The following is a 57,671-nucleotide window of genomic DNA, read 5'->3' as shown; positions in this document are numbered from 1 at the left end:
TGAAGCAGCGTTTCGCACAAAAGTAGTCGGGCAAAAATAAGTGTTCATTTTCTCCGAGTCAAAGAATTAGATAAGAAACTTAAAATGAACCGTTTACTTATCTAATTCTTTGACAAAATGAAACACTTATTTTTTTATCGCCCTAAAGAGCTAAATTGCGTTTTATTGTACTTTGAGACCGAGGTCGCAATTAATTACATTGATTGATGGTGATCTTTGCCTTATGAACCTGGAATTTGCACAATGAAATATTGCTATGAATATCCTCGGCCATCCGTAACGGTAGACTGTATCATTTTTGGCCTCGATGAATCACAAGTACTCAAAGTACTCCTCATTCAACGGGGGCATGATCCATTCCAGGGGCAATGGGCGCTACCGGGCGGTTTTGTTGATTTGGAAGAAGACTTGGAGTTTGCTGCCTTGCGCGAATTGGAGGAAGAAACGGGGGTTCGAGACGTATTTATTGAGCAATTGTTTACTTTTGGTGCACCAGCCCGTGACCCTCGGGGTCGGGTGATTAGTGTAGCTTATTACGCTTTGGTCAATTTGACCGAGCACCCGGTAACTCCTTCCACCGACGCACAATCGGCAGAATGGTTTTCCATTACCAAACTCCCACAATTGGCTTTTGACCACGAGTTGATTTTGGAAACTGCCCTGAATCGCCTGCGTGCCAAGATGCGTTACCAACCCATTGGTTTTGAGTTGCTGCCTGAAAAATTCACCTTGACTCAATTGCAAAACCTGTACGAAACCATTTTGGGCTTGCCCAAGGATTTGCCTTTGAACAAACGTAATTTTCGTACCCGAATCCAAAAAATGGATGTATTGAAGGAAGTGGGTATTCAGGAGGGAGTTTCTCACCGCCCAGCGAAACTGTACAGTTTTGACAAGGCGCGTTATGAAGAATTGCAAAAGATGAAGTACATGGACCTTGTTTACCGTGGTCTGGATTTTGAAATATAAATATGCTCTTGATGTGCAATGTTAATTCTACGCTTCAATGTTAATTTAACTGCACACTATTAATCCTTCTGCTCTATGAAAACTGTTTTTTTCATTCGTCACGCCAAGTCCAGTTGGGACAATCCTTCGATCAGCGACATGGATCGTCCGCTCAATGAGCGAGGCCTGCGCGATGCACCACAAATGGGTTTAAAACTCAAACAACTCAATACAAACATTGACTTGATTGTCAGTAGTCCGGCCAAAAGGGCTTTTACGACGGCTACTTTTTTTGCGGCTGCGTTGGGTTTACCACCTGAGAAAATTGTGTTGGAGCCCCGCTTGTACGAAGCCATGTCGGAAGATGTGATCAGCGTCATCAATGGACTGTCGGACGAATCCCACGTAGTAGCCATTTTTGGTCACAACCCCACGTTTACCTTCATTGCCAACCTTTTTACGGAAGATTTCATCGACAATATTCCCACTTGTGGGGTCTGTCAAGTAGATGCCAAAATCAACTCCTGGAAGGAATTTGGTGAAAACAGTGGTCGATTGACCGCATTTTATTATCCCAAACAATTTTTGCATTGATGAATTGCTTGCGTGTAAGCCTTTTATTGTTTCTGCTCCCCCTTTTTGCCTGTAACGTTGGGCAAAAAAAGCTCCCCATTCCTGAAAAACAATTGATCCAAATCCTCACCGATGCGCACTATGCAGAGGCAGCCTTGCAAGACGTATATGGCGTCCAAAAGGACAGCCTCAAAAAAGTGTACTACAAAGAGATTTACCAATTGTACGAAACATCGGAGGAAGAATTGACCAAAACCATGGATATACTGCGTCAAGACCCGGAAAGATTGGACAAAATCTACCAGGTGATTGTTGACAATCTAAATGGTTAACAATTAATTAAACTACATAGCATCTAGGTCATCTTGGATTAATTATAGCTTTGCACAAGTTTTTTGAACCTTCGTGCATGGACAACATAAAAATTCTCATCGTTGACGATGAGCCAGACATCCTGGAGATCCTCCAGTATAACCTCGAAAAGGAAGGCTATCAGGTCGTGACGGCCTCCGACGGTGAAGAAGCCGTTGCTGTGGCCGAAAGGGAGCAGCCCAACCTTATCATTTTGGACATCATGATGCCCAAAATGGATGGTGTGGAGGTCTGTAGAATATTGCGTGGCAAACCTGATTTTGACCGCACTGCCATCGCCTTTTTAACCGCCCGGGATGAGGATTACTCCCAAATTGCTGCCCTCGACGTGGGTGGCGACGATTACATCACCAAACCGATTCGCCCGCGAGTGTTTATCAGCCGGATCAAAGCTTTGTTGCGTCGCTCGGATCGCCTCCCCCAAGAGGAAGGTTTGGACGTCATTAAAGTAGGTGATTTGGCCATCGATCGCGATCGGGTCAGTGTACAACGGGGTGATGAATTGATTGAATTGGCCAAAAAAGAGTTTGAATTGTTGTTCTTGCTGGTTTCCAAACCCGGAAAAGTGTTTTCCCGCGAGGAAATTTTCAACAAGGTGTGGGGTACCGATGTTATTGTAGGCAACCGTACTATTGATGTGCACATCCGCAAATTGCGGGAAAAAATTGGAGAAGATTACATCAAAACCATCAAAGGGATCGGGTATAAATTTGAATTTTAATGCTTAAAAACCCAACGCCCCGGCAAATCGCCATTTCTTCAGCGGCGCTCATCACTGCGGTGGGTATTGTCATCTTTTTAATGGTTCGGTTTTTGCGCTGGGATGCTTATCCTTGGTTGGAATACCTGGTTTGGGTGCTCTTGTTTTTTGTGTTGACCTATCGGGTTATTTTATATTTTTTGCAAAACTACATTTACCGCAAAATCAAACTCATCTACAAAACCATCCATCAGGAAAAAATCAATCCCGCCGAAAAGAGCAAATCCATCAACGCCGACGCAAAAATCTTTGAAGAAGTAGGTCAACAAGTGGCCGATTGGGCGGCCAACCAACAAAAAGAAATTGACCAACTCCGCTCCTGGGGTGAATACCGTCGGGCTTATTTGGGCGACATTTCGCATGAGCTCAAAACCCCCATTTTCAACATCCAGGGCTACCTGGAATCGGTAATTGACAATGGAGTGGAAGACGCCGCGTTTAGTTTGTCTTTTTTGAAAAAAGCGTCCAAAAACGTTGACCGCCTACAAACGATCATCCAGGACTTGGAGACCATCTCCAAACTGGAAACGGGCAACATGCTGCTCGAATTGACCAATTTTGACATCAAAGAACTGGGTAGAGAAGTATTCGAAGACCTGGAAATCAAAGCTTCAGAGCGCAATATTTCCCTTGAATTTAAAGAAGGGGCCAACCAAAACTACCGCGTCAAAGCCGATCGGGAAAAAATCCGCCAGGTACTCATCAATCTCATCCACAACTCCATCAAATACGGCATCCCCAACGGGCGCATCAAAATTGCCTTTTACGACATGGACAAACGGATATTGGTCGAAGTGGCTGATAATGGAATTGGTATCCCTAGAGAGCACCTCACCCACGTTTTTGACCGCTTTTACCGGGTGGACAAAAGCCGCTCACGCACCCAAGGCGGCTCCGGCCTGGGCCTCTCCATCGTCAAACACATCGTCGAAGCCCATGCCCAAACCATCAATGTAAGGTCGACGCCAAATTTGGGTTCTACTTTTGGTTTTACCTTAGATAAAGCGGGTTAAAAAAATCTAAATGAGGGTGCACTAAACTTTCTCAACTTCCCTCAACCTTCTCAACCTTTTTTTTACGTACTTTTGCACCCCGAAATCAAGATTCATCTTTTATGCTCAACATCACCAACGTTTACGTACAGTACGGCGACCGGATTTTACTCAATCGCATCAACCTCACCCTTGGCGAAAAAGACAAAGTGGGTTTGGTCGGTAGAAATGGTGCGGGGAAATCGACCCTGCTCAAAATAATCGCTGGCGAGATGAGCCCCCACGAAGGTAAAGTGGTACGCCCCAATGGCTCTTCACTCGGCTTTTTACACCAGGAAATGGACATCCCCAAGGGTCGGACAGTTCTGGAAGAAGCCATGACTGCCTTTGCAGAAGCCAAGGACTTGGAAACCCGCATTGCTGAGCTGCAAGTAGAAGTTGAAACCCGTACCGACTACGAGAGCCAGGAATACATGGATCTGCTGGAGGAATTCGCCCACGTCAACGACCGCTTCCACTACCTTGGTGGCGAATCGGTGCAAGGAGATGCCGAGCGCGTACTCAAAGGCCTTGGTTTTAAACAAAAAGACCTGGATCGCCTCACCGACGAGTTCAGCGGGGGCTGGCAAATGCGGGTAGAATTGGCCAAAATGCTTTTGGGCCGCCCCGACTTCCTGCTGCTTGACGAACCTACCAACCACTTGGACATCGAGTCCATCATCTGGCTGGAAAGTTTTTTGAAGGACTACACGGGTTCGGTGATCCTGATTTCGCACGACAAGGAATTTTTGGACAACGTGACCAATCGCACCGTGGAGGTGGAACTGGGCAACGTGTTCGATTATAAAGCGGCCTACACCAAATTTGTAGAAATGCGCCGCGACCGCCGCGAGAAACAACGCGCGGCCTTCGACAACCAGCAAAAAGTCATCGCGGACAAGGAGCGCACCATCAGCCGCTTTATGGCCAAGGCCTCTAAAACCAAGATGGCGCAGTCCATGCAAAAGCAGTTGAACAAAATCGACCGCATCGAGATTGATGATGAGGACATCGCGTCCATGAACATTCGCTTCCCGCCAGCTCCTCGCGCCGGGCAAGTCGTGGTGGACGTACACAAACTGGAAAAACGTTACGGCGAGCTCTTGATATTGGATAAAGTAGACTTCAAAATGGACCGGGGCGACCGGGTTTCTTTTGTGGGTCAAAACGGCCAGGGCAAAACCACTTTGGCCAAAATCATCGTAGACGAAATTCAGTACAGTGGGGGTAAACTCAACTTGGGCCACAACGTCAAAATTGGCTACTACGCCCAGAACCAGAGTGAAACCCTAAAGTCAACCGATACCTTGCTGGAAACCATGGAAAACGCCTCCCCGCCCGAAATGCGTAGCCGCGTGCGCAGCATCCTGGGTGCCTTCATGTTCAGCGGCGAAGATGCGGAGAAAAAAGTATCGGTGCTCTCCGGGGGTGAACGCGCGCGTTTGGCCCTCGCCTGCCTCCTGCTCAATCCCTTTAACCTGCTGGTACTCGACGAACCGACCAACCACTTGGACATCATCTCCAAAGACGTGCTCAAAGCGGCTTTGATGGAATACGATGGCTCCTTGGTGGTCGTTTCCCACGACCGGGAATTCCTGGCGGGCTTGACCAACCGCACCATCGAGTTCCGCGACCGCCACCTCTACGACCACATCGGCGACGTAAACGCTTTCCTCGAAAAACGCCAATTGGACAACATGCGGCAGGTGGAAATGAGCACCAAAAACACCCCGCCAGCAGTGGTAGCTGCGCCCCAAATGGCCAATGCCCACCCTGTTTCCACCCCAACCCGCGAACTGAGCTTCGACGAGCGCAAACGCCTGCAACGGGCAGTGAGCAACGCCGAAAAAAGGGTAGAACGGCTGGAGGAAGACCTGACCAAGTTCCAGGCGCAAATGTCCGATCCTCATTTTTACAGCAAGCCGGATTCGAACAAGCTGATGCAGGCGTACGAGGCGAAGAAGAAGGAATTGGCGACGGCCATGGAGGAATGGGAAGCGGCGACGATGGAATTGGAGGGGTAAGCTTTTTAAGATCAAATTCAGCAACTTCCCCTGAGGTGGTTCTATGGTTTCTTAGGTGGTGAAGAGAACGTTTTTTTCACCACCTAAGAAACCTAAGACACTACAGAATCACCTCAGCAGGTTAATCTAAAAGAGACACCACAATTAAACAAAATACGCCCTTTCCCCAGCCTACTTCTTCCCTACCTTCCCCCCTTCCGTCGTCCGCAAAAATTGCACCAAATCCAGCACCTCACTCTCCGAAAGCGGATCAAACAGCCCCACAGGCATCAGTGAGGTCGGCATAACTTCCCGGGATTGAATCGCCGATTTGTCCAGCACCACTGCCTCCAGTCCAACGGTACGAAAAGTCAGTTGGCGTTCATTTTCAGAAACCACATTCCCCGAATACGTCCGCCCATCGCGGGTAGTCAGCACCACCAGCTTGTAATCGTCCTGAATCTCTCCGCTGGGGTTCAAGACGTTGAACAAGAGGTAATCCAGGTTGGCGCGGTTGGAACCCGTCAAGTCCGGGCCGATATTGCCCCCTTTGCCGTACATCTTGTGGCAAGATCCACAAGCGCCCTGAAAAACCAGTTCACCTTTGGCGGCATTGGCGGTAAGCAGGGCTTTTTCGGTGATCATGCGTTGGTATTTTGAATAAGCCTTTTCCAGCGAAGGTTCCTGTTCAATCGGCCCCCATACCTCAATGAATCCACTGCCCACCACCCGCAACAATTGCCGGGCAGCATAAGGCGGCACATCCCGCTTGGGAATGGTCTCACTTTTTAAAGCCTGCGTCAGTTGCCAGCCGTACTTGGGCCGCGACGAAAGGGTTTGAATGGCCTGCTGTTTTTCGGTAGCATTGAACTCCGGGTATTTGCTAATCAGCAATTTCGCCAGTGATTCCTGGTCGTAATCGGCAATCGCTTGAATCACGTCCAGGCGCAAACCTGCTTCATTGAGCAGCGTGGGGATTTCCGGCAACAATTCAGGCCGTTTGCGCGCGGCGATCAGTTGTAAGGCCTGCTGCCGTTGCGCAAGCGGTGCATTTTTATTTTTGAGGGTAATTAAGGCCTTTTGGCTGGCCTCGGTATCCCCAAAACGTTGGGCAATTTGAGTGGCCAGATCCTGGGTGGGGCCTTTGGCCTGGCGCAATTTGGTGTAGAGCGCCGCCCAATTGCCGGGCGCTTTCAGGTCGGTTCTACCTTCCAGACCATCGCGCATGCCTTCCAGCAGATTCAATTTCTGCTTGGGGTTCTTTTCCAAGGCGCTGACCAACAGCTCGGGTGAATTGGCATCCACAATGCGCCGGGCTACGTACCGGGAGATGAGCGGAATTTCGGCTTGTGCAGCCAGTGCCAGTGCACGATTTGAGTTGGCTTTCACCAATGGTTCGAGGCCAAACCAGATCATTTTGGGCAAGTTGTGGTCGGCCTGGTCTTCACCGTGTTTGACCAATTGCTCGGCAATTTTCCAGGCGGATTCGTTGTCGAGTCGCTGCATGGCGGAAGCCAAGTAGAGCCTTACCACGGGCGAAGGGTCTGCTTTGGCCAGGGCTACAAACTTGTCTACCGCTGCGCTGGAAGGCGCTTTGTCTTCACACAACAACTGAATGGCCCAGGCCCGAATATGGGGATCGGCATTGTTGAGTGAACTGAGTAGTGCTGCCGCAGTCAGGTTTCCCGTGGTATGCAAGCTCCATAGGGCGCGGAGTCGGTAGTCTGGATTCGGATGACTTTGAAAAATGCTTTGCAGGTTGGCGACTGCCGTTTTGTCCAGCGCCGTTTTGCTTGCTCTGCTCTGCAAAATCAATCTGGCCCGGCGGGAATGCCAATCGCTGGGGCTTTTTTGCAATTCCACCAATTGTACATCCGACAATTTAGTCAAATCCCCAAAGCGTCCTTCCCAGTTTTTTGCCAAGGAAGCAGTCGGCATGATTCTGAATACCCGCCCGGTTTCTCCATTCAACACCTCTTTGCCACAAATATCCGCATCGTGCCAGTCCAGCACATACACGCCACCGTCGGGGCCAACTTCCATGCTGAAGCCCACCCATTGGGCATTGTTGGCCAAAAGTAGATCATCGCCGTGTTTGGCCACAAAACCGGAGCCTTTTGGTTCCAAAACATCCGATAAAACGGCGTGTTCATGGATGTTGGCCATAAAAATACGACCCTGATGTTCCGCAGGAAAGGCATCGGACTGATACACCCTGGCACCGCCATGCGCGGAACGGTGGCTGTGTTCAGCAATGGTGCGAATGTCGCTGTACAAATAGGGATTGAAATGTTGCCCACCCTGGCGGTGGTAAACACCTCCGGGTATGATGTGCCACATATGCGGAATGACGCAGGCGCTGATGAACAGCTGCCCCTTGGCGTCGTAATCAATGCCCCAGGGATTGCTGAATCCGTGGGCGACTACTTCAAATTTGTCTTTGATCGGGTGGTAACGCCAGACCCCGCCGTTGATGTCTACCCCCTCCGTAGCATTAAGGATGTCTTCAGGAAAAGGATCGTTGTGCTTGTAAATCCGGCCTTTGCCCGTAGGTTTGCGCACTTTGGAGGGCGTAGCAAAACCCTGGCAACCATACAACCAGCCATCTGGCCCCCAATGCAGACTGTTCAAGGTCTCGTGCCGATCGCGGATGCCCCAACCAGTTAGTCGCACTTCGATGTTATCCATATCGGCCACATCGTCGTGGTTTTTGTCGGGTACAAAAAGTAAGTTGGGCGGTGCGCCCAAAAACAGGCCATCAAAGCCCACTGCGATGGCTGCAGGAAAGGCAATGCCTTCTAAAAATACTTTTTTTGAATCGGCCATTCCATCGTGGTTGGTATCTTCCAGAATCAAAATGCGGCTATTGCCTGCTTTAGAAAACCCGTATCCCCGGGATTCGTAGTCGCGGTTTTCGGCCACCCAGAGTCGGCCTCGGTCGTCCCAACAAAAGGCCATCGGTTGGGTTATCATCGGTTCGGAAGCCCAAGTGTTCACTGCAAATCCTTCCTTGAGTGTCATCGCCTTAACGGCCTCCTCCGGGGACAAAAACTTGGCGTCGCGCCCTTCTGCCTGTGCAATGCCCCATAGTGAATACATCATATCCTGGCCACTGAATGCGCTCCAGATGCTGTTCATTTTCACATCGTCGAGTGTGCTAGTGTACAAGACCAATTGGTATTTGATGACCTCCACTTTGCCTTTGGGGATTTGCCAATCAGCAGCACGGGCCCGCGCAGGGCCGATGCCCAATTGTCCATCTACCCGCCAGGTTTGGGGGAACCCTTTGTTTTCGGGGTGATCCAAAATGGCAATATGCGCCCAATCGTTCCGCCCTTCAATTTGCATGCCTACATCGACCCAGCCAGCGCGTTGGCCTTCGGCTTTTTCGTTGCGTTGCCGGGCGGCATTGATCACTTCACCTTTGATGCCCTCTTTCCAGGGCATACGTACAAACAGCCCGCCGTAATCGTATTTGCCAATCGTGACATCGGTTTGGGCTTCACCCGCCCATTCCAAATCCAGGAGGTATTTGCCGTCTTGCTCCCGCATGGTCCAGGTTTGGGTTTCGGTCAGCACAGTATTGCCCTTTTCATCGAGCAGATCGTACACGGTTTCCCATTTTACCTCTGGCCCTTTGGCTTTGATGACCGTAGCGGAAACCCGCCGCCAGTAATCCCCTTCCGGGTGGTGAAAATAATCCCGCCCATTGACCCGGGTGAAACCCCAATAAATACCAGTTTGGTGTTTGTGGTGGCCGGGGCTGTATTCGGTCAGGACGCCATTGCCATCCGGGGCGACGATGGGATGCAAAAAAGGCCGAAAATCAGCTTTGGCATTTTGGGTCAGCACAGGCGTTTTTCCTTTGGTGGTAAAAACTGCAATGGTGCCGAGTGCCTCGTCTTGGACCAGGCGAAATTCGGTGGCATTGGCTAGAGGGGCCTTTGGTTTAAGTGCTTTGGGCATCAAGGCAAACCAAGCAAAACCGAGCAAGGCAAGGGAAAAAGCGTAGAGTTTGGATTTCATATTTGCAGATTTTGGCAAAGACATGATTGAGGGTATTAGATAACCAATTACCTGTATTTCTTCAAAATTTTCCGCGCCAGCGACGCCTTATGCGTCTCATCCGTCCCGTCATAAATTCTGGCTGCCCGTTCCTCCCGGTAATAAAAGGCCAAAATGGTATCATCGGTGATCCCCAGTCCGCCGTGCACCTGAATCGCCCGATCCAGTACATCGCCCAGCACCTTGGCTGTAAAAAACTTGATGGCTGACACCTGTTCCGCCGCCGCTTTTTGGCCCGCTTTTTCCATCAGCAGGGCGGTGCTCAGCACCATCAGTTTGGCTGCGTCAATTTCCGCGCGGCTTTCGGCGATCATGAGTTGTACCATTTGTTTTTCGCCCAGCATCACCCCGTCTTCAATTTCGCGGGTGGCGGCGTAGCGGCACATTTGAGCAAAGGCGCGTTCACAAATGCCCATCCAACGCATGCAGTGGTGGATGCGGCCGGGGCCCAGGCGTGCTTGGGCGAGTTGGAAGCCGCTGCCTTCAGTACCGATCAGGTTCTCGACGGGTACGCGGACATTGTCAAACCGAATCTCCGAATGGCTCATCCAGCCAGAGCCGGGGTGCCCCATGATGGAGATATTGCGGATGAATTGGAGCCCTAGCGTATTCGTCGGCACCAGGATCATACTGGCCCGTTGGTGGGGCGCGGCTTCGGGATCGGTCACCGCCATCACAATGGTAAAAGTGGAGCCATCAAAGGCCGTGGTGAACCATTTGTGGCCGTTGATCAGGTATTCATTACCTTCCCGTACGGCGGTGGTGCCCATGCGCACGGGGTTGCTGCCTGCAAATTCCGGTTCGGTCATGGCAAAACAGCTGCGGGTTTCACCAGCCGCGAGTGGGGTCAAAAACTGGTCTTTTTGCGCTGCGGTGCCTGCCAGGTGCAGTAATTCCATGTTGCCGATATCGGGTGCCTGGCAGTTGAAGAGGTAATAGCCAAAGGGCGAGCCACCTACTGCCTCAGCGATGAAAGCGTGCTCCAGCAAGCTCATGCCCATACCGCCGTAATGGGGATCGAAGCAGGGCAACCACCAGCCATTGGCTTTGACTTTTTCGCGTAAGGCGTTCAGTGTCGGTTGTAGTTCTGCCCAGGACTGTTTGAGCCACTGCAAGTCATGGGGAAAAACTTCCTCGGCCATGAAGGTGTGGATGGCGGGGAGGAGCTTTTTGATGCGCTCGGTTTTGATGAGTTCTGTCAACATAATGTAGGGCAGCTGCTTCCCTAAGGTGTTTCTTCGGTGTCTTAGGTTTCTTAGGTGGTGAAGTATTGACCTGCTACGCAGGTTTTGGTTTTTCACCACCTAAGAAACCTAAGACACTAAAGAATCACCTTAGGAGTTTTTATCAAAAATCGTTTACAATTTTCCTTTTTCAAGTGTGTGAATCGCTTTTTTCGCCAGTTCCTGCACGCCCCAAATCAACATAGCGAAGCGCTCATCCTTCGTATACCCCTTCTTGTAGCGGCTATAAATCTGCTGCATGATCACCGCATTTTTGAACAAACCAAAAACATAGAAATACAGGATATTCGAAGTATCCCGACCACTCTTTTCCTGGTAATACGCGGCGATTTCCTGGCGGGTTAAATTCCCCGGCAACCAGGAGACGTTGAAGGTTTTTTCAAAATCGGAGTCTTCGGTCTCGCACCAGTACGACAGGCAGGTGCCCAGGTCCATGAGTGGATCCCCCACCGTGCTCATTTCCCAATCCAATAGGGCAATGATCTCCAGGGTATCTGGATGCAAAATGGCGTTATCGTATTTGAAGTCGTTGTGGATGAGAGTTGGACGCCCTTCTGTGGGTAAGTGCTGCTGTAACCAGTTGGCCAATTCCAACATTTGGGGAATATCGTCGGTTTGCGCCGCTTCGTAACGTTTGCTCCAGCCTTCCACCTGGCGTTGGATGTAGCCTTCCGGTTTGCCAATTTGGGTCAAGCCCGTTTGCACAATGTCGATCTGGTGCAGTTCCACCAAGGCATCGATCAGGGAATAGGACAATCGCCGCATTTGTTCAGCAGGGATGTTCAACTTATGGCCCATTTTTCCCCGCAGGATCACACCTTCGATTTTCTCCATGAGGTAAAAGGGGAAACCCAACATGCTTTCGTCGTCACAACAAAGCAAAACTTGAGGTATTTTACGGTATCCTGCCTGATGTAGCGTGCTTAGGATCTGGTACTCCCGGGCCATGTCGTGTCCTTTTTTGATGTCTTTGGCACCGAAAGGGGGGCGACGCAGTACGTAAGCGTGGTCTGTTGTTTGTAGAAGATAAGTTAGATTAGAATAACCTCCGCCAAATTGGCTTACCTGCATGATATCGCCAAACCCCGGAATAGCTGCATGCAAATAGTCGTTGAGCTTTTCCAGGGGCAGCTCCTCTCCTACTCTGGGTTCGCCGGCTGCATCAAGTCTGATGTTGGTCATTGCTTAGCGGATTTTCGCTAACAAAATAGGAAGATTTCTGTGCTAATGAAAAATTTCTGCTAAAGTCAGGGTCAATGGAACATTTTTGGCCTGGATGGTATCCTCAAGCTGAACTTTTTCGCGAAAACGATAGTCAGCGCCATTTGTTTCCCAATACACCTGAATTTCCTTTTTAGCTAGGTTGATGATCCAACATTCAGGTATACCACTCGCGGCGTAGATGGGCAATTTTACTTTGCTGTCATAACTTAAGGTGGTGTCGGCTACCTCAATGGCCAATAAAACGTCCTCTCCTTTGGGCAATGCATTTTCATAAAAATCACTACGGTATTTGAGTACTGCAACATCGGGTTCTGGCTCCGACAAATCGCTGGCGACAATCGGGTCTTGCACACTAACGATGAATCTATCACCTACCAGCTTGTTCAGCAGACTGTTTAACTTCTTGACAATTTTGGCATGTTTACTTCCAATTGGACTCATCTCAATAATTTCTCCATTGATTAATTCTACACCTCGCTCAGGCAAGATACCGGCCTCCGCCATCTTGTGGTATTCGGCCACTGTGAACAAGTGTTTTTGAACCTGGATTGCCATGCGTTTTTTGTATTTCCTATGCTTCTTTCAACAAAAATAAGCAATTTTGAGGAAGTTTGCACAGGCTTGCACAACAAGCCTATACAACATTTGTTTTCCAAATAAAAAAGCCACACTGTGAAAGCACTCGTCCTTACTGAAGCCAACTCGCTCCCCGTTTATCAAGAAGCTGCCGATCCCATCCTTGCCGAAGGGGAAGTCATCGTAACCATCAAGGCTGCAGCGCTCAACCACCGTGACCTATTCGTTACCCAAGGTAAATACGCGGGCATTCGGTTTCCCATTATTTTAGGATCGGATGGTGCGGGCATTTGTGACGGAAAGGAAGTGGTGATCAATCCGGCGCTAGACTGGGGTGATGATCCCCGTTTTCAAGGCAAAAACTTCCAGATTTTGGGTTTGCCCAGCAATGGCACATTGTCCGAAAAAATTGCCATTCCAGCAAGCCAGATCTACCCAAAACCGCACCATTTAACTTGGAAAGAAGCAGCAGCACTACCCTTGGCCGGATTGACCGCCTATCGAGCCTTGTTTACCAAAGGGCGTTGTACCGCAGGAGACCGGGTTTTAATCACCGGGATTGGGGGTGGAGTAGCCTTGTTTGCCCTGCAATTTGCCAAGGCGGTAGGTGCGGAGGTTTGGATTACTTCCAGTTCAGATGAGAAAATCGAGCGGGCCATTGCCTTGGGTGCTACCGGAGGGGTCAACTACCAAGCGCCAGACTGGAACAAACAACTGGAGGCTGCCGGAGGATTCGACATCGTGATCGATGGAGCCGGTGGTGAGGGTTTTGGATTATTGTTAAAACTGTGCAAATCAGGTGCAAGAGTAGTTTCTTATGGTGGGACCATTGGAGCGGTGCCCAATTTTAGCCCCCAGATTTTGTTCTGGAAACAATTGGAGGTTTTAGGCAGTACGATGGGAACCGAAGAAGAGTTTGTAGAGATGCTCGCATTTGTTGCTGAACACAAGATTCATCCCGTCATCGATCAGGTATTTAGCCTAAAAGATGGCGCACAAGCTTTTCAACGGATGGAGGAAGGTGGGCAGTTTGGGAAAATTGTATTGAAGGTACACTAGTTGACAGCAGCTTAGTAGTGGGGCAAAATGATCACTTATTTTTTTATCGCCCCTTACAACACGCCAAACTGAAACAGTAACAGAAAGACAGCAGCAAGGGTCATGATGGTCAATGCCGCAAATCCCAGGACGTTTGCAGTTCGGGTATTCGTGTGTTTGCCCATAATGGACTTGTTGTTGGCAATGTGTAAGATAATGGCGATCAATACTGGTGCGGTCATGCCATAAAAGATGGCAGAATAGATCAAGGCTTGAATCGGTGAAATCCCAATGTAATTCAAGGATAGCCCAAGCATGAGTGAAATCGCAATCACGATGTAAAAAGCTTTGGCCTCGTGGAATTTTTTATCCAGGCCCTGCTCCCAGCCAAAGGTTTCGGTGATGATGTAAGAAAGACAACCACTTAACACCGGAATGGCCAGCAATCCCGTACCGATGACACCAACGGCAAAAAGCAAGTACGCGGCATTACCTGCCAGGGGTTTTAAAGCCAAAGCGGCTTGTTCAACCGTATCTATTTGATGGATGCCCCCTTTGAACAATACGGTGCCCGTGGTGAGGATGATAAAAAACATTACCAATCCCGAAAAAGACATGCCAAAATCCACATCTTGCTCCATCTCGTGAATCACTTTTTTATTCACGACCAGATGTTTGGTTTTGTGTTTCATTTCTTCCACTTCCATCGATGCCTGCCAAAAGAACAGGTAGGGGGAAATTGTAGTGCCGAGAATACCGACCAGGATGCTGATGAATTCTTTATTGAATTGGATGCTGGGGATAAACGTAGCTTTTAATACGGCCAGCCAATCTTGTGGGTATAAAAACGGGACAATCAAATACACCAATAGTACCAAGCAGAGGTATTTTAGGATCGAAGCGATTTTTTGATAGGGCAAATAAACGATCAGCACCAGCAGGAGTATGGTAAAAAAAACACTAAAATAGGTGGTTTCAATGGCCGGAAACAACAAATTTCCAACAGCACCCATCGCGGCGATGTCGGCACCAATGTTCATGACAATGGCCGGAAAACTGAACAACACCATCAAATACAGCACCGGCCGTGGATAATGTTCTTTCAATGCCCCCGTTAATCCATGTCCGGTGACCAGGCCAATTTTGGCACACATTTGTTGCAAGGCCGCCATGAGTGGAAAAGCGATCAGGGCCGTCCAAAGTGTGGAAAGCCCAAACGCAGCCCCTGCTTGTGAATACGTAGCGATGCCCGATGGGTCGTCGTCGCTGGCACCCGTGATGAGGCCAGGGCCTAACACTTTCCAAAAACGGAAAAATTTACTTTTCCTTGGTGTCGGTTTATTCATTGCATTTGTTGGCTGGTATCGAGTGCTGAAACCTAATACACAACGTTATCCTTCATTAAAAAAGACGTACAAGCCATCTTTTCCCGCCACAATGATGTCCCTTCGGCCAGTACCACGCAAGTCTACTACTTCAAAATAGATGCCCGTGCCTTTGCCTTCACCGAATGGGCCATAACTGATCACTTGTTTGGAAAACGATTCTCCATTCCATTGAAAATAATACAAGCCTATCGGGTCAAACGAGCCGGGGTCCTTTTCATTGTGCGCCCGGTAGCGTTTGCCAGTGATCAATTCCTTTTTCCCATCGTTGTCCAGATCCTCCCAGGCCATGGTGTGGTATTGGGAATTAAAGGGGTCGATCGGGTGCTTCAGCCAAGAGCGTTTGCCAGCGGGGTCGATTTTTTGTTCGTACCAGTCCAGTCCGTAGTCGTGTCCTTTGCCAGCAATACAATCGTTTTTTCCATCTCCGTTGACATCAGTGATGATGACGGGGATACTTGCGGATTGCAAGTTGAATTCCTGATGAAAAATCCACTTGTCCACAAAAGGATTTTTGGGCGCTTCCAGCCAACCCGTGTTGAGGACGAGGTCGCCTCGACCATCGCCATTTATGTCGCCAAAGCCAAGGCCATGTCCTTGGGTGTCCCACAGCTGATAAACCTGAAATTTCCCGCTGCCTTTGCCCGCAGCATCCAGGATCAGTTTAAAGATGCGTAAAGGCTTGCCAGGGTTGTTGGGTACAATTTCCAGGGTACCATCCCCATCAATGTCCCAGGCTCGTGTGGTCTCGATATTGCCCGTTTCACCAATTTTATACTCCTTCCATTCTGCTTCCCCATTGCCCGGATTTTTGCGCCAATTGACGGAATTGTCGTTCCATCCTCCGGTGATGAAATCGATCCAACCATCGCCGTCCACATCCATTGGTACAGTAGAAAAATCGTCGTAATATTCGCCAAACCGCCGGGGTTGGGCAACCACATGTCGTTTGACAAAAAGTGGGCCTTCGTACCAAAAAGCACCGGAAACAAGGTCGAGTTTCTGATCATTGTTGACATCGAATACCCCGACTGATTCAAAACTCTCGGCAGCAATCATTTGCTTGCGGAATTGGATGGGTGCGGGTTTCATGTCCAGCGACATCAGTACGAGCAAAAGAAGTGGTGTGTAGAATGGCATAGCAATGGACGGATTAGGAACGGTTTCAGAATAAAGTAACAATTTGACTGGACTCTTTTTTGATTTTGCTGCGTTGCTCCTCAGTTACATAGTTTACTATGCGCCTTCCTCGCGCCTTGCCAAATCAAAAAATAGCCGACTCAATTTTGTTACTTTATTCTGAAACCGTTCCTTATTTCAATGTGCAAAATACATTTTCCATACAAACAAACTATCTTCCACCCTACAAACGATTTTCTCATGATCCGCATCGGCCTCCTCTCCGACACCCACAGCTTCCTCGACGAAACCATCTTCGACTACTTCGACGAATGTGATGAAATCTGGCACGCTGGCGACATTGGTGACCCCAACATCGCCGATCGACTCGAAGCCTTCCGCCCTTTCCGCGCCGTATTTGGCAACATCGATGACAAAGACATTCGACTGCGTTACCCCGAAGATTTGCGCTTCACGGTGGAAGGTTTGGACGTGCTGATGACCCATATCGGCGGCTACCCAGGCAAGTACAACCAAAGGGTACGGGAAATTTTGCGTGCTGACCCACCTAAACTTTTCATCTGCGGCCATTCCCATATCCTCAAGGTGATGCCCGACCCTGCTTTGGGTTTGTTGCACATCAATCCAGGGGCCTGTGGCCAGGAAGGTTTTCACAAAATGCGCACCATCATTCGTTTTTCAATCGAAAATGGTAAACCGAAGGATTTGCAGGTGGTTGAGTTGGGGAAAAGAGGAGCGATTGGAGAGATGAGAGATGAGAGATGAAAGATGCTACCGCAGCAATTTTGACAAAAACTTTCTCAAAGTCCCTGCGGTAGCATCTTTCATCTTTCATCTCTCATCTTTCATCTTTCCTCTTTACATTTGCCTCTATGAAACAAATTTTTCTCAAAGACAAACGCGACGCGGCGGTGCTCCGCTTTCATCCCTGGGTATTTTCGGGAGCCGTGGCGCGTAAGAGTGGAGCCATTGAAGATGGTGAATGGGTAGAAGTGCGTTCCAACAAGTCGGAATTGTTGGGCATGGGCCATTATCAGGATGGCAGCATTTGTGTACGCTTGTTGAGTTTTGAAGCATCGACGATTGATCAGAATTTTTGGAACCAAAAAATCGAGCGGGCTTATCAATACCGCAAGGCCATTGAACTGACGGATCGCGATCAGCTCAATTGTTACCGTTTGATCCACGGCGAAGGCGATGGATTGCCTGGTTTGATTATCGATGTATATGGAGAGGCGGCAGTTATCCAGTGTCATTCCATTGGTATGCACCGGGATCGGGCGATGATTGCCCAGGCTTTGCAAGATGTTTATGGTTCCAAACTCAAAGCGGTGTACGACAAAAGTGCCGAGAGTTTGCCCAAAGAATTTGCCAAGACCATGGCAAATGGCTATTTGTTCGGCACTGGAGCAGAAAATGTCGTCAAAGAATACGGTGCATTGTTTACCATCGATTGGGAGGGTGGACAAAAAACTGGGTTTTTCCTCGATCAGCGTGAAAATCGACGGTTGTTGGCAGAATACGCCACTGGCAAAACCGTGCTCAATACCTTTTGTTACACGGGGGGCTTCTCCATTTATGCTCTCAAGGCTGGGGCTCACTCCGTGGAATCGGTCGATGTATCGGCTAAAGCGATGGAGTTGACCGAAAAAAACGTAGCCCTCAATGGTTTTGATGACAGTCGGCACCGTTCTTATACGACTGACGTACTCGATTTTTTGCGCAAAACGCCTAATACCTACGACTTAATGGTGGTGGACCCGCCCGCTTTTGCCAAAAACCTCGAAAAACGCCACAACGCCGTCCAAGGCTACAAACGCCTGAATGCCCTGGCGATGGAAAAAATAAAACCTGGGGGCACACTTTTTACCTTTTCTTGTTCCCAAGTTGTCAACAAACAGCTATTTTACGACACCATTGTGGCTGCGGCACTGGAAGCAGGGCGCCAAGTGCGTGTGATGCACCAGTTGAGCCAAGGTCCGGACCATCCCGTTAATTTGTTTCACCCGGAAGGGGAATATTTGAAGGGGTTGGTATTGTATGTAGAATAAGTTGAGAAGGTTGAGGAAGGTTGAGAAGGTTTAGGCTACCGCAGCGTATTTGACAAGGACATTTTCCAAGTTGCTCGCGGTAGCCTAAACCTTCTAAACCTTCCTCAACCTCCCTAAACCCTTTAGCCTCACAACCCATAATATGGAGCGACTCCACTATCCGATTCTCTACTACCCCATCAGCGAACAAGCGGTGCTGGGACTTTTGGTTGGCTCCGAACAGCAGGCCATTGCGGCCAATGTGGATACTTTGAAGTTGAAATTCCAGAATCAATTACAACGAGACTATAAAAAAACGGGCGCTTATCCCGATATACGCATCACTGATCCGAAGTTGAAAATTTTCACCATTTCATTTCGGCCTTCCTTGCGCGACAGCAATGGGGTGTATCCTTTGCCCAAGGAGGTATTGGTGCCCATTCCGGCCGTATTTGGTCCCTCTGATTCCGGCTTTTACCACTGTTATTTGCCCGTTTTTCAGGAACATTTCACCTATTACTCGCCTGAGCATTTTGAGGCCTTGACCGACTATGTGGCCATCAGCAATTTGAATCGCTCCACGCCAGAGGAGATTTATAAGTTGATGCGTTACGGAGCGCCGGGATTGACCAGCATTGAACTCCGGGTGAATCCCCGCAACAATTATTACTGGAAATCCAACTGGAATTTCCGCAACCAACAGACCACCCTGGCGCGGCTGGGCGAGGCTTATCCCCCATTGAAAGCCACCCGCCGCTTGAATCGACAAACCCCGGATGTTGCCTGGGAGCGAGAAGCGATAGTGGAACAAGTGGTGGATAAAGTGCTCAGTTCACGGGCGAATGTGCTGATCATTGGCAATCCGGGCTCGGGTAAAAGTGCCGTATTGCAGGCCGCCATCCGCAAAATGACCAACAAGGCCAAAAGTGCCAAGTTAAAAATCAACTTCTGGCGCATTTTGCCCCAACGCATCACCAACAGTGCACGTTACCTGGGGGAATGGCAAGCCACCTGTGAAGAATTGATCGATGAAGCCGCTAGCACCAACAGCATCCTTTGGATTGTATCGATGGTGCGTTTGCTGATGACGGGTGGTTCGGGGCCAGAAGACAGCGTAGCCGCTTTTTTTCGCCCGGTACTGAACCAGGGCAAAGTACAAATGATTGGCGAAGCCACGCCCCAGGAACTGGAAAGTATGCGCCGCCTGATGCCGGGCTTTGTAGAAGCATTTCACTTGGTTCATTTGGAAGAAATGGGTGAGTTTGAGGTGCAAAGTATACTGGGCAAATACGCTCAGTTTGCGCAACATACCCATAAAATTACCATTGGGAAACCTGCGTTGGATCTCTCCTATCGACTTTTGTCGCGCTTTTATCCTTATGAAAGTTTTCCCGGCAAGGCCATCAAGTTTTTGGGCAAATGTTTGGCTGAAACCCGTTTGAACCGCGCCGAAGAAATCAGCGTGGAGGATGTCAACCAGCATTTTATTCAACAAACTGGCTTGCCCGAATTGTTGCTGAACGACAACCTGGACTGGGAAGAAGCCGAATTGTTGCAGTTTTTTAACGAACGAATCATTGGGCAACCCCGCGCCGTAGAACAATTGTGTAGTCTGGTCAAAATTTTCAAAGCGGGCATCAACAACCCTCAGCGCCCCATCGCGACCCTGATTTTTGCGGGGCCAACGGGAGTGGGCAAAACCGCTTGTGCTAAGACTCTGGCGGAATATTTTTTTGGCAAGGGGCAACAAAAAACGCCACTCATTCGCATCGACATGAGTGAATACCAGCACGCTTTTCAGATAGATCGTTTGATTGGTGCCGACCGGGAGCCCGGGCAATTGGTCAAAGAAGTACGGGAAAAACCTTTCTCTGTTTTGTTGCTCGATGAAATTGAAAAAGCCGACCCGGCTATCTTTGATGCACTGCTGGCGGTACTCGACGACGGGATGTTGGTAGATGGTTTTGGGCGCGTCACCCATTTCAAAAACACCATCATCATTATGACCTCCAACCTGGGTGCTTCGGGGCGGCGAAATGTGTCTTTTTCAGATACCACCAGTGCAGAAAATCGTTACCTTTCAGCCATCCTGAAACATTTTCGACCAGAATTTGTCAATCGCATTGACTCACTGGTGGTCTTTGATGAATTGAGCAAAGAAGGCATTCGGGAGTTGGCCCGACGAGAATTGCGGGAACTAGGCAAACGGGAAGGTTTTACCAAGAAAAAAATCCAGCTCGTTTTTTCAGAACGGTTGATCGATTACCTGGTCGCCATTGGTTTTGATGAACGGTATGGTGCCAGACCTATGCAAAGGGCGATCGAACAAGGCATTATCGGCCCGCTAGCCCTTTGGTTGTTGGAAAACCCAGACAAAAGCAATCACACCTTGTCGATAGACTATGATGGAGGGATTGTCATAAATTAGGAATCGTTGTGAAAACAGTACAGATCGCATTTCAGATATTGGTGATTTTGGGTTTTCCTTACTTGGCCCAGCGCACCAAACATTGGGGAAAATTGGGTAATTTTTTAAGCCCAGTGGTATTGTGCTACATTTTTGGCATGATTCTGAGCAATTTCAACCTCATTCATACTCCCATTAAGTTTCGGGAAGCTTGCAGTCAAATCAGCATTGCGTTGGCGTTGCCCCTTTTGTTGTATTCCTCTGACTTGGGCTTTGTCTACCGCAACCTCAAAGTGTTTCTAGTCTCGTTTGCGCTGGCGATCCTGGCTGCTGTTGTGGCTACGGGTGCCATTGCTGTTGCTTTTTTTGCCCATTTGCCGCAAATTGATCAAGCCGCAGGAATGTTGTTGGCGGTTTATGTGGGTGGCACCGTAAATTTATTTGCTACGGGTTATGGCTTGGGTGCTACGCCAGATTACATTGGTCTGATTAACGCTGCGGACATTGTGGTAGGTGGAAGTTATTTGTTGATTTTGACTTCGGTTGGTCCCAAGCTCGTTGCGCTGGTTTTGCACCGCAAACCGAGCACAGCATACACTCACACAATTGAAGAAGAAACTGCAGCTACCCCTGCACCCGGAATGATCCTAGCTTGTTTGGCTTCCAGCATTGTCATTTTGGGCATCAGTGTAGGACTTTCTTACTTGATTTTTGGCAACCTAAAAAACAGTACTTTTCTCATCCTTTGCCTGACCACCCTCAGCATTGCGGCTTCCCGTTTGGAAGTGATCCAAAAGTTGAAAGGTTCTTTTCAAGTGGGCGAGTATTTGTTGCTGATGTTTTGTGTAGGTTTAGGCTTATTGGCCGATTTGGAACAATTGGTAGGCGGTGGTTTTCCGATTGTGCTACTGACCATCTGTACCATCCTGGGCACAGTAGGGTTACATCTTTTGCTGGCCAAAATTTTTAAAGTAGACGATGAAGCCTTTTTGGTTACTTCCACAGCAACTATTTTTGGACCACCCTTTATTCCTCAAATTGCAGCCACCATCGGCAATCCTAAGGTGATTTTACCTGGCATTGCCGCCGCCCTGATGGGCATCATGCTGGCCAACTATCTGGGGATTGGTTTGGGTTGGTTTATCAACTGGATATTATAAACAGCTATTTATGCAACTATCAATCTATCAAGTCGACGCTTTTGCCAACGCAGTTTTCCAAGGCAATCCAGCAGCTGTCGTCCCTTTGGAAACCTGGCTTCCTGATGAAACCCTGCAAAATATTGCTTCTGAAAACTATTTGTCTGAAACGGCATATTTTGTTCAGGATGGAGAAGGATTCCACTTGCGGTGGTTCACGCCATCTAAAGAAGTCCGTTTGTGTGGGCATGCTACTTTGGCTAGTGCGCACGTTTTGTTTGCCCATTTGGGTTATTCCAAAGCTGCGATCAATTTCAACACACTTGGAGGCTTGTTGAGCGTACGGAAAGAAGGTGATCATTATGTAATGGACTTCCCGACTGATGCCCCACAGCCCTTTCACGTATTGCGAAGCCTAGAAGACATTCTCGGCGTGCAGATTTTAGAAATGGCAAAAGGAACGGATGATTACCTGGCCTTAGTTGAGTCTGAAGCAGTCTTGATGGCCTTGCAGCCAAATTTTCGTGCACTTTCCGACCTCAATACTCGTGGCCTGATCGTTACCGCCCCTGGAACAACGACGGACATAGCCTCCCGTTGCTTTTTTCCAAATGTAGGCATTGATGAAGACCCTGTTACAGGCTCCGCGCATACTGTACTTACACCCTATTGGAGTGAAAAATTGGGCAAGACCAGCATCAGTGCTACTCAGGGCGGGGTACGTAAAGGTCAACTAAACTGCATGTTGAAAGGCGACCGAGTGGATCTGATGGGTAAAGCCCAAACGTATATGCAGGGGACGATTTGGATATAAACACCATTCAAAACGAAGCCAATTAGCCAAGTAGTGGGGCAAAAATAAATATTCATTTTTTCTAAGCCATAGGATTAGATAAGACACTCGAATTGAACCGTTTACTTATCTAATCCTATGGCAAAATGAACACTTATTTTTTTATCGCCCAACGCGCTGCATCCGAAAACAACGGTGGATTTTTTTATTCTTAAAATCTTGCGGAATGGTGCGTTGGCTAATTTCTTCGATTTCTACTCCCTTGATATTCGCTTCGTCTAGTTTAAATGAGCGGTAATTGGTAGAAAAATAGATGGTGCCGCCTGGCCTGGTGGCAAATATGACTTGATTGAGCAAACCGACATGATCTCGCTGGGTATCCAGCTCTTCTCGCATCATTTTGCTGTTGGAAAAAGTAGGTGGATCCATCACCACCAGATCGAATTGGCCTGGCCGCAGACTGTCGAGGTATTGTTTGACATCAGCTTTGATGAGGTAGTGTTTTTTGCCAATTTGATCGGCAAAATTGTTGACGACCAAGTTGGCTTTGGCCCAATCCAGGTAAGTATTGGATAAATCAACCGTAGTGGTCGTAAGTGCACCACCAGCCGCTGCGTAGACGGTAAATGAGCCAGTATATGCAAATAAATTCAAAAAGTGCTTGCCCTCAGCCTGCTCACGCAGCATTTGGCGGGTATTCCGGTGGTCGAGAAACAGGCCAGTGTCGAGGTAGTCGCTCAGATTGACCAAAAAATTGAGGCCATTTTCCTGAACCAATCTTTGTTGTTTTTCCGTATCGACCTTTTCGTATTGTTGCTGGCCTTTTTGGCGTTTGCGTTCTTTGAAGAAAACCAAAAAACGTGGAACTTCCAGGATTTTGGCAATGATGTCCAGACAGGATTCCAGCCATTCCTGGTGCTGATTGTCGCCCAAACTATGGTGGCGTTGGTATTCGGCAACATGCACAGCCTGCTCGTAACGATCGATGACAAGCGGGAAATTGGTCAGGTCGTTGTCGTAAATGCGGTAACAGGTTATGCCTTGGCGGCGCGCCCATTTGCTGATGTGGCGATCAACTTTTTGTAGGCGGTTTTCAAATTCTGACAAGTCTCCGATCATGATTGATGATGTTAAATCCATCAAATGGCAATTTTGCGTTTGCGGGCTATCACATTCCAGGTATCGACCCATTCCCCATTTTGGATCACGAAGGCGTCTTCATACAAGTTGATGGTAGGGCAAATGTGATAGGGTACGCCATACAGGGCATCCCCCACTTTCCAGTTGTCCCAATCAGACACTTCCAAAACCAGGTGCTCTTCACTTTGGGATACACAGCGGTAATTCTCCAAATTGAGGAATTTCACCCGTTTATCGATGGGGTTTTCTGCAGCAATGGCCTTGTGCCCAAGGTCTACAGTGATGAATCCCGCTTTTGGTTTGGAAATAACCCGGGTGAATACCAGACCCGCCCATTGAAAAGGCTGATCGGGCAATCCTTCGCCATAGCCCCAGTCCCAAACCAAACAAGTGCCGGGGCTAATGTGCACCCCTTCTCGCAGGGTATGCACCGTCTGTGCGGGTGATCCGCCAGCGATTACCAGTGGTTCGGGCAAGCCGGCGGTGCGAATTTGCTCCAGTAAGACCTTGATCCCTGCAAAGGCTTGATCACTTTTGGCTTTGCGCGCAGCAAAATCGGCATCGCGAAAATTGCCATCGTACACGTGCAAGCCCAAAACTCTCAAATATGGGTAGCGAAACAGAGATTGATAAAAAGGGAAAAGTTGATCATCCACTGGGTGCCCCGAACGATCCATGGCGTTGTTGACGTCGACCAGTACATTGGCCGTCAATCCAAAACGTAAAAATACTACCTGATACGCCGAAGCTGCATCTGCACAATCTACCAGGCTTACAAATTCTACCTGCGGATAGGCTTGTACTAGTTGAGCCCAACGTTCAATTTTAGGGCCAACCAGTTGGTGCGCGATCACTACCGTGGAAGCTCCCGCCTTGGCAGTCATTTCCGCCTCGGCGATGGTCGCACATTTAAATTTGGTGATGCCCCGCATGATTTGCATCCGCACCAGTTCCGTCATTTTGTACGTTTTCACATGGGGGATCAGGCGCTCGGCGTCGCCAGCAATTTGCAACATCAGGTTGATGTTGTAGGCCACACGATCTTTGTACAGCAGCAAAGCGGGTGAGTCGATTTGAGTCGTGTCGGAGAGGATAAACCAATTGTTGTCCATAGGTGCGGTATACTTTGTGGGCGAAGTAAAGCAAAAAAGTTGAACAGTTTAGGCTTGAGGGCTTGAAAAGTATTGACAGTCTGCTTCCAAAACAATTATCTTGCGCCACCGATTCTTAAATTGGGCACCCGCGAGGGGTGCCGCAACAACCCAATTTGTATGAACATTGTACGCGATGCCCTGATTGGACTTGCCGTTGGAGATGCCCTCGGCGTCCCCGTAGAATTTGAATCTCGCGAAAGTTTAGTGGCCAATCCAGTCACCGATATGCGCGGTTATGGTACTTACAGCCAAGCAGCAGGCACCTGGTCGGATGATAGTTCATTGACTTTTTGTTTGGCTGAAAGCCTGACGCAGGATTTTAACCTGGCCGGCATGGCTCAAAAATTCGTGGATTGGAGCGAAGCCCGCATTTGGACGCCACATGGAAGAGTGTTTGATATTGGCATTACGACGAGTGAAGCCATGGAAGTTCTAGAACAAATTTTGATCAGTGGAGACCATGAAGCTTTACAATATTTGCACCACGAGGCCGATGAAATGAGCAATGGCAATGGCTCTTTGATGCGCATTCTTCCACTATTGTTTTACCTCAAACACCAGCCTGCTGAAAACTGGTTTGATATTACCTGGAAGGTGTCGGCCCTTACCCATGGGCACATCCGCGCTGCTATTGCCTGTTGGTATTACCTGCGCTTTGCCTGGCATCTGTGGCAAAGTGGTGATAAACGCAACGCCTACCTCGAAGTACGGACAGAGGCCCGCGAGTTGTTCCGCAAAAAAAACATTGCCTTCAGTGAGCAGCGCATTTTTGATCGGGTAGTCGAGCACAGCATCAGTTTTTTACCTGTGTCTCAAATTTCTTCTGCCGGGTATGTCATGCACAGTTTGGAAGCGGCGATGTGGTGTGTTTTGCGTCACAATACCTACGAAGAAACCGTATTGGCCGCCGTCAATCTGGGCCACGATACCGATACCACCGCAGCCATTGCCGGAGGCTTGGCCGGGATTTTATACGGCTTCGATTCCATCCCTAGCGAATGGGTCAATCAATTGGCTCGCCTGAATGATGTCCTCCAATTGTGTGATGATGTGAATAAGCGCTGGAGCTAAAATTCCCCTACCCTTTTCAGTTGCGATTTGAATTGTTCTTGATGTTTTTAAATTCATAAGAAAATTTAGTCTGAGTAAAAAAAATCTACTCCTAAGATAAAGATAGTTTTTTAATAAATAATTTTGTTTTAATCAAAAAAGTGATAATTTTGCAATACACAGCATATCAATCAGCTATGAAAAAGCAATCAGTACACCGTCAATACAATTTTCCCGATGCCGACCTGTATTTGTTGTGCATGGAACGGATTCGGGATGCCCACCGCGATGTGCAATATTTTGAGCAGTATGGCTATAGCATGGATCGCTTGAAGGGTTTTAAAAACCTCTGCGATCAACTCAACACCTTGCCCGACGATGACGAGCTGGTTGGAGAACAAATGCTCATGACCGAAAAAAAGGATACTGCCTCTGAGAAATTGAAAACCGCTATTCGCAGTTTGATGACAAGGGTGGCCATGAAATACAACAATCGCTCTGGCCGCTACCGCAAATTTGGCACTGCCAAAATGGGAGACATGACCGACGCCCAGCTCTTGTTTTGCGGCCGCAGAGTGGTACGGGTAGCCCGCCAACAAATTGACTTTTTGGTTGAAGTAGGGGTCAATGATACTCAGATCCAACGCGTAGTGGATGCCCACCAGGATTTTGAAAATGCGCTCAATATTCAACAAGACAAAATTGCCGACCGCGATATTTCCGTCGAACGCCGCATTGAACAAGGCAATAAATTGTACCAGGAGCTGATCGTATTGTGCAACATTGGTAAGGACATCTGGGCGGAACGGGATGTCAGCAAATACGAAAGTTATACCATTTACGAAAGCAATAACGATCAGAAAATAGCGCGAAAGGAAAAAATGTCCGAATCGTAGGGGCGATCCTATGTGATCGCCCGGTAATTCGGTCGCCCAACGGTTGGGCAACCACAGAGGGTCGCCCCAACAGGGTCGCCCGTACCATTTAAAAATTTGTTAATTTCCATTTTTTTCAAACCCTTCTCTCCCACCCTACCGTCTTACCGATCAGTTATGCCAATGAGCAATCTTGGCATACACACGGAAAAACTCATCATTATTCAATTAGGAATCCTTACGGCACCGACTGGCCAGAAGGAAACCCAAAACCTTTAGACATGAACATGTTCAAAGCATCAAGATTCCTGGCAATGGTAGCAATTGTGGCTACTTTTTGGGCCTGCGATCAAAAAGACGATGCAAGCCCAGACCAAAATGCAGTAATAGGAAAGTGGAAATTGGAGGACATTTCCGGTGGATTTATAGGTAGCGGCTACGACGCCGATTGGAATTACCTTGAATTAAAAGCCGATTTGACTTACCGTCGCCTGCAAAATGACACCTTGCGTTACCAAGGCACTTATGCCATACAGGAAAGAGATGGTAAAACCTTCATCGACTTTAAATCATCCGCTACGCCCAGCAACGCTCCTTTTGAAGATCAAGACAAAGAAGCAGTGCTCGAGAAAGACAAGTTTATATTGAGTGATCCTTGTTGTGATTTGTATCAGTACGAGTTCTCTAAAGCGAAGAATTAGCACTCCCTTGTGCTAAATGAATGAGCGGGGTGCCAGGTTTAATCTGAGCACCCCGATTATTTTTAGGCTTTAAGGAACGGAAACGAAATAAGTTCTATTTATTCTCCACAAAATTCAACGAAACAGAATTGATGCAATAGCGCAAACCCGTTGGCTGCGGCCCATCGGGAAATAGGTGCCCCAAGTGCCCTCCACAGCGTGCACAATGCACTTCTGTACGCATCATTCCCAAACTATTGTCCGATGTACGAACCACATTACCTTTCATGTACTCATCCCAATAACTCGGCCAACCTGTGCCTGATTCAAATTTGGTCTCAGAATCAAACAAAGGCAAATCACAAGCCCTACAAGTGTACACCCCTTTTTTGTGGTTGTTCCAATATTTTCCGGAAAACGCCTGTTCAGTGCCGGCTTGTCGTAGTACGTGGAATTCAAACTCATCGAGTTCGTTTTTCCATTCATCGTCACTTTTGATCAAAGGACCCAGAATGTCGCCATCGAGCGCGACGAATTTCCCCTTGGGATCAACCTCGTTTTTGTAGTTGGACTTTGCGCTGTTGCAGGAGGCACACAGCAATGCAGAGATTGCAAGTAGCAACACTGTTCTTCTGAATTTCATATCGATTACCTGTTTAGCTGGAAATACGAACTTAAAAGAGGATTAGTTTTGTCTTTGCCAAGTTAACGAAATAAATTCGCTGAATGAAAATTCAACTTGATTATGATCAAGTGCTTATGGTTTACTTTCTTTTGTTCTGTCTATAGCGGGGGTGATTCCATTCTTCTTTTTGGGCAAAATTGACAATGCTGCGAATGGTATTGACGAGTGCTAAAAAAACCAGGTACCCAAAAGTTACGACGATGAGAATCCACCAATATGACCCTGCCTCACTCAAGCGCAAACCAGATAAAAACCAAGCCAGGGAAATGGAAACCAATACCAGGCCCAAAAAACTATAGATCGATTTTCCCCAATATTGTAATGTGTTTGCAGCTGTAAGTGAAAGTACTGCATTGAACATGGCAAAGCACAATAAAAAAGAGGCAGCAGTCAGGTAAGCGAACCGAGGTTCCAGAGTCACCATGCCAATCCATTGCAAAAACTCTGCGATTAAGTCAACCAATACAATACCCGTCAAAGCAACCAAAGCTTGAAAGATTGGATTGGAAATATTGACCCAGCTTAAATTATTCACTTTGCTCATACCTATACAATAGGAAACAGTACATATGGTTCAAATGTAATGAATAAAAATGAAGAACACCAGTAAAAAATTGAGCAGTACTTAAGCTACGATCTCGCCATAAATATCATACTCCGTAGCTTCGGTGATGCGCACTTGCGCAAAATCGCCAATACGGGCAAACTGCTTCTTGGCCGGCACCAGCACTTCGTTGTCTACTTCGGGGGAATCTCCTTCAGTACGCCCTACAAAATAGCCACCCTCCTTACGATCAAAGAGCGTTTTAAAGGTTTGGCCCACCTTCTCGTGGTTTTTGCGGGTGGAAATTTCTTGCTGGATTTCCATCAATTCATTGGCTCGCTCTGCTTTTAACTCGGGCGAGATATCGTCTTCGACATCATACGCTCTGGTGCTTTCCTCATGAGAATATTGAAAAACTCCCAAACGATCGAATTCCATTTCCTTAACAAAGTCACAGAGCTCTCCGAATTCCTGATCGGACTCCTGTGGGTACCCCACCAGCATGGTCGTACGCAGCGTAAGGTTGGGAATGCGCAAACGAGCTTGTTGGATCAATTCCACCGTTTCTTCCCGCGTAATTTGACGGCGCATGCGCTCAAGTACGGTATTGGAGGCATGCTGCAGTGGCATATCCAGGTAGTTGCAGATTTCAGGGCGTTCGGCAATCACGTCCAGGATTTCCAGCGGAAATTTACTAGGATAGGCGTAGTGCAAACGAATCCATTCAATACCTTCCACGTCGGCGAGAGCGTGCAGCAAGCGGGGCAAATCGCGCTTTTTGTAGATGTCCAGGCCGTAATAGGTCAGTTCCTGGGCAATCAGCATGATTTCCTTCACTCCCCGACGGGCCAGGCTTTGGGCTTCTTTGACCAACTCCTCAATTGGGCGCGACACGTGTCCACCCCGCATCAACGGAATGGCACAAAAAGAACAGGTACGATTGCAGCCTTCCGAAATTTTCAGGTAGGCGTAATGCATCGGGGTCGTGATCCAACGCTCCCCGATGAGTTCGTGCTTGTAATCGGCATTGAGCTTAGCCAACAAGCCAGGCAACTCCAGTGTGCCGAAATAGGCGTCTACCTCCGGGATTTCTTGCTCCAGGTCTTCTTTGTACCGTTGGGACAAACAACCGGTGACGAACAATTTATCAATCCCACCTGATTTTTTCACATCGGCGTATTCCAAAATGGTGTCGATCGACTCTTGTTTGGCCAAATCGATGAAGCCACAAGTATTGATGATGACGATGTTGGCGTCTTCATCCTGGCTATCGTGCACAACATCGTAATCGTTGCCACGCAATTGGGTAATCAGGTTTTCGGAATCCACCAAATTCTTCGAACAACCCAGGGTAATCACATTGACCTTATCCTGCTTTAAGGTTCTGGCTTTCATCGGCGCTTATTGTTCTTCTTTAGGGATGACTTTGGTTTGTTCACCAAAATATTGGACAAAACGTTGCATGTCGCGGGCCATTTCTGCGTTTTGAGTCGCCCGGAAATAGGTATCGGCCATCCCGCGTAAGGTTTGAAAAACGAAACGATCCATTTCGCCCACCTGCATATCTTTCACCCAAAGGTCAATTTTGACGGTTTCGAGGTGCTCGCGGTCAAAAAGGGAAATCAACATGGCTTTGCTGTCCTGAGTGGTTTCGCCACTTGGATTGTCATCTGCGTCCCAAGAAATGCGTACGGGCATGTTATTGTCGTCCAGACCCACCTTGATGCGGATTTCTTTCTCCGTTGCTACTTGATCCATTTGTCGTTTTTAAAATCCGCTGCAAAATTAACATTTTAGCGCAGCTTCACAATAAAAGTGTATCCCGGGAACCAATTACCTAGCCATTTGGTTTAGCAACACGAGTAATTTATCAATGGATAAGTTCGCAGCAAAAATAAATGCAGTAGTTCCTTGGTAACCAATTGTTTTATGGTTTTGGATAAAAAAAAGGAAAAAATTTCCCAAAAACGCTTGCGTATCCGAGGTCTTTGCTTTTATATTTGCATCCACATTTTACGGTTAGCCGTAGAGAGGGCAACCACATAGGGTTGCCCCAACACACCCACACCATCACACTCACACCCACACCCCATTTCGCGGATGTAGCTCAGCTGGTAGAGCGCAACCTTGCCAAGGTTGAGGTCGCGGGTTCGAATCTCGTCATCCGCTCAACGCCTTCTTCGGAAGGCTTTTTTTTTAAAAAGAGTGCGACAGGAATAAAGTTTCCTGCTATCTTTGTAGGAGACGGTTAGCCGTGAGGGCAACCACACAGGGTTGCCCCAACACACACTCACACTTTCACACCCTCACACCCACACCCTATTTCGCGGAAATAGCTCAGTTGGTAGAGCACTAGCTTCCCAAGCTGGGGGTCGCGAGTTCGAGTCTCGTTTTCCGCTCCAATTTTTAAACGCAAGGCAAAAGTGCCCTGCAAACCACTGCCCAGATGGTGGAATCGGTAGACACGCAGGACTTAAAATCCTGTGGCCATCCGGCCGTGCGGGTTCGAGTCCCGCTCCGGGCACGAAACTTCTGTCGAGTAAATTGGCAGAAGTTTTTTTTATTTCAGGGCAAAAAATGAAAAGGGATAAACTATGTTCATCAAATTTGGTTAGTCTTAAAAGCTAAACAGATGAAAAAGATCCAATTAACCTTTGTTTTTATTCTATTCGCTTCTCTTGGTTTTTCTCAAAGTGATTTCACTGATCTAAATAATTCTCGCCTCAACAAACAACGCCAAGGCATGCTCGTCCTCGGCACTTGGGCGCTAGGCAATATGGCCGTTGGCGCAATCCGCCTTGGCCACACCAGTGGTGAAAACAAAGCCTTCCAACAAATGCAAATCGGCTGGGGTGCGGTGAATCTGGGGATTGCCACCCTCGGTTATTTTAGTACCCTTAAGGTTGACCCTGGCGCATGGGATACTTACCAGAGCGTCCAGGAGCATTACAAAATCCAAAAAATCCTGTTGTTCAATGCTGGCCTGGATGTGGGTTACATGCTGGGCGGCGCGTATTTGATGGAAAGAGGAAAACGAGAAGTAAAAAACGCAGAGCAGCTACGTGGCTTTGGGCGCTCGATCCTGATTCAGGGTGCTTTTTTGTTTGTATTTGACCTGTCTTTGCACAGTATCTTGAGTAACGATAATAAAAAACTCAAACCATTGTTGACACAAAGCAGTATTGGTTTTGCGCCCAATGAGGTACACCTTCGTTTGACTTTGAGTAAATAAAGGCTGGATTGGCTATTTTTTCCCATGGTCAGCAACTTTGAATAAGCAAGTTGTACTACTTTAGCCTACTCAAGCAAACCACCATGTCTTCTACCATTCTGATTCCAGCCTTACAAATGCAAGCCATTTTTGAACAAATTTTGATTCAAAAAGGCATGCCCAGCGACCGCGCTTATATCTGCGCCGAGATTTTCACCCAAAACAGTGTAGATGGGGTCTACACCCACGGGGTCAACCGTTTTCCCCGCTTTGTGGAGTACCTGGTTGCGGGCTACATCAAAGCGACCGCCAGCCCAAGTTTAGAGCACCGCTTCGCTGCCATTGAGCAATGGAACGGTAATTTGGGGCCGGGGCCACTCAATGCCCTTTTTGCCACCGAAAGGGTCATCGAATTGGCGAAAACGCATGGTATCGGTTGCCTGGGCTTAGCGCACACCAACCATTGGATGCGGGGCGGAACTTATGGTTGGAAAGCAGCGCGCAGCGGTTTCATTTTTATGGCCTGGACCAATACCATTGCCAACATGCCCGCCTGGGGGGCTTTGGATGCCAAACTGGGGAACAATCCTTTTGTGCTGGCTTTGCCATACCAAAATGAAGCCATTGTATTGGACATGGCCATGTCGCAATTTTCATTCGGGGCGATGGAACAATCCGCCATGAAGGATGAAAAATTAGTCGTACCAGGCGGCTACGATGCAGCAGGCAAACTCAGCCGAGACCCACAAGCCATTCTGGAAACGGGGCGTTCCATACCCATCGGGTTCTGGAAAGGTGCGGGCTTGTCACTACTTTTGGATATTCTGGCCAGTGTCATCTCGGGTGGTGCATCCACGCATGAAGTAAGTAAAACCAAAGTGGAATACGGGGTATCCCAGGTTTTTATCGCCATAGATCCGAGTCGCTTGGGTCATGCCGATGAAGTGGAAAAGATGGTAGCGGCGATCATTCAGGACTACCAGGCTTCGACACCAATGGAAGGAGGTAAAAAGATCAGTTTCCCTGGGGAAAGGGTATTGGCGACCCGTGCTGAAAATTTGAAAAATGGAGTGCCAGTATTACAAACAGTGTGGGATTCAATCGAATCGTTACTGTAGAGACGCACGGCCGTGCGTCTCATTATGTTTGCCAATCAGACAAAGACGCACGACCGTGCGTTTCTACCAAAGTCAATGCTTCTTCAGAAACTTTGTCTTCAACACTAGGTTTTTCACCTTTTCCGCGTGGCATTCCACCTCTTCCCGATTGTCAGTCAGGCGGATATTTTTGATCAAGGTACCCCGTTTCAGGTTCACCGAGGTACCTTTTACTTTCAGGTCCTGGGTCAATGTTACTGAGTCCCCATCTTTCAGCTCATTGCCATTAGCATCTTTTGTAACCTGAGTGTCAGTAGCATCGCCGCCGTCGTAGTTGTAGTACTCGCTATCGTAATCGTAGTCGGAGTAGTCTTCTTCGTTGTTGTGCATAACAAGCAATTGTATTTGGATAAATGTGGAGCAAAAGTAGGGCTAAAAGTTTAAGGTTGAAATGTTGAGGTGTTGAAATATTGGCTACCAAGGAGTAATCCTGTTTTTTTTTACGGAAAAATCAATTTTTTAGCAAAAAAGATGTATCTTTGTCCCGGCAAATCGCCATATCACCATTTTAGTTTTTTCCAATGCATACTGGAACAGTAAAGTTTTTTAATGAATCTAAAGGTTTTGGATTCATCGTTGATGATGCCTCAAAGGAGGAATTTTTCGTACACGTTACGGGTTTGGTTGACAAAGTCCGTGAGGGTGACGCTGTCACTTTTAAAGTCGAAAATGGCAGAAAAGGAATGAATGCAGTAGAGGTTAAGCTTGCCTAATCGCAAGTGTTGATCTTTGATTGATAAGAATCCTTACCCCCGGCAATCCTCCAATTTTTGCCGGGGGTTTTTATTTTTTAGTAGTGGGGCAAAAATAAGTATTCATTTTTATTGAGCCGCAGGATTAGGTAAGACACTTGAAATGAATCGTTTACTCATCTAATCCTGTGGCAAAATGAATACTTATTTTTTTGTCGCCCCTTAACGAATTAACGTTACGTCTCCTTTAGCTTTAAAAATCTCACCGTCCAATCCCTCTATTTCCACATACCAGGCAAATACTGCCGAAGCCATCCGCGAACCTTTGTGTACACCATTCCATCCATGCCCTTCTCCTTCTCGCTTAGGGAAGAAATTTTCGCGGCTGTACATCATTTCTCCCCAACGATCGTAAACCTGGAATTTGATTACTTTTTCGATGTCTTGCCCTAGTTTGATGTCAAAAAAGTCGTTGATGTTGTCTCCATTCGGAGAAAATGCGTTCGGAATGTAAAATCCTGGTTTAGGATCAACGATGATGATTGTTCTCGCCACTGCCGCACAGCCATTGGTATCTACAATATTCGCAGTAAAGTCTGTGGTTTTAAACAGTTGAATGCTGAAATTGCGGCAAGTATCACAAGCAATGGTAGTACTAGTAGCTGTAGTGCTCCAGCGGAAATTTTGCACTGTATTGAGGCTAAGGTTGGTCACCGATTGTAGTTGCACCGTTTCACCCCGTTTAATCGTTTGTGCTGGCGTCACTTGTAAATCTGCTGCAACACCCGGATTGATGAGCACAGCTTGATTCCAGGTGCAACCCCGCACGTCTTGCACAGCCAGGGTATACAAGCCATCTTTCAAATTGTTGAAGGAAGGATTGGTGCCAAAAATACCTTGTCTGCCCAGACGATAAAGGAAAGGCCCTTCACCCCCACGTACATCCACAATTTCCAAGGCACCATTGTTTAAGCCAGCACAAGTAACGTGTTTGACGTTTAGGCTCAAACTGTCCGGTGAATCATTGAAGACCAGCACCACTACCGTATCGGTACTGCGGCAACCATTCAACAAATTTTCAACCTCCAGGATATAAGTCCCTTTTTCATCCACCAAAGGTTGGGCTTCCTTGCGGTTAAAAAAGGCATTTTCAATTTGGTACCAGCGAAAACTGGCATTGCTTTGACCGCTTTGGCCAATTTGAACACTTGGGTTGTTACAATCCAGTTCCTGGTCAGGGCCTGCATCGGCCAGTGGAGCCAGGGTATCATTGACAATTTGTACCGAATCCAGGGCGATACAGCCATTGCCTTCGTTTTGCACCTGCAGGCGATAAATGCCAACTTGCCCCAAGGTCAAACGGGGGTTGGTACTCAGATTCATCATTTGTCCCGCATTGGAGCGTTGCCACTGGTAGGTCCAGGTCTCCCCTGGCCGAGCCTGAGTGATGCTCAGGGTGACCGAATCGCGCTGGCAAGTCAAAGGCTCTGCTCCATAAATATCCGCTACCGGAACCAGGGTATCCGGTACGGCAGTATAACTAGCGTCTCCAATACAGCCCGTGCGGGTATCGATCAACTGTAAGGTGTATTTCCCACCTCGATTGATCAACAATTGAATGTTTTGAGCATCGAGAATATCCTGGCCAAAAGCGTCTTGCCATTGGTATTGATAACGGTTGCCAACTAATGTAGAGTTTCCAAGCAATCGCATGGTATCCACTCGGCAAGACAATCCTCCTTGTGGACTGATGCTCAAGGAAGGACGATAAGCTAAATCCTGTAATTGCATGGAATCCAGCTTACTAATGCACCCATATTGCGGGTCTGTAACCACCAATGTATAAAAACCGGGTTGGCCCACTCTGGGACTGCGTAAGTTGCGGTTGATGAGGGTGATGCCTGGGCCAGTCCAGTTGTAACGCCCTTCGCTGGTATTCAAACCACCCAGATGCACATCGCGCCAAATACAGTTCAATACTGTATCTGGTCCGGCATTGGCAATGGGTAAAGCGATGTTTTGTATCGAAATAGAATCGAGTTTCCGGCATCCCGTCGCATTGCTCACCTCAAGGTAATAGGTTCCTGCCGTATCGATTGTCCTGCTAGAGCCTGAAAAACCATCTCGCCAACGGTATTGCTCAAAACCCTCAGTGACGCGAATGGATGTTTCAGTGCCTGCACAGAAATAGGGTTTACCGGCAAAACTGAATTGGGGTACTGGTGCTTGCTTCAACAAAAAGGTGTCCTGATTGAAACAACCATTTGCACCCTGTACCCTTACTTGAATGGTTCCTGGGGTATTGACAATATAAGCTGCTGTTGTATCCGCATTGTTCCATAGGTAGGCTCCGAATTGAGTGCTGGTGCGTAAATTCACCGTGTCGCCGGGACAGATTGTGCGTGGCCCCACGATTTCAACAGTTGGTGCCAACTTGGGAAATACACTGATCAACGCATTCCCCACACAATTGAGGTGATCCACTACTGTCACACCATACAAGCCAGGTTCACGAATGACAATGCTGTTGTCGGTTTCACCATTGGTCCAGTTATAGGTAATAAAGCCGGTTTCTACTTCCAACACTAAAGTATCCTTTTCACACAAAAAACGATCACCTTCAATGATGGGAAAAGGTAATCTACTTTGTACAACTTGAACCGTGGCACTCCCGGGACATCCGTTGGCCCCCATCACTTGTACAGAATAAGGCCCTGGGGCACCTACCATAATGGAACGAGCGGTATCATTGTTGGAATTGGTCCATAAGTAATCGGGATAGCCGGGGCTCGCGGTAAGGATAGTGGTTTCGTTGCGACAAATGATCAAATCCCCCGTGATGCTGATGGGTGGAGAGGGTTTACCAATGATGTTTTTCTGAGCTGTGGCTCGACAACCATTTAAATCAGTCGTAGTCAGGGTAAAGTTACCCCCTGCGCGAATTTGGATCGCACCAGTCGTTTCACCAGTAGACCAAGCGTAGGTTCTAAAGCTGCCATTGAGTGCAAAAAGTAAAGTGGATTGTCCTTCACAAATCTCAGTTGGCCCGGAAATGTCGGGAGTATCTACACTAACCGCTTTCACTGGGTAAAAAGTAGAAGTAGAACAGCCATTGCTGTCGACGACCATAATCTCAAACCTGCCACCTACACCTACACTTATGGCTTGCGAAGTTGCGCCTGTCGACCATACATAACTGTTAAACCCGGGCCCTGGATCCAGCACAACACTTGAGCCTTGACAAAGGATTTTTTCCATCCCCATCCCCCTGGGAAGTTTGGGCTGCACCAAGGCCAGATCAATTGAATCCCGGTTGATACAACCATTGTCCGAAGTAACTTCCAAGGTGTACAACCCTGGATTGCCTACTGAAATACTGGAGGTGTTGCGTCCATTGGACCACAAATAAATGTTGTAACCTAGCGTCGCATTTAAGTTGGCTCGGGTGCCATCGCAGATGACTTTATCTCCGGTAATTTCCGGTTTGGGATTGCTTAACAATTGAACGGTAAAAGAAGTATCTCCCACGCAATTGTTGAAGTCCGTAACGGTCAAGGTATACAATCCACCCTGTCTGATCATAATTTCCGTAAGGGTGTCCCCAGTTGACCAGCGGTAGGATTGATACCCCCGGCCACCGCTTAGTTCGGTTGTATCGCCAGCACACAACTGAGTGGCCCCTTGAATTGAAGGGATGGGGTTGCTGACGCGCATGACGTTGACGGAGTCCTTTCCTGAACAGCCATTGATATCAGTAACTCGAACCGTGAGAGGACCTGATTGGTTGATTTGTACACTGGCTGTAGTACTACCCGTAGACCAGGCGTAACGGTCATAATTGGTAGATAGTCGAACAGTAGTCGTTTCACCCGGGCACAATACCAGGTCGCCCTCAATATCGGGCGTAGGGCTTGAAAAAACCTGTACTGGCAAGGAATCAACCCCCATACAGCCATTCGCTGTGGTCACTGTTACAACATAAATACCCCGAGTGTTGACCGAAATACTAGATGTTGTGGCTCCGTTAGACCAAAAGTATGCTTGATAATTGCCAGGAGTAAGAATGGCTCGCTCTCCGCTGCAAATGCTGCCACTCCCCGCAATAACCGGACGCGGATACGGAATGGTATCAATGGTTGCAGAGGCAACACCTTGGCATCCAAATACATCTGTAACGGAAACACGGTAAGTTGCAGGGGTATTGATGGTAATACTCGTACTGGTATTACCTGTTGACCACAAATAAGCCCGGAACCCGGGATCAGCGATCAAAATTGCGCTTTCATTTCCACAGAAAACCTTATCCCCGCCTACCTGAATAGCAGGATTAGACCTTTCGATTACGCTGAGGCTACTTGATGCGGTACACCCAAATTCATTGGTAACGGTTAGTCCAACGACTCCGGTATTGCTTATTTCGATATCCTGCGTCGTTTCATTGGTAGACCATCGATAGGTAAAATTACCATTTGGTGCCACTAAAATGGTGCTCTTGTCCTGGCAGAAAAATGCCGGACCACTGATATTAGCCGGAGGATTGCTTTTTACCTCCACCAATTTTGAGCCCACAATCGTACAATTCTCATCATCCGTTACGGTTACAGAATAGGTTCCCGTAGTATTGACCAAAATAGAATTTGCGGTTGCACTCGTAGACCAGCGATAAGTAGCAAAGGTATCTACTACACTCAAACGAGTACTTTCACCAACACACAGAATGGAATCACCAGTGATCAGAGGATTGGGAGCCTTTTTTTCAAAAATCCGAATGTCATCCGTTCCCTTACAGCCATCGTTAGAAGTTACAGTTACGCTGTAAGTACCTTCACCAACTGAAGGTAAAGAGGAATTTTGGGTTCCGTTTTGCCATAAATAACTGGCAAATCCGGCAGGAGCCAGAACAGTGGTCAAGGAGTTGGGGCACAGGACGGTATCGGCGACAAGTTTTACCACCGGTGCCGGCGTAACATTGATGACTATCGAATCGGAATGCACGCAGTTCCCCTCCTCAACCGTAAATTCGTAGACCAAACGCCCTGAAAAATTGAGAGGGATATTAACCACGGCATTGGTTGTATTCATTGGGTCTTGCTGGATGAAACTGGCACCCGGTCCTCTCGCTTTCCAAATATAGGTCTCGCCGTTATTGGTGAAAGTGGCAGAGCCAGTCAAGTTGAGGCTGGTACCTGCACAAACGGTAGTGTCATTGCTGGTCGTGAGTTCAACCAGATCGCAGTTCGGATTCGCGATACAGTTTAAGAAAGGAGCAGCAGGGCCATCCCAGTCAAAAATATAGTTTTTTACTCTAGTTGAATCGAACCCTCCATTTGGACAAAACCCGACGAAAAAGTCAATCAGCATAAAGAAACCTTGACCAGGTTGTACCACCATTGGTTTTATCCAACCATCTACCCCTGGCCCTAAAAAACTCTCAGTGGTGTCTGGCTCTCCTGGTCTCATCCCTCCAACGATTGGCTGCCCTAAAGTACTGGTTGGCGGCTGAAAAAAGGAGCAGCGCAATGGGACGCCTAAACTATCACAATTGACATCGGCAGGATATATAGCAAAGTCAAAGTCTTGAATACAATTCTGCGTTACCCTATCGGTGATGCTAAACCAAACTTGAGAACCTGGAGGCATGTCCTTACGGAATTCAAAATAAAACCAACTACTGATGTTTTCCCCCCTTTGTAAACAGCCCTGGCTGTTGTTAAAGTTGGCAAAATCATCAATACCTCGTCCTAATGGCAAAAATGAAAAGGTGCTATCGCTACAAATCACTTTTGCGGTTCGACAATCGGTATTTGGCTTTTGTGCCTGTACATAAAACGAAAATAAGATGGGTAGGACCCAAATCGAGTTTTTGAGATAACGAATTCCCATGATTGCTTTTTTAGTTGCCCCCCAACTCCAAAGACAACGGTCTCTGAAGTGCCAGTGTTCCAATAAACGACACCCCGGGATAGGTGCAATTTACCAATCATATGTTCACAGGAATGCTAAGGCTGGAATGCAGACCTGAATGGATAGAATAGATGTCATTTTTTTTTAAGTAACGCAAAAACGGCTAGAATGGTACGTGAGGGGACCCGCACACAAACAAAAATAAAGTATATTTTTTAAACGGGAAGGGATTTTTAAAAAACTTGTCGTTAAGATGTCTATAGAAAAGGGTTCGCAGTAGCGAACCCCCTTATTTTGCTAAAGGAACGGTTTTAAAATAAAGTAATAAAAAAGAGTCCAGTCAAATTGTTGCTTTATTTTGAACCCGTTCCCAGGGCTTCCGCCGTTGTAATGTTTTCATTTTTATAGTCTCTTTCAATCAGTCCATCCCGCATGCGCACGATCCGGTGGGCGTGATCTGCAATATCGGGTTCGTGGGTGACCAAAATGATGGTATTGCCTGCTTTGTGAATTTGTTCGAACAAGACCATGATTTCATAGGAGGTGACTGAGTCGAGGTTACCCGTAGGTTCGTCAGCCAGAATGATCGAAGGATCGTTGACCAGGGCGCGGGCAATCGCCACCCGTTGCCGTTGACCACCTGAAAGTTCGTTAGGATTATGATCCATCCGGTCGCCAAGGCCCACTGCTTCCAACATGGCACGGGCTTTTTCCAGGCGGGTGCTTTTGTTGATGCCTGCATAGACCAGGGGTAAGGCCACATTTTCAAGGGCCGAAAGCCGGGGTAACAAGTTGAACGTTTGGAAAACGAAACCAATTTCTTTGTTGCGCACCTCTGCCAGTTCCGCATCAGTCATGGAACTTACATTAATGTTATTGAGGAAGTAGGCCCCATCTGAGGGTGTATCCAAACAGCCCAGCACATTCATCAATGTTGACTTTCCTGAACCAGACGGCCCCATCAGTGCGACATACTCATTTTTATAAATGTTCAAACTCACCGACTGAAGGGCATTCACCCGGGTATCTCCCATGATGTAAGTCTTCTTGAGCTCGCGAAAAGAAATGATCGGTTCCATGTACAAAGATTTGTGTTGTCTGTGCAAATTGCACCTTAAAGATCTATCACCTTTGGCACCATAAAGAAAGTCCCGTCTTGTTGGGGCGCATTGGACAAGGCTTTTTCCCGTTCTACCTGGTTTTGCACTTGATCTTCACGCCAGACGTTTACATCCTCGTTTAGGTACACCAATGGTTCTACATCAGTGGTATCTAATTCCTGAAGCTTTTCCACCATAGTCAAAATATTACTAAGGTCCTTTTGCAAGGATTGGCGTTCGGCATCAGAAAGTTCTAAACGGGCCAAATGTTCCAGTCTCGAAATTAAAGTTCCAGTGATTGTCATAATAAATTCTTAGATAAGTAGGCGATTTTGTTCGACAGCGGCAAAAATACACTTAATCCTTTCATTAATTTTCTAAACTTCTCAAAGGATAATTCGTGCTGCTCAACAAAAAACGTATTTTAGCCGCGTCACAAAGGGGCGATAAAAAAATAAGTGATCATTTTGCCAGGGGATTAGATAAGTAAACGTTCCATTTCAATTGTTTTATCTAATCCTCTGGCTCAGGAAAAATGATCACTTATTTTTGCCCCACTACAAAGCGTAGTACCGCATAAGTTAGTTTAGAACAAAGTATGAATCAGCAAGACCAAGTCTCCAAAATCAAACACGTGGCCATTGCCGGAAATATTGGCGCCGGAAAAACGACCCTTTGCACCCAATTGGGCAAGAGTTTCAACTGGGACATCCACTACGAATCCGCCGACGACAACCCCTACCTCGTTGATTTTTACAACGACATGAACCGTTGGTCTTTTAACCTGCAGATTTACTTTTTGAACAGCAGGTACCAGCAGATTTTGTCTATCTTGAGTGGAGAAAAAACCGTGATTCAGGATCGGACCATTTACGAAGATGCCTACATTTTTGCCCGCAACCTTTATGACATGGGTTTGATGACTGGGCGAGACTACCATAATTACCTGGATTTGTTCGAAACCATGTCTTCCCAAATCCAGCCACCCGACCTGCTCATTTACCTGCGTGCCAGCATCCCAACACTGGTGGACCACATCCAGATGCGCGGCCGTGATTACGAGGGCAGCATTAGTTTGGACTACCTACGCCGCCTCAACGAAAAGTACGAAAGTTGGATCGATACCTACAGCAGTGGTCGACTGCTGATCATCAATGCCGATGACATCGATTTTGCCCGCAGCCAGGATGACCTGTCCAAGGTAGTCGATATGGTGCAGGGCGAGTTGCACGGGTTGTTTTAAAATCACATGAAATATCTACTGGTTATTCTGTTTTCACTGTTTGTTTTGAGCAAAGCCATTGCTCAAAAAGCAGCATTCATGCTCGGGCATGTAGATACGCTGTATTCCAAAATCCTGAGTGAGAAAAGAGTGTTAAACATCTATTTACCCAGTGGTTATTCGCCAGATTCCGCATACACTTATCCAGTGATTTACCTACTTGATGGCGGTGCAGACGAAGATTTTATCCACATCGCTGGCTTGTTGCAATTTGCCAGTTTTCCCTGGGTTGAACATTTATCACCCTCCATTTTAGTGGGCATTGCCAATACCGATCGCAAGCGGGATTTTACTTACCCGGCTGCGCCTGGTTTCAAGTTTCCAGCCGAGTTGGCGACGTATCAAAGCGCCTACCACAATGCAGGTGGTTCGGCACATTTTATTGACTTTGTAGAAAAAGAATTGCAGCCCTATATCGATCAGCAATACAAGACCAATGCTGAAAAAACTTTGATTGGGCAATCCCTGGCTGGGTTAATGGCCGCGGAATTCTTGCTAAAGAAGCCACAATTATTCAATAAATACATCATCATGAGTCCAAGTTTGTGGTGGGACAATGAATCCTTGTTAAAGCTACCACTCAATCAACCCAATCCTGGCACCAAAGTATACATAGCAGTGGGCAAAGAAGGGAGGAGAATGGAAAACGATGCCCGCGACTTGGCAAAATTGCTCCAAAAAAGCCAAAAGCTTCCCAACTTACTTTTTGAATTTTTACCCGAGGAAAATCATGGGACGATATTGCACCCCGCTGTAGGCCGAGCGTTTAAATGGATGAAACGGAATTGATTTTTACAACTTGTATCCGCATTTGAAGCAATAGTTTAACTTTGATCAAGCGTTAACCAAATACCAAAAGCGATGGTGCCTACCAAACATTTGACCATGTTCCAATACTTCTTCTTTTGCCTCTGTTTTTTCTTGAGTTGTACTACCTCCCAAATAAGCTCCGAAGCTCCAGAACCCATCCCCCAAACCCATGATGCCAATCGACAAATCATCCCCATCGGTGGCAATGCCTGGGTGAGCAACGGAGGTAAAATCAGCAAAACTGGCCTGGAAGATTGGACGAGCCCAGCGACTATCTGCACTGTTTATGTCCGCTTCACCCAAGCTGGCAAACTCAAGTTGTCCCTCCTACTCAACGCTCAAAACAGCCAGAGCAAAATCAAAGTCAGCCTTTTGGGCAAAAGTAAAACCATCAGTGCCGATGGGGCTGGTGAGAAAGAATTTTTTGCCGGCGAATGGAGTATTGCAAAAGCTGGATATGTGGTCATAGAAATCCAGGGAGTAAGCAAAACCGGAGCGAGCTTTGGCTCCCTATCCAATGTAGCCATCAGCGGCACGGCCCTCACCCCCGAGCTCAGTTTTGTACAGAACAACCAGGACAACTATTTTTACTGGGGCCGCCGGGGCCCATCGGTACACCTGAATTACAACACCGATGGAATGGACAAGATCGAGTGGTTTTACAGCGAAATCACCGTGCCCACTGGCAACGATGTGATTGGTTCTTACTTTATGGCCAATGGTTTTGCCGAAGGTTATTTTGGCTTCCAGGTCAATTCGACTCAAGAACGTCGGGTGTTGTTCTCCGTCTGGAGCCCATTTCAAACCGACAATCCCAATTCCATTCCCGCCGATCAAAAAATCATCATGGCTCGAAAGGGAGAAGGTGTTTATACTGGTGAATTTGGCAACGAAGGCGCGGGTGGCCAGAGTTATTTGAAATACACCTGGAAAGCAGGCAATACTTATCAATTTTTGCTCCAGGGCAAACCCATCGAGCAAAACTACACACAATACACCGCCTATTTCTTTGCACCTGAAGAAAACCAATGGCGCCTGATCGCGAGTTTCAAACGGCCCAAAACTTCTACTTATCTCAAACGCCTCCATTCCTTTTTGGAAAACTTTGTCCCTGAAACGGGCAACACCACCCGCATGGCCTTGTACGGCAATCAATGGGTGCTGGATGCAAATGGCCAATGGACGGAGCTAAACCGGATGAAATTCACCGGTGATCAAACCGCGCGGAAAAACTTCCGCAAAGACTACGCCGGAGGGCTGAGTCAAGGGCAGTTTTTTTTGAAAAACTGTGGGTTTTTTAGCGATTTTGTGGGGCTGGATCAGCAGTTTACGCGGCCATTCGCTGCGAAAAAACCGGTGATAGATTTCGCTAAATTGCCCTAATTAAACAGCATCCCCAAAAACAAACCTGAAAAAGCAGTACAAAACAGTTCTAAGTGGCTTATGGATCTAGACCTTAATTTCTAACACACGCTAAAACCTGTATCCGTGACTGCTAAAATACTGTTCCTGCTTTGTTTGTTGTGCACCACAATTTCCCTTTTCGCTCAACGCAACGTCATCCTAATCATTGCTGATGACCTGGGCAGTGATTATTGTGGGTTTTATGAAAACCATGTTGATACAGCCAAAATGCCCAATATCCGTCGGCTGCTGGCACGGGGTGTACGTTTTCGCAATGCCTGGTCAAATCCCCTCTGCTCCCCTACTCGGGCTGGAATTTTAACCGGGCGGTACAGTTTTCGGACTGGAGTAGGTACTGCAGTGGGTGGTAGTTCACCCGTATTGGACACCTCCGAAATCACCATCCCTAAACTGTTGAACAAATATGCTCCCGGAGGCTACGCCAAAGCCAACGTTGGCAAATGGCACTTACAAAATCCGGTGCCCGCCAATTATTTATTGCCCAATAAAATGGGGTATGATCACTACGAAGGCAATTTGGCCGGGGGAGTAACCAGTTACACCAATTGGACCAAGGTAAAAAATGGTGTTGCCAGCAATGTAACTACTTATGCCACCACGGAAACCACCAATAATGCCATTACCTGGGTAAAAAACCAGGGCAATAAACCCTTTTTCTTGTGGCTGGCCTACAATGCGCCCCACACGCCACACCATTTGCCTCCAAATAATTTACACTCATCCAGCAATTTGAGCGGAACTGCCGCGCATATTGCAGCTAACCCTGAATCCTATTTTAAAGCTGCGGTGGAAGCCTTGGATCACGAGATTGGTCGCCTTTTTGATAGCCTGCAAAAGCTCAATCTATGGGACAACACCGACATCATTTTTATTGGTGACAATGGCGACGATCCTACCGTCGCCCAACGCTCGGGTGGCAATAAGGGCAGCATTGCACAAGGTGGAGTGAGTGTACCTTTCATCATCGCCGGGCCCTCGGTCAACAACCCGGGGCGAGTCAGTGACGCATTGGTCAGCACCCAGGATTTGTTTGCTACCATCCTCGAACTGCTAGGGCACAACAACTGGGCTGCTCAAATTCCGAGCAATAAACCCGTGGATAGCAAAAGTATCGTCCCGATTCTCAAAAATCAAAGCAGCAGCATCCGCAGCTGGATTTTTACAGAAGTGTTCCGCACGCCCAGCGTGGCTGCCGACGGCAAAGCCATGCGCAATGTGGAGTACAAATTGCTGGATTTGGACAATGGCACTCAAGCGTTTTACCACTTGGCTAGCGATCCTTACGAAACGAATGACCTACTCGAAAAGCCCTTAGATGCCATTGCCCAAAGCAATTACAATACATTGTGTGCCGAGATGAGTAATCTGGTGGGCAAAGGTGGATTTTGCAGTTTGACTACGGCTACCCTAGAACCCCTTGTAAAAGCAGATCCTTTGGAGATTTATCCCAATCCCGTTACAGACTATTTCAACATCAAAAATACAACTCCAGATGCTTCCTATCAAATATGGAACATTAACGGACAGATATTGTATCAAGGGAACAACATCACCCGAGTGAACATAAGCAGCTGGCCAGCTGGCGTTTATTCCCTGGCAATATTGCGAGCGCAGCAAAAGCAGATTGTTCGTTTTGTGAAAAAATAATTTACTCCAAAATCACTACCTTCTTCGTTAGCTGTTCCCCATCACCAGTAATGCGCAAATAGTACACACCCGGCCTTAAACGACCTCCTTCATGCAGTGAAAAACCCGCTTGAAACTGATCCACATTCATCTGCCAAGTTCTGAGTTTTGCCCCCTGCTGATTGATCAACTCAAATTGTAGGGCGGGATGAGTGGTAGGTAGTTCCAGTTTAATTTGGCTGGTGCTGCTTGAAATTGGGTTGGGATAAACTTTGACCGCCATATTTTGAAAATCAGACAAACCGTCTCGCGTTGGAGTACTGGTTTTGCTGAAATATTGCTCCCCAAAGGCAAAAGCGTCTTTGCCAATTTTTTCTCCAATTATCCGGCCAGGAATATCATCTGCGGGTGGGTGAATGCCTCCCCAAATGCGTGACAAGCTCGACTGATCGGAAGCGTCCCGGTAAGTGGCCCATTGCAGGATGACATCTATACTGGGGCCTTCTTCAAATTTGAGGTATTCGTTCTTTTTGGCTACAAACTCACCCATCCCCCCCGGAAAATAAGCGTCACCAGTCAACATCGTGAGCACTTCCGCTCCCGTGCGGGAGAAAGTGGAATGCCCGGAAATCAGGCCAGCAAAAGGAGGTGAAACAAAAGTAGGTCGTTGGTAAGGCCACCAGCCTTCTGCCAAAATCCAGCCAACTCCAGCATAAGTCGTTGCGGGGTTAGAGATATAGTTGGGTCCACGCCAGGCACGCACTTTGACTTTGCCCAAATCACCGCCTTTTGCCCAGCTGAGGGTGTCCGCAGGTTGTACAGTTTCAATCAAGCCAGGTACCAATTGCATTCCCTGCGCCGAAAAATGACTGAGCTTATTGTCACTGGATTGCCCTTTGGTGCCCATGTACCGAATGGCGCTGACTGGGCGCACATAGTCGTACCAACCTTTGATGCCCCAGGCTGTGACGGCGGCATCGTGCATGGCACCACCCAGGATAAAATACGTTTTGACATCCCATTCCAGAGAAGTGAGTTCTTCGCCCTGGCCTTTGAATTTACGTTGGTGCGCTGGGTGGTCGGCTACGTAATTGGCGATGGAAAACCAGTGACCGGGAGGAGTTTCCGAATTGGGACCATCGGCCCAAAACTCCGCCAATACTCGGGTGTAATCCCCACGCGGCACCATTTGCGGCGCATAGGGTTTTCCAGTAGCGGGGTTCAATTGGTGCCCTGATTGGGTCACACCTCCCTGGCCGATATTGTAAAATGCCATGTATTCTTCAAAGGTTTTAGGCAAAGTACTTGTATTGCCAATACCCGCTGGCGAAACATCCCAAAGCACCCCATCGGTGGGGTCAAGGTGGGCTGACCAACAAGAGACCAAATCAAAATTCCATTGATAAGCGTCACTAGTGCCAGTTCCGTCCGGGCTCAATTGGGGCGGAGTTCCAGGGTCGTGGTACACCCAATATTGGTTGTTGTCACGGGTGAAAATTTTTAAGTCCTGGCCTTTTAAGGAAAAAGGCACCACTCGCCCCCATTCCGGTGATAAAAACAAAGGTGTATTGATCGGAATGACATTCCCGGACTGGTCGATAAATACATCCAGGGAAAGGGGTTGCCAACGGTTGGGGTTTTCCATGTTGTTGCCCAACAGCTTGGTCAACAAAGGTGAATTTACCGGTTTATAAAAAGTATTGCCGTAACTATTGCGCTCATTAGAGCCATCCTGCAGGCCAAAGGCAATGAGTTGTTCGGCAATGTAATTGCCCAGTGCTGCAGCAGTTCCATTACTGTAATTGGTGGAGGTAAAACTGCCATCATAACCTAAGGCTACAAACAAACTATCGATGTAAGGCAAACTTTTGCTCGCACCAGGCGATCCCTTAAAACGATGATTCAGTAGGCGATACATAGCATAACTAATGGCTTCTTCTCTTGCAGTCTGGATGTTCAAGGGTGTTGGAACTCCATTAAAAGGGCAAGTATAAGTGCCCAGTTTTTTACCCAAAAAGAAGGTTTGGACCGAAGGGTCGTAGGCAGCCCAGGCATCGTACATGGCCACGGAAGTGTGAAAAAGATTGCGCGCATGAACTGTAGGGCGCGCAAAATCGTTGCGAATGGCCAGCAAAGTCGCTTCATTCCATTTTCGGGCGACTGAATGCTGGGCAAGGGATTGGTTGGCTGAACCAAGGAATAAGCCAAAGAACAGGAAAAAGTGTAGAGTGCCTTGTCGCATGGGAATGGTGTTTTATCTTGTGGCAAATAACTAAAAAAAACCGAGATGATCCAAAGAATTACGCATATGGCCAAAGTCGGAATTGTTTTTTGGCTATGCTTGTGCTTCAATCACATTTTACCTGCCCAGACTTTGCAAGTCATGACTTTTAACATCCGTTACAATACCGCTCAAGATGGTGAAAACCAGTGGTCGAAACGCAAAGAAAACCTGGCCAGTATGTTGCCTTTTTACGAGGTCGACATTTGTGGCATGCAAGAAGCCCTCGTCGGTCAAATCAGGGATGTAGTCAATGCTCAACCGCAATATACTTACTTGGGCGTAGGCCGGGATGATGGCAAAGAAGGTGGTGAATTTTCACCCATTTTGTACCGCAAAGACAAATTTGAAGTACTCAGCAGCGCTACCCTCTGGTTGAGCGAAACGCCCGATGTGCCCAGCAAGGGTTGGGATGCCAACCTGAATCGAATTGTTACCTGGGCAAAATTTAAGGATAAAAAAAGCAAAAAGGTTTTTTTCGTCTTCAATACTCATTACGACCACATCGGCAAAATTGCCCGGCGGGAAAGTTCAAAATTACTGCTACAGAAAGTTAAAGAAATTGCGGGAAACACGCCTACCATCATCACGGGAGACTTCAATGCCACGCCCGATGATGAGCCCATCAAAGTATTGATAGATGAAAGCAATCCCGATAAGTTAACGGATACTGAAAAAATATCCCTCAGCCCCCATTTTGGCCCCTACAGCACCTTCAATGGTTTTCAAGCCCAGGAGCAGGAGGGGCGACACATCGATTACATTTTCACCAAAAATCCGGGTAAATTCAAGGTGCTCAAACATGCAACTTTGACCAACACCTGGGGTGGAAGGTTTGCTTCGGATCACCATGCGGTGATGGTGGTGCTGGGTATGGTAAAATAACCATATCCTTTTGTGTCCCGCAAAAAAGGGGATTTTCGGATCAATGAAAGACAATTTCCATCACATCGGCGGCTTCAAATCCTTGTAATGCCCATTCAACAGCGCCCTTTGTTGCAAATTCCGCATCTCGCGTACCATCGGCAAAAACTGCTCCAGGTGGCTGATCAAAAAAGTTTGGCGTTCTTTTTCCGTTTGCAGGGTCAACAATTCGTATTCCTGCTCGGTCGACATTCCCGTATGGTGGGCCACATCAAAGGTGATGAAATCGCTGGGGCCGTCTGGAAGTGGTTTGTCGATGTTCAATAGATCGAACAATTCAATGAGATGACTTAGAATATTTTCATTCAAAGTCCAGTCAAACTCACGATCCGTTTCAAGCCGAACGATGGTCGCACCCGCATACAATTTACCTGGGATGGGATTGATAAATTGCTCCGTGCGGTACACGCCTAACCCCTTGGTTTTGATGTCCATCGCTCCGCCCTCATGGCGTTTTTCGATACTCAGCAATTGAATTTCGGTACCAAAGGGCATGACCCTATCGTTCAGAAAAGTGGGGATACCAAAAGTTACCCCATTTTCCTCACTCTCTTTGATGAGTTGACGGTACCGGGGTTCAAAAATATGTAGGTTCAGATTTTCGTTAGGATATACGACAATCTGCAGCGGAAATTGTGGCAACAAAACAAAATCCATACTGCTTTTATTTTTTAGTTGACTTATTAAAAAAAATATATGTAACCTTTGTTTGAAATCCTCGTATATCAACCTAAATTGAACGAGTGTTCAGAGAGCGCAATGGCGGAAAAACTCAAAAAGCCTGTTTACTGCACATGCAAAAATACAAACGTGAACTAAGCCCAATAGTTGCAATTTTAGGAAGGAGAAAAAATAAGTTACCGATTTTAGCAAAGTTATTTTGAGTTTAGTCAACTATCTTTTGAGGCGAATAGCAAGCCTATTTAACGAAAAAGATAGGAAGAATAAGCTCAAAAGAACGAAGTTAAAATGGTAAATTATTTTTTCTCCTTCCTAAATCCTATAAAAACCATTTTAACAACTTGCCATGTTTAAGCTCAACACCAAAGCCCTGCGGCCACTTGTTTTCGGAACAAGTGTGGTTATCCTTTTTTTAGCCCTATTGAGTACAGGATGCCGAAAAAGTCGCGAGGTTAGTACCCTTTCCGCCGAAAACCCTTTTGTATACGCCTATACATCAGGAGTCATTTCAAAAACAGACCCGATCCGAGTACGTTTTGCTCAAAATGTCGCTCAACCTGATGAAATTGGCAAAGAGGCACCCGCTGTTTTGTCGATTTCTCCCAATGTAAAAGGTACACTGACCTGGGAAAATGCCAACACCCTGCGTTTGGAGCCCAATCAGGAACTCAGTTCCGGCACCACTTACGACGTTACGGTGAATGTAAAACAAGTCATCAAAGATGCCAAAGGTGAAAACGCCAATTTTACCTTCCAATTCCACACCCGTGAGCAACACTACCAGGTTGAACTGGAAGGTATGCGCTCGGCCAGCACGACCGATTACAGCAAACAAACCTTGAAAGGAGCGGTCTATACCTCCGATGTGGCCACCACTGCTGAGGTAGAACAAATGCTCGACGCCACTCAAAATGGCAACGACCTCAAGGTGGATTGGAAACATTCCGGTGACCAATTGGTGCACTACTTTACCGTAAAGTCGGTCAATCGCGGCCAGCAGCCCTCGGAAGTTAAATTGGCTTACGACGGCAATTCCATTGGGGTCAAAGAGGACAAATCCGAAACCTACAAAATTCCTGCGGTTGGCAAATTTACAGTCATGGATGCGGAGGCCATCCAATTGCCCGAGCAATACATCCGCATTGTGTTTTCTGATCCACTGGAAAAATCCCAAAACCTCGATGGTTTGGTCAGCATTGACGAATACGAAGGAACCCTACGTTACATCATTGAAGACAACACTGTACGTGTTTATCCTGATCAAACCCTCAATGGCGAATACCGGGTCAGAGTGACTACTGGTGTAAAAAACACTAAAGGCAGTACTTTTTCCGAAACCACCGTTTGGGATGTCACTTTTGAAGAAATCAAACCAGGGGTAAAACTGGTGGGTCAAGGGGTGATTTTGCCCAATTCCGAAGGGCTGATGTTCCCCTTTGAATCCGTTGGCCTCAAAGCTGTAGACATTGAAATTTTCAAAATTTACAACAACAACATCCTCCAGTTTTTGCAAGACAACCCACTGGATGGTGAATACGACTTATTTAAAGTAGGTCGGGTGATATTGCAGAAAAAAGTAAATCTTTCGACCCTTAGCCCCAATGCCAAGGCCGGTCGTTGGTCGCGTTACGCCATTGATTTGGGCAAATTGATCAAAGCCGACGAACAGGCCATTTATCAGGTGCGCATCGGTTTCCGCCCGGAATACGCAGCCATTGCCTGTATGGCCGAGGCTTCCACGGGCAATGCCGAGCTCGGCGGCGATCCTTTCTCCCGTGTGGGTGAAGACGAAGACGAGCCCCTCGAAAGCATCATGGACAATTATTACGGCTACGATGGTTATTTTGAAGACTACGATTGGGACAACCGCGATAACGCTTGTGCTCGCGAATATTACAACGCTGATCATTTTGTACAGCGCAACGTCATTTCTTCCAACCTGGGCTTGATTGCCAAAAAAGGTGGCAACCGCAAACTCATGGTCATCGTGAGTGATTTGCGCAGCACCGATCCGATTAGTGGCGCACAAGTTGAAGTGTATGACCGCCAAAATCAGCCCATTGGCAAAGGCAGCAGCAATGGTGATGGCATCGCCGATGTGGCGTACAAAGGCCGGCCTTTTGTAGCCATCGTCACCCACAATGGTCAACGCGGTTACGTTCGCCTGGAAGATGGAGAGTCTCTTTCACTGAGCAAGTTTGACGTCGATGGTTCCGTAACTCAAAAAGGACTGAAAGGTTATTTGTACGGCGAAAGAGGCGTTTGGCGTCCTGGCGATTCGGTTTTCCTCAATTTTATGATCGAAGACCGCGAAAAACGCCTGCCCGAAAGTTACCCCATCACCATGGAATTGTACAATGCACGGGGACAATTGCAGGAAAAACGCACCACTTCCAAAACGATAGGTGGCATTTATCCGCTCTATTTCGCAACCCGGCCTGATGCACCAACGGGCAACTGGCGTGTAAAAGTAAAAGCTGGTGGGGCCATTTTTGAAAAAATCCTCAAGATTGAAACCGTCAAGCCCAACCGCATTCGCATCGACCTAAATACCGGCGCTGAGAATGAACTGTACGCCACTGACGGCAAAATGAGCGCCGAATTGCAGGCCGATTGGTTGACTGGATCAGCGGCCAGTGGTTTGAAAGCAGTGGTGGAGGTGCAACTACGCGAGTCCAGCACCAGTTTTGCCAAATACCCTAGCTTCGACTTCGATGATCCAGCACGTAAACTGACCAAAACAGAGCCAAAGGTCATTTTTGACAATGTATTGGATGCCGCTGGCCACGCTAAAGTCAGCGCGACCTTATTGGAAGCAGACTTGGCGCCGGGCATGTTGAGCGCTTCTTTTCAAACGCGCGTGTTTGAAAAAGGCGGCGATTTCAGCACCGACAACATGACGGTAAAATACTCTCCCTACAACAGCTACGTGGGGCTGGAGATTCCTCGCAACAAATACGGTGAGCCACAATTTGAAGTGGGCAAAAACAATACCATCGGCCTGGTCAACGTGGACAAAAATGGCAAACCCCTCACCAATCGCCGCTTATCCATTGGTTTGTACAAAGTAGAATGGCGCTGGTGGTGGGATCAATACCAGGAAAATGAAGCAAACTACAACTCTGGCGAGCACGTTGGTGCGGTAAAAACCGCAGCAGTCACGACCAATGCCAAGGGTGAAGCTTCCTGGAATTTTAAAACCGACACCTGGGGCCGCTACATGGTCCGCATCTGTGATACCGAAAGTGGACACTGCACGGGTGGTTTTGTGTACATCGGTACACCTTGGTACGAAGGGGACGAAATGGATGACAGTTTCCGCGAAGCTGCAGCGATGTTGAGCTTCCGCTCCGACAAAGAAAAATACAATGTAGGTGAGTCCGTGACATTGACCATTCCTGGTGGAAAAAATGGCCGGGTATTGGTGTCGCTGGAAACGGGCACTAAAATCCTACAAACGTTCTGGGTTAAATCGGTAGAAGGGGAAAACAAAATCACCTTCAAAACTACGCCGGACATGTCTCCAACAGTTTATGCCAACGTAGCACTGATACAGCCGCACGGACAGGTCGAGAACGACTTGCCGATTCGTTTATATGGGATCACCCCAATTCAGATTGAAGACGCGGAAACCATCCTGACTCCAACCATCGAATGCCCGGCTGAATTCCGGCCTGAAACTACGGTGAGTATAGAAGTGGCTGAAAAAGCAGGTAAGGCAATGGCCTATAGTTTGGCGATTGTAGATGAAGGGTTATTGGGCTTGACGCGCTTTAAAACGCCCGATCCCCATGCAGCTTTCTATGCGCGTGAAGCCTTGGGCGTACAAACCTGGGACATTTACGACAAGGTGCTTGGCGCTTATGCCGGAGAACTGGAAAGCATTCTCAGCATTGGGGGTGACGGGGCCATCGATCCTAGTGCCTTGAACAACACTGCCAATCGTTTCAAACCGATGGTCGTTTGCCAAGGACCTTTCCAATTGGCCAAAGGCCGCAGCAACAAACATCAAATCAAAATACCCAACTACATCGGTGCCGTACGAGTGATGGTGGTGGCCGCTCAAGACCATGCCTACGGCTCGGCCGGCAAAAGTGTGCCCGTCCGCAATCCGCTGATGGTGCGCAGTACCCTACCCCGAGTGATTTCGCCGGGTGATCAATTTGAGTTACCCGTCAACGTATTTGTGACCGACGCCAAAATCACCAATGTGCAGGTAAAAGTAAGCGAAAGCAGTGGTTTGGTTACCGTAGAAGACGGAGATCAAAGCATGAGTTTCAGCCGCAACAACTCGGATCAGATTACGGGCTTTAAGATCAAAGTGAAGGATAAAATTGGCATCGCCAAATTCAAAATTGTCGCTACGGGTGGCGGAGCTTCTTCTTCGGAGGAAATCGAAATTGATGTGCGCAATCCGAACCCATACCAAACCAAAGTCTTCGCAGAAGTGGTTGAAGTGGGCAAATCCTGGGAACAACCCCTCGAAATATTTGGTACAGCCGGTACGCGTAGTGCAACGCTGGAAGTATCCAATGTACCACCACTCAACCTGGGTGAACGTTTGGGTTACCTCCTCTCCTACCCTTATGGCTGTATTGAACAAGTCACTTCGTCGGCTTTCCCGCAATTGTTCGTCAGCAACATGATGGAACTGAATGAGGAGCGTCAAAAACAAGTATCCGAAAACATCAAAGCGGCCATCGAGCGCATCAAAGGTTTCCAGACCAACGAAGGTGGCTTTACTTACTGGCCACGCGGCAGTGGTACGCCCGATCATTGGTCGACCAGCTATGTGGGGCATTTCCTAGTAGAAGCCAAAGCGAAAGGTTACGATGTGCCCCAAAACATGCTCAAAGACTGGGTGAAATTCCAGAAAAAAGTGGCGCGGATGTGGGATTCCAAACTGCCCGATTATGGTTTCTGGAGCAATGACGGCCATGAACTGAGCCAGGCTTATCGCTTGTACACCCTGGCCCTGGCGGGTGAAGCTGACATGGCTTCGATGAACCGCTTGCGCGAAAATCCAAAGCTTACCCTGAGTGCTCGTTGGCGTTTGGCAGCTGCTTATGCATTGGCAGGCAAAGCTGAAGTGGCCAAAGAGTTGGTTCAAAGTCAGGCGACTGAGGTACCCGAATACACTGAATTGAGCTACACCTACGGCTCAGGTATGCGCGACCGTGCGATGATCCTCGAAACGCTGGTGCTGCTCAAGGATATGAAAAAGGCTGGAGCACTGGTGCAATACATCTCCAAAGGACTGAGCAGCCAAAGCTGGTATTCTACCCAAACTGTCGCCTACAGCCTCATGGCCGTATCCAAATACCTGGGCGATGACAAGGCGACGCAGGCCTTCAGCTTCAGTTATTCACTCAGTGGAGGAAGCGCTACATCGGCCAACTCCAAAAACGCGTTGATGCAAATCAACTTGCCAACTGGAGGAAGCAATACCTTGATGGTGAAAAACACCAGCAAGGCCAAACTCTTCGTGCGGGTGATGCAAAAAGGTCAACCTACCGCCGGGCAGGAAACGCCCCAAGCGAATGACTTAAAAATCAACGTAGTGTATACCGACATGGCGGGCAAAGTGCTGGATCCGGCTAGTTTGTCCCAAGGCAAGGACTTCATCGCTGAAGTGCGGGTGAATCACCCGAACTCTCGCCCGATACCTTACATGGAATTGGCCTTGAATCAAACCTTCCCCTCCGGCTGGGAAATTTCCAACAGCCGCATGACGGACATCGAAAGTACTTCCTCATCAGGCTACGACTACCAAGATATTCGGGATGATCGGGTGAACACCTTCTTCGACTTGGGCCAAAGCCAAAACAAAACCTTCAAGGTGCGGCTGAATGCGGCTTACCCTGGACGGTATTATTTGCCTGCGGTGTCTTGTGCAGCGATGTACGATAACTCGATTAGTGCAAATACGAAGGGAATGTGGGTGACGGTGAGTAAGTGAGGAGTGAATAGTGAAAAGTGAAAAGCAATTGGCAATCAATGTCCTGGGATGTTGGTTGCCAATTGTTTTTTTCGCCTGAAATCTGTATAGCTTAGGTGCCTCTCTAGTGCCTAAGGTTTCTTAGGTGGTGAATAAAGCATACATCAAATCCATACACTTTTAATAAAAATTTTCCCCCTCCCACATCCCACCCTTTTTGTATTTTTGCACCCAAAATCACCCCAGCTACTCATCAAAACCAAATAAGCCATGCAAAGCCCAACCATGCTTGCTTCATTGGAAGCTTACTTCCAGACCTTCCGCAAAAACGTCATTGGTGCGAATCAGAAATTCCAGAGTCCTTACGGCGAAAAAAGCATCATTTACGCCGACTGGACGGCCAGTGGCCGGCTTTACCAACCCATCGAAGACATTCTGACCCACGATATAGCCCCATTTGTAGGCAATACCCATACCGAAACCACCATTACCGGTAGCGCCATGACCCAAGCCTACCATCAGGCCAAGGCCATCATCAAATCTTACGTTGGCGCACAAACCTCGGATGTATTGATTTCCTCCAACTCGGGTATGACCGGGGTAGTTAATAAATTCCAACGCATTCTGGGGCTAAAAGTCCACGAGCGGCATCAGCACATGGTCAAATTGCCCGAGCACCAGCGCCCGATTGTGTTCATCAGCCACATGGAGCACCACTCCAATCAAACCAGTTGGTTGGAAACCCTGGTCGATCTGGAGGTCATTGCCCCAACTGCGGATGGTTTGGTAGATTTGGATAACCTGGAGGCTATGCTGCGACGTTACGCCAACCGTGAAACCAAAATCGCGGCGGTAACCTCCTGTTCCAATGTCACCGGCTTATTTACCCCCTACCACGAGATCGCTAAAATCATGCACCAGCACGGCGGACTTTGTTTTGTCGACTTTGCCTGCTCCGCCCCCTACATTGACATCAACATGCGCCCGGAAGACCCACTGGAGCACCTGGACGCGATTTTCTTTTCCCCCCACAAGTTTTTGGGTGGCCCTGGCTCGACGGGTATTCTGATTTTTGACGCCAAACTGTACAAAAACCGCATTCCCGACAACCCCGGTGGTGGCACCGTGGATTGGACCAATCCCTGGGGAGGCCACAAATACATCGAAGAGATTGAAGCACGGGAAGATGGTGGCACACCCGCCTTCCTACAAACCATGCGGGTAGCCCTCTGTATGCAGCTCAAGGCCCAAATGGGCGTAGAAAACATCCTCCAACGTGAGCATGAACTGCTCGATCTCATTTGGGATCGCCTGGAAGCCATTCCCAACCTGCACATTCTGGCGCACGGGCACCACGATCGTTTGGGGGTGATTTCCTTTTACATCGAGGGTTTGCACTACAACCTGGGTGTACGTGTCCTTAACGACCGTTTTGGCATCCAGGTTCGGGGTGGCTGTTCCTGCGCAGGTACTTACGGGCATTACCTGCTCGAAGTTTCCCGTGATCACTCCCGCTCCATTACCGATAAAATCAATATTGGTGATCTGACCCAAAAACCAGGTTGGATTCGCATGTCGATTCACCCGGTGATGAGTGATGCCGAAGTAAAGTACATTGTGAGCGCGATCGAACAATTGGCGCAGGAGCATAAGACCTGGGCCGCGGATTATGTGTACAATGTACATACCAATGAGTTTCAGCATCAGAGCAACCTCAATGTGGAAGAGGAGTTGGTGAATCAATGGTTTAGCAAATTAATTTAAGTTGAGGGGTTGAGGAGGTT

Annotated in this window: 43 protein-coding genes, 3 tRNA genes and 1 pseudogene (1 of these 47 running past the window's edge); 29 read left to right on the top strand and 18 right to left on the bottom strand. The window is 47.8% G+C overall.

Annotation, left to right across the window (positions count from 1 at the left end; translation table 11 throughout):
- From ACEW9O_RS11375 to ACEW9O_RS11345, 7 genes are all read left to right on the top strand, one after another.
- On the top strand, window positions 1–26 hold the final stretch of the coding sequence (locus ACEW9O_RS11375; RefSeq protein WP_373550280.1) for a nicotinate phosphoribosyltransferase. It extends 1,417 nt beyond the left edge of the window; the window shows 26 of its 1,443 coding nt (coding positions 1,418–1,443); its start codon lies beyond the left edge, outside the window; its stop codon occupies window positions 24–26.
- A gap of 217 nt (window positions 27–243) precedes the next feature.
- On the top strand, window positions 244–969 hold the full coding sequence (locus ACEW9O_RS11370) for an NUDIX domain-containing protein (protein ID WP_373550279.1): 726 nt from the start codon (window positions 244–246) through the stop codon (window positions 967–969).
- Window positions 970–1,044: 75 nt separating this feature from the next.
- Window positions 1,045–1,542 carry a histidine phosphatase family protein gene (locus ACEW9O_RS11365; protein ID WP_373550278.1) on the top strand — a complete coding sequence of 166 codons (498 nt, stop codon included), beginning with the start codon at window positions 1,045–1,047 and terminating at the stop codon, window positions 1,540–1,542.
- Complete coding sequence (locus ACEW9O_RS11360) at window positions 1,542–1,853, top strand: DUF4296 domain-containing protein (protein WP_373550277.1); 312 nt, start codon at window positions 1,542–1,544, stop codon at window positions 1,851–1,853. Before ACEW9O_RS11365 ends, ACEW9O_RS11360 begins: the two co-directional genes overlap by 1 nt.
- Before the next feature lie 77 nt (window positions 1,854–1,930).
- Complete coding sequence (locus tag ACEW9O_RS11355) at window positions 1,931–2,614, top strand: response regulator transcription factor (RefSeq protein WP_373550276.1); 684 nt, start codon at window positions 1,931–1,933, stop codon at window positions 2,612–2,614.
- Complete coding sequence (locus ACEW9O_RS11350; protein WP_373550275.1) at window positions 2,614–3,666, top strand: sensor histidine kinase; 1,053 nt, start codon at window positions 2,614–2,616, stop codon at window positions 3,664–3,666. Before ACEW9O_RS11355 ends, ACEW9O_RS11350 begins: the two co-directional genes overlap by 1 nt.
- Before the next feature lie 101 nt (window positions 3,667–3,767).
- Entirely contained in the window at window positions 3,768–5,708 is a 1,941-nt protein-coding gene (locus tag ACEW9O_RS11345) for an ABC-F family ATP-binding cassette domain-containing protein (RefSeq protein ID WP_373550274.1), read from the top strand.
- A gap of 171 nt (window positions 5,709–5,879) precedes the next feature.
- Here the strand turns inward: ACEW9O_RS11345 and ACEW9O_RS11340 are convergent, their stop codons facing one another.
- From ACEW9O_RS11340 to ACEW9O_RS11325, 4 genes are all read right to left on the bottom strand, one after another.
- Window positions 5,880–9,713 (bottom strand): PVC-type heme-binding CxxCH protein, encoded by a 3,834-nt coding sequence (locus ACEW9O_RS11340; RefSeq protein WP_373550273.1) that lies wholly within the window; start codon window positions 9,711–9,713, stop codon window positions 5,880–5,882.
- A 47-nt stretch (window positions 9,714–9,760) separates the two neighbouring features.
- Window positions 9,761–10,957 carry an acyl-CoA dehydrogenase family protein gene (locus ACEW9O_RS11335; RefSeq protein ID WP_373550272.1) on the bottom strand — a complete coding sequence of 399 codons (1,197 nt, stop codon included), beginning with the start codon at window positions 10,955–10,957 and terminating at the stop codon, window positions 9,761–9,763.
- A 153-nt stretch (window positions 10,958–11,110) separates the two neighbouring features.
- The gene (locus ACEW9O_RS11330) at window positions 11,111–12,178 is read right to left on the bottom strand and encodes a phosphotransferase family protein (RefSeq protein WP_373550271.1); all 1,068 of its coding nucleotides are present in this window, start codon (window positions 12,176–12,178) and stop codon (window positions 11,111–11,113) included.
- Window positions 12,179–12,220: 42 nt separating this feature from the next.
- A complete protein-coding gene (locus ACEW9O_RS11325) occupies window positions 12,221–12,775 on the bottom strand; it encodes a Uma2 family endonuclease (RefSeq protein ID WP_373550270.1) in 555 nt (184 codons plus the stop codon).
- A 117-nt stretch (window positions 12,776–12,892) separates the two neighbouring features.
- On the opposite strand from ACEW9O_RS11325, the gene ACEW9O_RS11320 reads away from it, so the two are divergent.
- Window positions 12,893–13,855: a zinc-binding dehydrogenase gene (locus ACEW9O_RS11320; protein WP_373550269.1), complete on the top strand. Its 963-nt coding sequence runs from the start codon at window positions 12,893–12,895 to the stop codon at window positions 13,853–13,855.
- A gap of 53 nt (window positions 13,856–13,908) precedes the next feature.
- On the opposite strand, the gene ACEW9O_RS11315 is transcribed toward ACEW9O_RS11320, so the two are convergent.
- Together ACEW9O_RS11315 and ACEW9O_RS11310 are read right to left on the bottom strand one after the other, a co-directional pair.
- A complete protein-coding gene (locus ACEW9O_RS11315; RefSeq protein ID WP_373550268.1) occupies window positions 13,909–15,180 on the bottom strand; it encodes an Nramp family divalent metal transporter in 1,272 nt (423 codons plus the stop codon).
- Window positions 15,181–15,225: 45 nt separating this feature from the next.
- Window positions 15,226–16,359 (bottom strand): FG-GAP repeat domain-containing protein, encoded by a 1,134-nt coding sequence (locus tag ACEW9O_RS11310; protein WP_373550267.1) that lies wholly within the window; start codon window positions 16,357–16,359, stop codon window positions 15,226–15,228.
- 240 nt (window positions 16,360–16,599) lie between these two features.
- Between ACEW9O_RS11310 and ACEW9O_RS11305 the strand changes: the two genes are divergently transcribed.
- The 5 genes from ACEW9O_RS11305 (at window position 16,600) to ACEW9O_RS11285 (ending at window position 22,749) form a co-directional block, all read left to right on the top strand.
- Complete coding sequence (locus tag ACEW9O_RS11305) at window positions 16,600–17,124, top strand: metallophosphoesterase (protein WP_373550266.1); 525 nt, start codon at window positions 16,600–16,602, stop codon at window positions 17,122–17,124.
- Between the two features lie 107 nt (window positions 17,125–17,231).
- Window positions 17,232–18,410 carry a class I SAM-dependent rRNA methyltransferase gene (locus ACEW9O_RS11300; RefSeq protein ID WP_373550265.1) on the top strand — a complete coding sequence of 393 codons (1,179 nt, stop codon included), beginning with the start codon at window positions 17,232–17,234 and terminating at the stop codon, window positions 18,408–18,410.
- Window positions 18,411–18,552: 142 nt separating this feature from the next.
- On the top strand, window positions 18,553–20,817 hold the full coding sequence (locus ACEW9O_RS11295) for an AAA family ATPase (RefSeq protein WP_373550264.1): 2,265 nt from the start codon (window positions 18,553–18,555) through the stop codon (window positions 20,815–20,817).
- Between the two features lie 8 nt (window positions 20,818–20,825).
- Entirely contained in the window at window positions 20,826–21,956 is a 1,131-nt protein-coding gene (locus tag ACEW9O_RS11290; protein WP_373550263.1) for a DUF819 family protein, read from the top strand.
- 10 nt (window positions 21,957–21,966) lie between these two features.
- Window positions 21,967–22,749: a PhzF family phenazine biosynthesis protein gene (locus tag ACEW9O_RS11285; protein WP_373550262.1), complete on the top strand. Its 783-nt coding sequence runs from the start codon at window positions 21,967–21,969 to the stop codon at window positions 22,747–22,749.
- A gap of 141 nt (window positions 22,750–22,890) precedes the next feature.
- Here the strand turns inward: ACEW9O_RS11285 and ACEW9O_RS11280 are convergent, their stop codons facing one another.
- Together ACEW9O_RS11280 and ACEW9O_RS11275 are read right to left on the bottom strand one after the other, a co-directional pair.
- Window positions 22,891–23,868, bottom strand: coding sequence for a class I SAM-dependent methyltransferase (locus ACEW9O_RS11280; RefSeq protein WP_373550261.1), 978 nt, complete (start codon window positions 23,866–23,868; stop codon window positions 22,891–22,893).
- Complete coding sequence (locus ACEW9O_RS11275) at window positions 23,868–24,980, bottom strand: D-TA family PLP-dependent enzyme (protein WP_373550260.1); 1,113 nt, start codon at window positions 24,978–24,980, stop codon at window positions 23,868–23,870. Before ACEW9O_RS11275 ends, ACEW9O_RS11280 begins: the two co-directional genes overlap by 1 nt.
- A 159-nt stretch (window positions 24,981–25,139) precedes the next feature.
- On the opposite strand from ACEW9O_RS11275, the gene ACEW9O_RS11270 reads away from it, so the two are divergent.
- The 3 genes from ACEW9O_RS11270 to ACEW9O_RS11260 all read left to right on the top strand — a co-directional run bounded on the left by ACEW9O_RS11270 (window position 25,140) and on the right by ACEW9O_RS11260 (window position 27,648).
- Complete coding sequence (locus tag ACEW9O_RS11270) at window positions 25,140–26,093, top strand: ADP-ribosylglycohydrolase family protein (RefSeq protein WP_373550259.1); 954 nt, start codon at window positions 25,140–25,142, stop codon at window positions 26,091–26,093.
- Between the two features lie 176 nt (window positions 26,094–26,269).
- The gene (locus tag ACEW9O_RS11265; RefSeq protein ID WP_373550258.1) at window positions 26,270–26,968 is read left to right on the top strand and encodes a hypothetical protein; all 699 of its coding nucleotides are present in this window, start codon (window positions 26,270–26,272) and stop codon (window positions 26,966–26,968) included.
- A gap of 260 nt (window positions 26,969–27,228) precedes the next feature.
- The gene (locus ACEW9O_RS11260; RefSeq protein ID WP_373550257.1) at window positions 27,229–27,648 is read left to right on the top strand and encodes a hypothetical protein; all 420 of its coding nucleotides are present in this window, start codon (window positions 27,229–27,231) and stop codon (window positions 27,646–27,648) included.
- Window positions 27,649–27,742: 94 nt separating this feature from the next.
- Here ACEW9O_RS11260 and msrB read toward each other — a convergent pair whose 3' ends face one another.
- From msrB to gldC, 4 genes are all read right to left on the bottom strand, one after another.
- Window positions 27,743–28,270: a peptide-methionine (R)-S-oxide reductase MsrB gene (gene msrB, locus ACEW9O_RS11255; protein WP_373550256.1), complete on the bottom strand. Its 528-nt coding sequence runs from the start codon at window positions 28,268–28,270 to the stop codon at window positions 27,743–27,745.
- 121 nt (window positions 28,271–28,391) lie between these two features.
- Window positions 28,392–28,856 carry a hypothetical protein gene (locus ACEW9O_RS11250; protein ID WP_373550255.1) on the bottom strand — a complete coding sequence of 155 codons (465 nt, stop codon included), beginning with the start codon at window positions 28,854–28,856 and terminating at the stop codon, window positions 28,392–28,394.
- 81 nt (window positions 28,857–28,937) lie between these two features.
- Window positions 28,938–30,251 (bottom strand): 30S ribosomal protein S12 methylthiotransferase RimO, encoded by a 1,314-nt coding sequence (gene rimO, locus ACEW9O_RS11245; protein ID WP_373550254.1) that lies wholly within the window; start codon window positions 30,249–30,251, stop codon window positions 28,938–28,940.
- A 6-nt stretch (window positions 30,252–30,257) separates the two neighbouring features.
- A complete protein-coding gene (gldC, locus tag ACEW9O_RS11240) occupies window positions 30,258–30,614 on the bottom strand; it encodes a gliding motility protein GldC (protein ID WP_373550253.1) in 357 nt (118 codons plus the stop codon).
- 338 nt (window positions 30,615–30,952) lie between these two features.
- Here gldC and ACEW9O_RS11235 point away from each other — a divergent pair.
- The 5 genes from ACEW9O_RS11235 (at window position 30,953) to yiaK (ending at window position 33,185) form a co-directional block, all read left to right on the top strand.
- Window positions 30,953–31,025: transfer RNA gene (locus ACEW9O_RS11235), tRNA-Gly, on the top strand.
- Window positions 31,026–31,182: 157 nt separating this feature from the next.
- Window positions 31,183–31,258 (top strand) — tRNA-Gly (locus ACEW9O_RS11230).
- A 38-nt stretch (window positions 31,259–31,296) separates the two neighbouring features.
- Window positions 31,297–31,380: transfer RNA gene (locus ACEW9O_RS11225), tRNA-Leu, on the top strand.
- Between the two features lie 108 nt (window positions 31,381–31,488).
- Window positions 31,489–32,088, top strand: a complete 600-nt coding sequence (locus ACEW9O_RS11220) for a hypothetical protein (protein ID WP_373550252.1) — start codon at window positions 31,489–31,491, stop codon at window positions 32,086–32,088.
- A gap of 83 nt (window positions 32,089–32,171) precedes the next feature.
- A complete protein-coding gene (yiaK, locus tag ACEW9O_RS11215; RefSeq protein WP_373550251.1) occupies window positions 32,172–33,185 on the top strand; it encodes a 3-dehydro-L-gulonate 2-dehydrogenase in 1,014 nt (337 codons plus the stop codon).
- A 72-nt stretch (window positions 33,186–33,257) separates the two neighbouring features.
- Here the strand turns inward: yiaK and ACEW9O_RS11210 are convergent.
- Window positions 33,258–33,461, bottom strand: a pseudogene (locus tag ACEW9O_RS11210) (alkylphosphonate utilization protein); the annotation flags it as partial.
- Window positions 33,462–33,745: 284 nt separating this feature from the next.
- Here ACEW9O_RS11210 and ACEW9O_RS11205 point away from each other — a divergent pair.
- A complete protein-coding gene (locus ACEW9O_RS11205) occupies window positions 33,746–33,937 on the top strand; it encodes a cold shock domain-containing protein (protein WP_320027982.1) in 192 nt (63 codons plus the stop codon).
- Between the two features lie 201 nt (window positions 33,938–34,138).
- Here the strand turns inward: ACEW9O_RS11205 and ACEW9O_RS11200 are convergent, their stop codons facing one another.
- The 3 genes from ACEW9O_RS11200 to gatC form a co-directional block, all read right to left on the bottom strand.
- Window positions 34,139–39,799: a gliding motility-associated C-terminal domain-containing protein gene (locus ACEW9O_RS11200; RefSeq protein ID WP_373550250.1), complete on the bottom strand. Its 5,661-nt coding sequence runs from the start codon at window positions 39,797–39,799 to the stop codon at window positions 34,139–34,141.
- Window positions 39,800–40,173: 374 nt separating this feature from the next.
- Window positions 40,174–40,899 (bottom strand): ABC transporter ATP-binding protein, encoded by a 726-nt coding sequence (locus ACEW9O_RS11195; protein WP_373550249.1) that lies wholly within the window; start codon window positions 40,897–40,899, stop codon window positions 40,174–40,176.
- 35 nt (window positions 40,900–40,934) lie between these two features.
- Entirely contained in the window at window positions 40,935–41,225 is a 291-nt protein-coding gene (gatC, locus tag ACEW9O_RS11190; protein WP_373550248.1) for an Asp-tRNA(Asn)/Glu-tRNA(Gln) amidotransferase subunit GatC, read from the bottom strand.
- Between the two features lie 293 nt (window positions 41,226–41,518).
- On the opposite strand from gatC, the gene ACEW9O_RS11185 reads away from it, so the two are divergent.
- The 4 genes from ACEW9O_RS11185 (at window position 41,519) to ACEW9O_RS11170 (ending at window position 46,084) form a co-directional block, all read left to right on the top strand.
- Window positions 41,519–42,163, top strand: coding sequence for a deoxynucleoside kinase (locus tag ACEW9O_RS11185; RefSeq protein WP_373550247.1), 645 nt, complete (start codon window positions 41,519–41,521; stop codon window positions 42,161–42,163).
- A 6-nt stretch (window positions 42,164–42,169) separates the two neighbouring features.
- Window positions 42,170–42,991 (top strand): alpha/beta hydrolase, encoded by an 822-nt coding sequence (locus ACEW9O_RS11180; protein ID WP_373550246.1) that lies wholly within the window; start codon window positions 42,170–42,172, stop codon window positions 42,989–42,991.
- Window positions 42,992–43,087: 96 nt separating this feature from the next.
- Entirely contained in the window at window positions 43,088–44,395 is a 1,308-nt protein-coding gene (locus ACEW9O_RS11175; RefSeq protein ID WP_373550245.1) for a DUF3472 domain-containing protein, read from the top strand.
- A gap of 105 nt (window positions 44,396–44,500) precedes the next feature.
- Entirely contained in the window at window positions 44,501–46,084 is a 1,584-nt protein-coding gene (locus tag ACEW9O_RS11170) for a sulfatase-like hydrolase/transferase (RefSeq protein ID WP_373550244.1), read from the top strand.
- Between the two features lies 1 nt (window position 46,085).
- On the opposite strand, the gene ACEW9O_RS11165 is transcribed toward ACEW9O_RS11170, so the two are convergent.
- Window positions 46,086–48,305: a DUF6851 domain-containing protein gene (locus tag ACEW9O_RS11165; RefSeq protein WP_373550243.1), complete on the bottom strand. Its 2,220-nt coding sequence runs from the start codon at window positions 48,303–48,305 to the stop codon at window positions 46,086–46,088.
- A 45-nt stretch (window positions 48,306–48,350) separates the two neighbouring features.
- Between ACEW9O_RS11165 and ACEW9O_RS11160 the strand changes: the two genes are divergently transcribed.
- Window positions 48,351–49,229 carry an endonuclease/exonuclease/phosphatase family protein gene (locus tag ACEW9O_RS11160; RefSeq protein WP_373550242.1) on the top strand — a complete coding sequence of 293 codons (879 nt, stop codon included), beginning with the start codon at window positions 48,351–48,353 and terminating at the stop codon, window positions 49,227–49,229.
- A 60-nt stretch (window positions 49,230–49,289) separates the two neighbouring features.
- On the opposite strand, the gene ACEW9O_RS11155 is transcribed toward ACEW9O_RS11160, so the two are convergent.
- The gene (locus ACEW9O_RS11155) at window positions 49,290–49,925 is read right to left on the bottom strand and encodes an LON peptidase substrate-binding domain-containing protein (protein WP_373550241.1); all 636 of its coding nucleotides are present in this window, start codon (window positions 49,923–49,925) and stop codon (window positions 49,290–49,292) included.
- Between the two features lie 370 nt (window positions 49,926–50,295).
- Between ACEW9O_RS11155 and ACEW9O_RS11150 the strand changes: the two genes are divergently transcribed.
- Together ACEW9O_RS11150 and ACEW9O_RS11145 are read left to right on the top strand one after the other, a co-directional pair.
- Entirely contained in the window at window positions 50,296–55,908 is a 5,613-nt protein-coding gene (locus ACEW9O_RS11150; RefSeq protein ID WP_373550240.1) for an MG2 domain-containing protein, read from the top strand.
- 249 nt (window positions 55,909–56,157) lie between these two features.
- A complete protein-coding gene (locus ACEW9O_RS11145) occupies window positions 56,158–57,651 on the top strand; it encodes an aminotransferase class V-fold PLP-dependent enzyme (protein WP_373550239.1) in 1,494 nt (497 codons plus the stop codon).
- Window positions 57,652–57,671 lie beyond the last annotated feature (20 nt).

The sequence above is a fragment of the Haliscomenobacter sp. genome, assembly GCF_041740695.1.
GTDB lineage: Bacteria > Bacteroidota > Bacteroidia > Chitinophagales > Saprospiraceae > Haliscomenobacter.
This window is presented reverse-complemented; position numbering and strand designations above follow the sequence as displayed.

Coding starts and splice junctions, on each gene's coding strand:
- ACEW9O_RS11370 (WP_373550279.1), top strand. CDS start 244: ATGAAATATTGCTATGAATATCCTCGGCCATCCGTAACGGTAGACTGT.
- ACEW9O_RS11365 (WP_373550278.1), top strand. CDS start 1,045: ATGAAAACTGTTTTTTTCATTCGTCACGCCAAGTCCAGTTGGGACAAT.
- ACEW9O_RS11360 (WP_373550277.1), top strand. CDS start 1,542: ATGAATTGCTTGCGTGTAAGCCTTTTATTGTTTCTGCTCCCCCTTTTT.
- ACEW9O_RS11355 (WP_373550276.1), top strand. CDS start 1,931: ATGGACAACATAAAAATTCTCATCGTTGACGATGAGCCAGACATCCTG.
- ACEW9O_RS11350 (WP_373550275.1), top strand. CDS start 2,614: ATGCTTAAAAACCCAACGCCCCGGCAAATCGCCATTTCTTCAGCGGCG.
- ACEW9O_RS11345 (WP_373550274.1), top strand. CDS start 3,768: ATGCTCAACATCACCAACGTTTACGTACAGTACGGCGACCGGATTTTA.
- ACEW9O_RS11340 (WP_373550273.1), bottom strand. CDS start 9,713: ATGAAATCCAAACTCTACGCTTTTTCCCTTGCCTTGCTCGGTTTTGCT.
- ACEW9O_RS11335 (WP_373550272.1), bottom strand. CDS start 10,957: ATGTTGACAGAACTCATCAAAACCGAGCGCATCAAAAAGCTCCTCCCC.
- ACEW9O_RS11330 (WP_373550271.1), bottom strand. CDS start 12,178: ATGACCAACATCAGACTTGATGCAGCCGGCGAACCCAGAGTAGGAGAG.
- ACEW9O_RS11325 (WP_373550270.1), bottom strand. CDS start 12,775: ATGGCAATCCAGGTTCAAAAACACTTGTTCACAGTGGCCGAATACCAC.
- ACEW9O_RS11315 (WP_373550268.1), bottom strand. CDS start 15,180: ATGAATAAACCGACACCAAGGAAAAGTAAATTTTTCCGTTTTTGGAAA.
- ACEW9O_RS11310 (WP_373550267.1), bottom strand. CDS start 16,359: ATGCCATTCTACACACCACTTCTTTTGCTCGTACTGATGTCGCTGGAC.
- ACEW9O_RS11305 (WP_373550266.1), top strand. CDS start 16,600: ATGATCCGCATCGGCCTCCTCTCCGACACCCACAGCTTCCTCGACGAA.
- ACEW9O_RS11300 (WP_373550265.1), top strand. CDS start 17,232: ATGAAACAAATTTTTCTCAAAGACAAACGCGACGCGGCGGTGCTCCGC.
- ACEW9O_RS11295 (WP_373550264.1), top strand. CDS start 18,553: ATGGAGCGACTCCACTATCCGATTCTCTACTACCCCATCAGCGAACAA.
- ACEW9O_RS11285 (WP_373550262.1), top strand. CDS start 21,967: ATGCAACTATCAATCTATCAAGTCGACGCTTTTGCCAACGCAGTTTTC.
- ACEW9O_RS11280 (WP_373550261.1), bottom strand. CDS start 23,868: ATGGATTTAACATCATCAATCATGATCGGAGACTTGTCAGAATTTGAA.
- ACEW9O_RS11275 (WP_373550260.1), bottom strand. CDS start 24,980: ATGGACAACAATTGGTTTATCCTCTCCGACACGACTCAAATCGACTCA.
- ACEW9O_RS11270 (WP_373550259.1), top strand. CDS start 25,140: ATGAACATTGTACGCGATGCCCTGATTGGACTTGCCGTTGGAGATGCC.
- ACEW9O_RS11265 (WP_373550258.1), top strand. CDS start 26,270: ATGAAAAAGCAATCAGTACACCGTCAATACAATTTTCCCGATGCCGAC.
- ACEW9O_RS11260 (WP_373550257.1), top strand. CDS start 27,229: ATGAACATGTTCAAAGCATCAAGATTCCTGGCAATGGTAGCAATTGTG.
- msrB (WP_373550256.1), bottom strand. CDS start 28,270: ATGAAATTCAGAAGAACAGTGTTGCTACTTGCAATCTCTGCATTGCTG.
- ACEW9O_RS11250 (WP_373550255.1), bottom strand. CDS start 28,856: ATGAGCAAAGTGAATAATTTAAGCTGGGTCAATATTTCCAATCCAATC.
- rimO (WP_373550254.1), bottom strand. CDS start 30,251: ATGAAAGCCAGAACCTTAAAGCAGGATAAGGTCAATGTGATTACCCTG.
- gldC (WP_373550253.1), bottom strand. CDS start 30,614: ATGGATCAAGTAGCAACGGAGAAAGAAATCCGCATCAAGGTGGGTCTG.
- ACEW9O_RS11220 (WP_373550252.1), top strand. CDS start 31,489: ATGAAAAAGATCCAATTAACCTTTGTTTTTATTCTATTCGCTTCTCTT.
- yiaK (WP_373550251.1), top strand. CDS start 32,172: ATGTCTTCTACCATTCTGATTCCAGCCTTACAAATGCAAGCCATTTTT.
- ACEW9O_RS11205 (WP_320027982.1), top strand. CDS start 33,746: ATGCATACTGGAACAGTAAAGTTTTTTAATGAATCTAAAGGTTTTGGA.
- ACEW9O_RS11200 (WP_373550250.1), bottom strand. CDS start 39,799: ATGGGAATTCGTTATCTCAAAAACTCGATTTGGGTCCTACCCATCTTA.
- ACEW9O_RS11195 (WP_373550249.1), bottom strand. CDS start 40,899: ATGGAACCGATCATTTCTTTTCGCGAGCTCAAGAAGACTTACATCATG.
- gatC (WP_373550248.1), bottom strand. CDS start 41,225: ATGACAATCACTGGAACTTTAATTTCGAGACTGGAACATTTGGCCCGT.
- ACEW9O_RS11185 (WP_373550247.1), top strand. CDS start 41,519: ATGAATCAGCAAGACCAAGTCTCCAAAATCAAACACGTGGCCATTGCC.
- ACEW9O_RS11180 (WP_373550246.1), top strand. CDS start 42,170: ATGAAATATCTACTGGTTATTCTGTTTTCACTGTTTGTTTTGAGCAAA.
- ACEW9O_RS11175 (WP_373550245.1), top strand. CDS start 43,088: ATGTTCCAATACTTCTTCTTTTGCCTCTGTTTTTTCTTGAGTTGTACT.
- ACEW9O_RS11165 (WP_373550243.1), bottom strand. CDS start 48,305: ATGCGACAAGGCACTCTACACTTTTTCCTGTTCTTTGGCTTATTCCTT.
- ACEW9O_RS11160 (WP_373550242.1), top strand. CDS start 48,351: ATGATCCAAAGAATTACGCATATGGCCAAAGTCGGAATTGTTTTTTGG.
- ACEW9O_RS11155 (WP_373550241.1), bottom strand. CDS start 49,925: ATGGATTTTGTTTTGTTGCCACAATTTCCGCTGCAGATTGTCGTATAT.
- ACEW9O_RS11150 (WP_373550240.1), top strand. CDS start 50,296: ATGTTTAAGCTCAACACCAAAGCCCTGCGGCCACTTGTTTTCGGAACA.
- ACEW9O_RS11145 (WP_373550239.1), top strand. CDS start 56,158: ATGCAAAGCCCAACCATGCTTGCTTCATTGGAAGCTTACTTCCAGACC.